General features: G+C 70.4%; 43 protein-coding genes, 1 tRNA gene and 2 pseudogenes. 23 read left to right on the top strand and 23 right to left on the bottom strand.

What is annotated here, in order from left to right:
* Nucleotides 1–83 precede the first annotated feature (83 nt).
* Nucleotides 84–1382 (bottom strand): hypothetical protein, encoded by a 1299-nt coding sequence (locus SSQG_RS21250; protein WP_003991889.1) that lies wholly within the window; start codon nt 1380–1382, stop codon nt 84–86.
* 295 nt (nt 1383–1677) lie between these two features.
* Between SSQG_RS21250 and SSQG_RS21245 the strand changes: the two genes are divergently transcribed.
* Nucleotides 1678–4047 carry a bifunctional SulP family inorganic anion transporter/carbonic anhydrase gene (locus SSQG_RS21245; RefSeq protein ID WP_003991888.1) on the top strand — a complete coding sequence of 790 codons (2370 nt, stop codon included), beginning with the start codon at nt 1678–1680 and terminating at the stop codon, nt 4045–4047.
* A gap of 145 nt (nt 4048–4192) precedes the next feature.
* Here the strand turns inward: SSQG_RS21245 and SSQG_RS38255 are convergent, their stop codons facing one another.
* Both SSQG_RS38255 and SSQG_RS21235 read right to left on the bottom strand, forming a co-directional pair.
* Nucleotides 4193–4831 carry a hypothetical protein gene (locus tag SSQG_RS38255; RefSeq protein WP_003991887.1) on the bottom strand — a complete coding sequence of 213 codons (639 nt, stop codon included), beginning with the start codon at nt 4829–4831 and terminating at the stop codon, nt 4193–4195.
* The gene (locus tag SSQG_RS21235) at nt 4828–5442 is read right to left on the bottom strand and encodes an RNA polymerase sigma factor (RefSeq protein WP_003991886.1); all 615 of its coding nucleotides are present in this window, start codon (nt 5440–5442) and stop codon (nt 4828–4830) included. Before SSQG_RS21235 ends, SSQG_RS38255 begins: the two co-directional genes overlap by 4 nt.
* Nucleotides 5443–5697: 255 nt before the next feature.
* Between SSQG_RS21235 and acs the strand changes: the two genes are divergently transcribed.
* From acs to SSQG_RS42845, 5 genes are all read left to right on the top strand, one after another.
* Nucleotides 5698–7653 (top strand): acetate--CoA ligase, encoded by a 1956-nt coding sequence (acs, locus tag SSQG_RS21230; protein ID WP_003991885.1) that lies wholly within the window; start codon nt 5698–5700, stop codon nt 7651–7653.
* A 193-nt stretch (nt 7654–7846) separates the two neighbouring features.
* Nucleotides 7847–9283, top strand: a complete 1437-nt coding sequence (gene nhaA, locus SSQG_RS21225; RefSeq protein ID WP_003991884.1) for a Na+/H+ antiporter NhaA — start codon at nt 7847–7849, stop codon at nt 9281–9283.
* Nucleotides 9284–9410: 127 nt separating this feature from the next.
* Nucleotides 9411–9899, top strand: coding sequence for a phage holin family protein (locus tag SSQG_RS21220; RefSeq protein WP_003991883.1), 489 nt, complete (start codon nt 9411–9413; stop codon nt 9897–9899).
* Nucleotides 9896–10834, top strand: coding sequence for an alpha/beta fold hydrolase (locus SSQG_RS21215; RefSeq protein ID WP_003991882.1), 939 nt, complete (start codon nt 9896–9898; stop codon nt 10832–10834). The genes SSQG_RS21220 and SSQG_RS21215 overlap by 4 nt, the downstream gene beginning before the upstream one ends.
* Before the next feature lie 139 nt (nt 10835–10973).
* A complete protein-coding gene (locus SSQG_RS42845) occupies nt 10974–11156 on the top strand; it encodes a hypothetical protein (RefSeq protein ID WP_078506886.1) in 183 nt (60 codons plus the stop codon).
* Nucleotides 11157–11206: 50 nt separating this feature from the next.
* On the opposite strand, the gene SSQG_RS21210 is transcribed toward SSQG_RS42845, so the two are convergent.
* From SSQG_RS21210 to nth, 3 genes are all read right to left on the bottom strand, one after another.
* The gene (locus tag SSQG_RS21210; RefSeq protein ID WP_003991881.1) at nt 11207–12406 is read right to left on the bottom strand and encodes a MarP family serine protease; all 1200 of its coding nucleotides are present in this window, start codon (nt 12404–12406) and stop codon (nt 11207–11209) included.
* A gap of 13 nt (nt 12407–12419) precedes the next feature.
* Nucleotides 12420–13115 carry an NUDIX hydrolase gene (locus SSQG_RS21205; protein WP_039935294.1) on the bottom strand — a complete coding sequence of 232 codons (696 nt, stop codon included), beginning with the start codon at nt 13113–13115 and terminating at the stop codon, nt 12420–12422.
* 148 nt (nt 13116–13263) lie between these two features.
* Nucleotides 13264–14475 (bottom strand): endonuclease III, encoded by a 1212-nt coding sequence (gene nth / locus SSQG_RS21200; protein ID WP_244299199.1) that lies wholly within the window; start codon nt 14473–14475, stop codon nt 13264–13266.
* A 275-nt stretch (nt 14476–14750) separates the two neighbouring features.
* Between nth and SSQG_RS21190 the strand changes: the two genes are divergently transcribed.
* A complete protein-coding gene (locus SSQG_RS21190) occupies nt 14751–15425 on the top strand; it encodes a Crp/Fnr family transcriptional regulator (RefSeq protein WP_003991877.1) in 675 nt (224 codons plus the stop codon).
* A gap of 84 nt (nt 15426–15509) precedes the next feature.
* Here the strand turns inward: SSQG_RS21190 and SSQG_RS21185 are convergent, their stop codons facing one another.
* The 4 genes from SSQG_RS21185 to SSQG_RS40400 all read right to left on the bottom strand — a co-directional run bounded on the left by SSQG_RS21185 (nt 15510) and on the right by SSQG_RS40400 (nt 17946).
* Complete coding sequence (locus SSQG_RS21185) at nt 15510–16340, bottom strand: MBL fold metallo-hydrolase (protein WP_003991876.1); 831 nt, start codon at nt 16338–16340, stop codon at nt 15510–15512.
* Nucleotides 16337–17215, bottom strand: coding sequence for an NUDIX hydrolase (locus SSQG_RS21180; RefSeq protein ID WP_003991875.1), 879 nt, complete (start codon nt 17213–17215; stop codon nt 16337–16339). Before SSQG_RS21180 ends, SSQG_RS21185 begins: the two co-directional genes overlap by 4 nt.
* 111 nt (nt 17216–17326) lie before the next feature.
* The gene (locus tag SSQG_RS21175) at nt 17327–17788 is read right to left on the bottom strand and encodes a RidA family protein (RefSeq protein ID WP_003991874.1); all 462 of its coding nucleotides are present in this window, start codon (nt 17786–17788) and stop codon (nt 17327–17329) included.
* On the bottom strand, nt 17788–17946 hold the full coding sequence (locus tag SSQG_RS40400) for a DUF4177 domain-containing protein (protein WP_003991873.1): 159 nt from the start codon (nt 17944–17946) through the stop codon (nt 17788–17790). Before SSQG_RS40400 ends, SSQG_RS21175 begins: the two co-directional genes overlap by 1 nt.
* 106 nt (nt 17947–18052) lie before the next feature.
* On the opposite strand from SSQG_RS40400, the gene SSQG_RS21170 reads away from it, so the two are divergent.
* Together SSQG_RS21170 and SSQG_RS21165 are read left to right on the top strand one after the other, a co-directional pair.
* Complete coding sequence (locus tag SSQG_RS21170) at nt 18053–19030, top strand: ArsA family ATPase (RefSeq protein ID WP_003991872.1); 978 nt, start codon at nt 18053–18055, stop codon at nt 19028–19030.
* Between the two features lie 159 nt (nt 19031–19189).
* On the top strand, nt 19190–20593 hold the full coding sequence (locus SSQG_RS21165) for an ArsA family ATPase (protein WP_003991871.1): 1404 nt from the start codon (nt 19190–19192) through the stop codon (nt 20591–20593).
* A gap of 145 nt (nt 20594–20738) precedes the next feature.
* Here SSQG_RS21165 and wblA read toward each other — a convergent pair whose 3' ends face one another.
* A complete protein-coding gene (wblA, locus tag SSQG_RS41865) occupies nt 20739–21077 on the bottom strand; it encodes a transcriptional regulator WblA (RefSeq protein WP_039933291.1) in 339 nt (112 codons plus the stop codon).
* A 408-nt stretch (nt 21078–21485) separates the two neighbouring features.
* Here wblA and SSQG_RS21155 point away from each other — a divergent pair, with 408 nt between their 5' ends.
* Nucleotides 21486–23771 carry a transglycosylase domain-containing protein gene (locus SSQG_RS21155; RefSeq protein ID WP_003991869.1) on the top strand — a complete coding sequence of 762 codons (2286 nt, stop codon included), beginning with the start codon at nt 21486–21488 and terminating at the stop codon, nt 23769–23771.
* A gap of 106 nt (nt 23772–23877) precedes the next feature.
* On the opposite strand, the gene SSQG_RS21150 is transcribed toward SSQG_RS21155, so the two are convergent.
* A complete protein-coding gene (locus SSQG_RS21150; protein ID WP_003991868.1) occupies nt 23878–24342 on the bottom strand; it encodes a GatB/YqeY domain-containing protein in 465 nt (154 codons plus the stop codon).
* 135 nt (nt 24343–24477) lie between these two features.
* On the opposite strand from SSQG_RS21150, the gene SSQG_RS21145 reads away from it, so the two are divergent.
* The 3 genes from SSQG_RS21145 (at nt 24478) to SSQG_RS21135 (ending at nt 26408) form a co-directional block, all read left to right on the top strand.
* On the top strand, nt 24478–25404 hold the full coding sequence (locus SSQG_RS21145; protein ID WP_003991867.1) for a metallophosphoesterase: 927 nt from the start codon (nt 24478–24480) through the stop codon (nt 25402–25404).
* A gap of 112 nt (nt 25405–25516) precedes the next feature.
* Nucleotides 25517–26287: a Pr6Pr family membrane protein gene (locus SSQG_RS21140; RefSeq protein ID WP_003991866.1), complete on the top strand. Its 771-nt coding sequence runs from the start codon at nt 25517–25519 to the stop codon at nt 26285–26287.
* A gap of 47 nt (nt 26288–26334) precedes the next feature.
* Nucleotides 26335–26408, top strand: a tRNA-Pro gene (locus SSQG_RS21135).
* Nucleotides 26409–26491: 83 nt separating this feature from the next.
* On the opposite strand, the pseudogene SSQG_RS21130 reads toward SSQG_RS21135, so the two are convergent.
* Nucleotides 26492–26893: pseudogene (locus SSQG_RS21130) on the bottom strand (tyrosine-type recombinase/integrase); the annotation flags it as partial.
* Nucleotides 26894–26923: 30 nt separating this feature from the next.
* Between SSQG_RS21130 and SSQG_RS42840 the strand changes: the two are divergent.
* Together SSQG_RS42840 and SSQG_RS41450 are read left to right on the top strand one after the other, a co-directional pair.
* Nucleotides 26924–27124 (top strand): annotated as a pseudogene (locus SSQG_RS42840) (hypothetical protein); the annotation flags it as partial.
* A 223-nt stretch (nt 27125–27347) separates the two neighbouring features.
* Entirely contained in the window at nt 27348–28091 is a 744-nt protein-coding gene (locus SSQG_RS41450; protein ID WP_003991863.1) for a hypothetical protein, read from the top strand.
* 354 nt (nt 28092–28445) lie between these two features.
* Here the strand turns inward: SSQG_RS41450 and SSQG_RS21120 are convergent, their stop codons facing one another.
* From SSQG_RS21120 to SSQG_RS21110, 3 genes are all read right to left on the bottom strand, one after another.
* A complete protein-coding gene (locus tag SSQG_RS21120) occupies nt 28446–29078 on the bottom strand; it encodes an MBL fold metallo-hydrolase (protein WP_003991861.1) in 633 nt (210 codons plus the stop codon).
* Between the two features lie 758 nt (nt 29079–29836).
* Complete coding sequence (locus tag SSQG_RS21115; RefSeq protein ID WP_244299198.1) at nt 29837–30475, bottom strand: DUF4253 domain-containing protein; 639 nt, start codon at nt 30473–30475, stop codon at nt 29837–29839.
* 524 nt (nt 30476–30999) lie between these two features.
* Nucleotides 31000–31599 carry a TetR/AcrR family transcriptional regulator gene (locus tag SSQG_RS21110; RefSeq protein ID WP_003991859.1) on the bottom strand — a complete coding sequence of 200 codons (600 nt, stop codon included), beginning with the start codon at nt 31597–31599 and terminating at the stop codon, nt 31000–31002.
* Nucleotides 31600–31753: 154 nt separating this feature from the next.
* On the opposite strand from SSQG_RS21110, the gene SSQG_RS21105 reads away from it, so the two are divergent.
* Nucleotides 31754–32404 carry a peroxiredoxin-like family protein gene (locus SSQG_RS21105; RefSeq protein WP_003991858.1) on the top strand — a complete coding sequence of 217 codons (651 nt, stop codon included), beginning with the start codon at nt 31754–31756 and terminating at the stop codon, nt 32402–32404.
* Nucleotides 32405–32446: 42 nt separating this feature from the next.
* Here SSQG_RS21105 and SSQG_RS21100 read toward each other — a convergent pair whose 3' ends face one another.
* Entirely contained in the window at nt 32447–33184 is a 738-nt protein-coding gene (locus SSQG_RS21100; RefSeq protein ID WP_003991857.1) for a flavodoxin family protein, read from the bottom strand.
* A 210-nt stretch (nt 33185–33394) separates the two neighbouring features.
* On the opposite strand from SSQG_RS21100, the gene SSQG_RS21095 reads away from it, so the two are divergent.
* Together SSQG_RS21095 and SSQG_RS21090 are read left to right on the top strand one after the other, a co-directional pair.
* Nucleotides 33395–35086, top strand: a complete 1692-nt coding sequence (locus SSQG_RS21095) for an acetolactate synthase large subunit (RefSeq protein ID WP_244299196.1) — start codon at nt 33395–33397, stop codon at nt 35084–35086.
* A gap of 343 nt (nt 35087–35429) precedes the next feature.
* On the top strand, nt 35430–36164 hold the full coding sequence (locus tag SSQG_RS21090; RefSeq protein ID WP_003991855.1) for a 2-phosphosulfolactate phosphatase: 735 nt from the start codon (nt 35430–35432) through the stop codon (nt 36162–36164).
* Here SSQG_RS21090 and SSQG_RS21085 read toward each other — a convergent pair.
* Both SSQG_RS21085 and SSQG_RS21080 read right to left on the bottom strand, forming a co-directional pair.
* Nucleotides 36112–37206 carry a hypothetical protein gene (locus tag SSQG_RS21085; RefSeq protein ID WP_003991854.1) on the bottom strand — a complete coding sequence of 365 codons (1095 nt, stop codon included), beginning with the start codon at nt 37204–37206 and terminating at the stop codon, nt 36112–36114. The two genes, SSQG_RS21090 and SSQG_RS21085, sit on opposite strands and share 53 nt — an antisense overlap.
* Nucleotides 37203–37673, bottom strand: a complete 471-nt coding sequence (locus SSQG_RS21080; protein ID WP_052310321.1) for an ATP-binding protein — start codon at nt 37671–37673, stop codon at nt 37203–37205. The genes SSQG_RS21085 and SSQG_RS21080 overlap by 4 nt, the downstream gene beginning before the upstream one ends.
* Nucleotides 37674–37847: 174 nt before the next feature.
* Between SSQG_RS21080 and SSQG_RS21075 the strand changes: the two genes are divergently transcribed.
* The 4 genes from SSQG_RS21075 to SSQG_RS21065 all read left to right on the top strand — a co-directional run bounded on the left by SSQG_RS21075 (nt 37848) and on the right by SSQG_RS21065 (nt 40734).
* Nucleotides 37848–38768, top strand: coding sequence for a helix-turn-helix domain-containing protein (locus SSQG_RS21075; protein ID WP_003991852.1), 921 nt, complete (start codon nt 37848–37850; stop codon nt 38766–38768).
* Complete coding sequence (locus SSQG_RS42835) at nt 38719–38847, top strand: DUF397 domain-containing protein (protein ID WP_338117281.1); 129 nt, start codon at nt 38719–38721, stop codon at nt 38845–38847. The genes SSQG_RS21075 and SSQG_RS42835 overlap by 50 nt, the downstream gene beginning before the upstream one ends.
* Nucleotides 38848–39100: 253 nt before the next feature.
* Nucleotides 39101–39979: a hypothetical protein gene (locus tag SSQG_RS21070; RefSeq protein ID WP_003991851.1), complete on the top strand. Its 879-nt coding sequence runs from the start codon at nt 39101–39103 to the stop codon at nt 39977–39979.
* Nucleotides 39980–40185: 206 nt separating this feature from the next.
* Complete coding sequence (locus SSQG_RS21065; RefSeq protein WP_158681077.1) at nt 40186–40734, top strand: hypothetical protein; 549 nt, start codon at nt 40186–40188, stop codon at nt 40732–40734.
* A 215-nt stretch (nt 40735–40949) separates the two neighbouring features.
* Here the strand turns inward: SSQG_RS21065 and SSQG_RS21060 are convergent, their stop codons facing one another.
* The 3 genes from SSQG_RS21060 to SSQG_RS21050 all read right to left on the bottom strand — a co-directional run bounded on the left by SSQG_RS21060 (nt 40950) and on the right by SSQG_RS21050 (nt 43204).
* Nucleotides 40950–41366: a hypothetical protein gene (locus SSQG_RS21060; protein ID WP_003991849.1), complete on the bottom strand. Its 417-nt coding sequence runs from the start codon at nt 41364–41366 to the stop codon at nt 40950–40952.
* Nucleotides 41367–41444: 78 nt separating this feature from the next.
* Nucleotides 41445–42149 carry a TIGR03943 family putative permease subunit gene (locus SSQG_RS21055; RefSeq protein ID WP_003991848.1) on the bottom strand — a complete coding sequence of 235 codons (705 nt, stop codon included), beginning with the start codon at nt 42147–42149 and terminating at the stop codon, nt 41445–41447.
* Entirely contained in the window at nt 42146–43204 is a 1059-nt protein-coding gene (locus SSQG_RS21050) for a permease (protein ID WP_003991847.1), read from the bottom strand. The genes SSQG_RS21055 and SSQG_RS21050 overlap by 4 nt, the downstream gene beginning before the upstream one ends.
* A 177-nt stretch (nt 43205–43381) precedes the next feature.
* Here SSQG_RS21050 and SSQG_RS21045 point away from each other — a divergent pair, with 177 nt between their 5' ends.
* Nucleotides 43382–45289: an NAD-binding protein gene (locus SSQG_RS21045; protein WP_003991845.1), complete on the top strand. Its 1908-nt coding sequence runs from the start codon at nt 43382–43384 to the stop codon at nt 45287–45289.
* Between the two features lie 175 nt (nt 45290–45464).
* On the opposite strand, the gene SSQG_RS21040 is transcribed toward SSQG_RS21045, so the two are convergent.
* The gene (locus SSQG_RS21040) at nt 45465–47333 is read right to left on the bottom strand and encodes a S9 family peptidase (RefSeq protein ID WP_039933283.1); all 1869 of its coding nucleotides are present in this window, start codon (nt 47331–47333) and stop codon (nt 45465–45467) included.
* Between the last annotated feature and the right edge of the window lie 26 nt (nt 47334–47359).

The raw sequence follows: 47359 nt of genomic DNA, 5'->3' as shown, positions 1-47359 counted from the left end.
TCATGAGTACGACCCTACGCAGCCCGAGGCCCCGCCCCACGACGGAGTGGCCTTCCTCACTCGGGACTACCCCTTAGTCGGGGCTACCCCTTCGCCCCCGAAGCCCCCGAAGCCCCTGGAGTCCCCGAACCCCCCGGAGCCCCGGGCGCGCCCTTCGGAGCCGGGGCGGGCCGGCCCGCGAGGAAGGACGCCCACCCCTGCTTCGGCGCCTCGCCGACCTTCAGCGTGCGCAGCCTCGCCACCGTCCTCGGGTCCTGGGCGTCCAGCCAGTCCGCCAGCTGGCGGAACGACACACAGCGCACCTCCTCCTTGGTGCACACCGTCTCGATGACCTCCTCGACGGCCCGCATGTAGGTGCCGCCGTTCCAGGACTCGAAGTGGTTGCCGATGATCAGAGGCGCGCGGTTGCCGTGGTAGGCCCGGTGGAAGCCCCTCAGCAGACCGTCGCGCATCTGGTCACCCCAGAAGTCGTGCTTGGCGGGGTTGCCCTGGGTGTCGGTGCCCGACTGGTTGACCATGAAGTTGTAGTCCATGCTCAGCTGCTCGTAGGAGTGGCCGGGGAACGGCACGAGCTGCATGGACAGGTCCCACAGGCCGCGTTTCCTGCCGGGCCAGACCTGGTCGTTGACGCCACTGGTGTCGTAGCGGAAGCCCAGGTCTCCGGCCGCCCTGATGAAGTTCCGCCGGCCCTCCAGGCAGGGCGTGCGGGCGCCGATGAGTTCCTTGTCGTAGTCGAAGGGCAGCGGCGACACGTTCTTCATGCCGGCGTTGGTCTTCCAGGTCTTCACGAACTGCTTGGCCTGGGTGATCTCGTCCTTCCACTCCTTCACCGACCACTCGCCGACCCCGCCGCCGCTGCCGCAGAAGTGACCGTTGAAGTGGGTGCCGATCTCGTTGCCCTCCAGCCAGGCCAGGCGCAGCTGCCGCACGGTGGCGGCGATGCCGCGGCGGTCGTTGAAGCCGATGTCGGAGCGGCCCGGCGAGTGCTGTGGCGGGCGGTACAGGTCGCGCTTGTCCTCCGGCAGCATGTACACACCGCTCAGGAAGTACGTCATGGTCGCGTTGTTCTCCTTGGCGACCTTGCGGAAGTGCGAGAACAGCTTCTGGCTGTCCTCGCCGGCGCCGTCCCAGGAGAAGACGACGAACTGGGGCGGCTTCTGGCCGGGCCGCAGCCGCTCGGGTCTGGGCAGGTGGGGCTGGGCGCCGGTGTAGGCGGTGGAGCCGTCTCCGATCAGGCGGACCAGGCTCTGCGGCGCCTGGGCCGGCTTCGGCTTCCGCGGGGCGGGGGCCTCCTGCCGGGACGTGCCGGTCGCGCAGCCGGCGAGCGATACGGCGCAGACCGCGGCGATCACGGAGCCCGCGGCGATCCTGTGGGTGGCCATGTGTCGCCCACCTTCTTCCGTCTCTCGGGTGCGACAACGCCGCCAAATTCGCACGAGACGAAGAAGGAATTAGTAAGACAAGCCGATGAAATAGCCACTTCACTCTTGAGAGTGACTTAGTAACCCATTTGCCCGTAAAGTCTATGCTTGGCCTTTACTCTGCATTACGATCCGTTTACTGAGCGTTGATTCATCCCGCCGATTTACGCCGTGACCCACGGCCGCGACCGAACCCCCGCCCCGAGCGGGACCCCCACGTCACGCGACCGCGCAGCCCCGGAGGAGACGGGAAACCATGTCAGCCTGCGTCCCCACACGCGCCGCCGATCCGAACCTGACCGAGCGCACCCATCCACCCCACAGCCCGCCGCCGAGCGGCCCCCGCCGATTCCGGATCGCGGGTGCCGACGTGTCGGCCTCGATCGCGGTCTTCCTGATCGCCCTGCCCCTGTCCCTGGGCATCGCCCTGGCCACCGGCGCGCCCCTCCAGTCCGGCCTCGTCGCCGCCGCTGTGGGCGGGCTCGTCGCCGGACGGATCGGCGGCTCCCCACTCCAGGTGAGCGGGCCGGCCGCCGGACTCACCGTCGTCACCGCCGACCTCATCCAGCGCTACGGTTGGCGGACGACCTGTGCCATCACGGTCCTCGCCGGCCTCGCCCAACTCGGCCTGGGCTGCCTGCGCGTGGCGCGTGGCGCCCTCGCCGTCAGCCCCGCCATCGTGCACGGCATGCTCGCCGGGATCGGCGTCACCATCGCCGTCGCCCAGCTGCACATCGTGCTCGGCGGCACACCCCAGAGCTCCGTGCCCGACAACCTGCGCTCCCTGCCCGCCCAGTTGGCGCACATGCGCCCCTCGGCCGTGTCGGTGAGCCTGCTGACGCTGGCGCTGCTGCTGCTCTGGCCGAGACTGCCCGGCCGGGCCGGGCGCCTGCTGCGCAAGGTCCCGGCGGCACTCGTCGCCGTCGCCGGAGCCACCGCGGCCGCCGCCCTCGCCGGCCTCCGCCTGCCCAAGGTCGACCTGCCGTCCTGGAGCAACCACGCCCTGGCCGGACTGCCCGAGGGCCCCGGACTCGGCCTCGTCGCCGCGGTGCTCACCATCACGCTGGTGTGCAGTGTGCAGTCGCTGCTCGGCGCGGTCGCCGTGGACAAGCTGGTGGCCGGCCGGCCGGGCCTGTCCGCCCGCGTCGGGCGCTCCGACCTCGACCGCGAACTGCTGGGCCAGGGCGCCGCCAACATCGTCTCCGGATCGCTCGGCGGGCTGCCCATCGCCGGTGTCGCCGTACGCAGTTCGGCGAATGTGAACTCGGGCGCGGTCAGCCGGAACTCCACGATGCTGCACGGCGTTCTCGTAGTGATCGCCGCGCTGCTGATGGTCCCGATCCTGGAGCTCATCCCGCTCGCCTCACTCGCCGCCCTGGTGATGGCCGTCGGCATCCAGATGGTGTCCCTCCACCACATCCGTACGGTGACGCGCCACCGCGAAGTCTGGGTCTACGCCGTCACGACCCTCGGCGTCGTCTTCCTCGGCGTCCTCCAGGGCGTGGCGCTCGGCATCGCCATGGCGGTCGGCGTCGCCCTGCACCGCCTCACCCGCACCCGCATCACGCACGAGGAGAGGGAAGGAGTCCATCACGTACACGCCAGAGGACAGTTGACGTTCCTCGCGGTGCCACGGCTGAGCCGGGCCCTGCATCTCGTACCCCACGGCACCGACACGGTCGTCGAGCTGGACGGTTCGTTCATGGACCACGCGGCGTACGAGACCTTGCAGGACTGGCAGAAGACGCACACCGCGCAGGGAGGCACGGTCGAGATCGCAGGCAGACACCCCGGCACGCGCATCTCCGAGCCCCACGCCTCCACCGGCTGCCGTTGCCGGCCCTGGACGCCCTGGCGCAACCACCAGTGCGAACGCCCCCAGTCCGCTCTCCCCTCCGGTAACGCCCCGGACGGGACGGACCGCTCCGAGCCGGACCCGACGGGCACCGGCACCGCCGGCGGGCACGAACTGGCGCGTGGCATCAGCGCGTTCCAGCGCAACACCGCGCCCCTGGTACGCGGCGAGCTGGCCCGGCTGGCCCGCGAAGGGCAGCAGCCTTCGCAGCTCTTCCTGACCTGCGCCGACTCACGACTGGTCACGTCGATGATCACCTCCAGTGGTCCGGGCGACCTGTTCGTGGTGCGCAACGTGGGCAACCTCGTCCCACGGCCGGGGGAGGAGAGCGGCGACGACTCGGTGGCGGCCGCGATCGAGTACGCCGTGGACGTGCTCCAGGTGCGGTCCATCACGGTGTGCGGACACTCGGGGTGCGGGGCCATGCAGGCGCTGCTCAGCTCCGAGCCCGGCGGTGCGCAGACACCGCTCAAGCGGTGGCTCCGGCACGGACTGCCCAGCCTGGAGCACATGGGCGACGGCAGCCGGCAGCCGACCCGGCTGGGCGGACGCCCGCCCGCCGACTCGGTCGAGCAGCTCTGCCTGACCAACGTGGTCCAGCAGTTGGAGCACCTGCGTGCCCACGACTCGGTCGCCCGCGCCCTGCGGGAGGGCGAGCTGGAACTGCACGGCATGTACTTCCACGTGGGCGAGGCCCAGGCCTACCTGCTCACCGAGGTGGACGGGGACCGGGTGTTCGACCACGTACGGGAGGCCGGCCAGCCGGCGTGAGCGTGGAGCCCGCCGCACGGCAGCCGTCGGGTGCGGGCCCGCACCCGACGGCCCCTGTCCAGGGCCGATCAGGCGTAGGCGAGCGGCGACCCCCGTCCGCCGCCCGCCCCCGCCTCAGCCTCAACCCGAGCCCTGGAACTCCGACTCAGCCCAGGTACTCCGACTCGCAGGTCTTGATCTTGCCCTTGACCGCGTAGAACGTCTCGCTGTTGAGGCCGGGCTTGCCGTCCTTGCGGCTGGTGTTCTCGATGCCCAGGGAGTCGCCCGGGTGCAGGGTGACCCGCCAGTTGCGGTGGAAGGCCGGGTCGGTGGGCCCGCCGACGGGGACGGAGCCTTCCTCGGGCGGCCCGCCGATGAACGCCCGCGTCACGCTGCCCGCCGGCATCGTGCCGCGTGGCTGCGCGCATACGTGACCGAAGGGGAGGTTGTCGATGGTCACGTGAATGCCCTCGGCACGCAGGCGTTCGGCCAGTTGCCGCTGGGATTTCTCACCTATGGCGATCTTCGTGAGGGTGAGTGTGACGCTGCCGTCTCGGTGCCGCTCCACCGCGTACGCCGGGGATTCGGCCGGTGACCCCGGCACGAGCACCAGCACCAGGCCGGTCATGGCACAGGCACCCGCGGCCAGGGCGAGCCGCCGCCCCGTGAGCACCCCCGTGAGCACCCCCGCGAACGGGGAGCGGCGCGGAGCGGCCGCCTCGGCGGGAACGGCGGCCCCGCGCACCTCGATCTCATGCTGCAGCTCGGCCAGCAGCCGGTCCTCGAACGTGGTCTTCGTGGTCATGCCTCTCCTCCGGTTCCTCCGGCTCCGCCGGTGACGTACGACAGGGACGGGCGGGGCGGGGTCTCCGTCGTCGGATCCGCCTCCGCCCGCAGGGCCTTGCGGGCCCGGTGCAGCCGCACCCGGGCCGTGACCTGGCGGATGCCGAGCGCTGCGGCGGCCTCGGTGACCGTGAGCTGGTCCACGGCGACGAGTTCGACGACGGCCCGTTCACCGTCCGGCAGCCGCTCCAGCGCGGCCAGCGCCCGGCGTCCCGGGCTCTCGGCGTCGAGCTTGTCCTCCAGCCGCGCGATGTCGTCGGGCTCCAGCCGCCGCCGCCCCGAGATACGGAGGTCACGCGCCGTCTCACGGGCGACCCGGCGGCGCTCGGAGGAGACGACGTTGCGCGCGATGCCGTACAGCCAAGCCCGTTCGTCGCCCCGGCCGGGGCGATAGGTGTGGGCGGAGTCGAGGGCCGCGAGGAAGACCTCGGCGGTCAGGTCCGCCACCGTGTGGACGTCGGCGACACGCCGGGCCACGAAAGACATCACGGCGTCCACGTGGCGCCGGTAGAACTCTTCGAAGAGCTGGGGGTCGTGGGCCGCCGCTGCGGGCCCGCCCCGTATGCCGTCCACTCGCCTGTCCTTTCGTCGGTGGCCTTCACCTGTAATTGGGTCGGCGTGTGAAGGGCGTTACAGAGGCTGAACCCTGTCCGGTCGGCGTCCGTGGGTAGGAATGACCGGGTCCCCGCGCGCCACGGGCGGGCGGCCTGCGTAAACACCCCGCAAAGAGGTCTAAACCAATAATCCGTCCGGCCTTGTCATCGGACGGCCCGGTCTGATGAGCTGTGGCACGGGACACAGCGGACAACCCTGAGAACGGGAGATGTCGTGAGCAACGAAAGCCTGGCCAACCTCTTGAAGGAAGAGCGCAGGTTCGAACCCCCCGCCGACCTGGCCGCGAACGCCAACGTCACCGCGGAGGCGTATGAACAGGCCAAGGCTGACAGGCTCGGCTTCTGGGCCGAGCAGGCCCGTCGGCTGACCTGGGCCAAGGAGCCCACCGAGACCCTCGACTGGTCGAACCCGCCGTTCGCCAAGTGGTTCAAGGACGGCGAACTCAACGTCGCCTACAACTGCGTCGACCGGCATGTGGAGGCCGGGCACGGCGACCGTGTCGCCATCCACTTCGAGGGCGAGCCCGGTGACAGCCGCGCGATCACCTACGCCGAGCTGAAGGACGAGGTCTCCCAGGCGGCCAACGCGCTGCTGGAGCTGGGAGTTCAGGCCGGTGACCGGGTCGCCGTCTACATGCCGATGATCCCCGAGACGGCGATCGCGATGCTGGCCTGCGCCCGCATCGGCGCCGCGCACTCGGTCGTCTTCGGCGGTTTCTCCTCCGACGCGCTCGCCACCCGCATCAAGGACGCCGACGCGCGCGTGGTCATCACCTCCGACGGCGGCTACCGGCGTGGCAAGCCGTCCGCGCTGAAGCCGGCCGTGGACGAGGCGGTGGAGAAGGCGGGCATCGTCGAGCACGTCCTGGTCGTGCGCCGCACGGGCCAGGAGGTCGACTTCGCCGAGGGCCGCGACGTCTGGTGGCACGACGTCGTCGGGCGGCAGAGCGCGGAGCACACCCCGCAGGCGTTCAACGCCGAGCACCCGCTGTTCATCCTCTACACCTCGGGCACCACGGGTAAGCCGAAGGGCATCCTGCACACCTCCGGCGGCTACCTCACCCAGACCGCCTACACCCACGACGCCGTCTTCGACCTCAAGCCGGAGACCGACGTGTACTGGTGCACCGCCGACGTCGGCTGGGTCACCGGCCACTCGTACATCGTCTACGGGCCGCTGGCGAACGGCGCGACGCAGGTCATGTACGAGGGCACGCCCGACACGCCGCACCAGGGCCGCTTCTGGGAGATCGTGCAGAAGTACGGCGTGACGATCCTCTACACCGCGCCGACCGCGATCCGTACGTTCATGAAGTGGGGCGACGACATCCCCGCCAAGTTCGACCTGTCCAGCCTGCGGGTGCTGGGGTCGGTGGGCGAGCCGATCAACCCCGAGGCGTGGATCTGGTACCGCAAGAACATCGGCGGCGACCGCACCCCGGTCGTCGACACCTGGTGGCAGACCGAGACCGGCTCGATGATGATCACCCCGCTGCCGGGCGTGACCGCGACGAAGCCCGGCTCGGCGCAGACGCCGCTGCCCGGCATCTCCGCGACCGTCGTCGACGACGAGGCGAACGAGGTGCCGAACGGCGGGGGCGGCTACCTGGTGCTGACCGAGCCGTGGCCGTCGATGCTGCGCACCATCTGGGGCGACGACCAGCGGTTCATCGACACCTACTGGTCGCGCTTCGAGGGCAAGTACTTCGCGGGTGACGGCGCCAAGAAGGACGACGACGGCGACATCTGGCTGCTCGGCCGGGTCGACGACGTCATGCTCGTCTCCGGCCACAACATCTCCACCACGGAGGTCGAGTCCGCGCTCGTCTCCCACCCCTCGGTCGCCGAGGCGGCCGTGGTGGGTGCGGCGGACGAGACGACGGGGCAGGCGATCGTCGCGTTCGTGATCCTGCGCGGGACGGCCGCCGAGACCGAGGACCTGGTCGCCGAGCTGCGCAACCACGTCGGCAACAGCCTCGGCCCGATCGCCAAGCCCAAGCGGGTCCTGCCGGTGGCCGAGCTGCCCAAGACCCGCTCCGGCAAGATCATGCGCCGGCTGCTGCGGGACGTCGCCGAGAACCGCCAGCTCGGTGACGTCACCACGCTGACGGACTCCACGGTCATGGACCTGATCCAGACGAAGCTGCCGGCCGCGCCCAGCGAGGACTGATCAGGCATAGCGCACCAGGCGAAGGGCACCCGGCGGACAGCACGCCGGGTGCCCTTGTGGCGCCCGTGGTGAGGACCGTCGCGTGCGCCCAGCCCTACGTTTACCTAAACTAAGCAAAACAACTGCTCCATGGTGCGCCGGGAAGTCTGGTCGGCATGCGTTCAGCCCTGCCCACCGACCGGAGGTCTTCCCCGTGACCGCGCCCCGCCCCAGCACCCCCCGCAAGGTCCTCGCCCGGCTGTCACTGCCGGAGCGGACCTACGTGGCGGACGCGCTGCGCACCGAGACCGTCGGCGGAGTGCTGCTGCTCGCCGCGGCGGTCACCGCGCTGCTCTGGGCGAACATCCCGGCGCTCCACGACAGCTACGAGAGCGTCTCCCACTTCCACCTGGGGCCCGCCGCCCTCGGCCTCGACCTGTCGGTGGCGCACTGGGCCGCCGACGGACTGCTGGCGCTCTTCTTCTTCGTCGCCGGGATCGAGCTCAAGCGTGAGCTCGTCGCGGGTGACCTGCGTGATCCGAAGGCCGCCGCGCTCCCGGTCGTCGCCGCCCTCTGCGGCATGGCCGTACCGGCGCTCGTCTACACCGTCACCGGCGTCATCGGCGGTGGCTCCCTGGCCGGCTGGGCGGTGCCCACCGCCACCGACATCGCCTTCGCGCTCGCCGTGCTCGCGGTCATCGGCACCTCCCTGCCGAGCGCGCTGCGGGCCTTCCTGCTCACGCTCGCCGTCGTCGACGACCTCTTCGCGATCCTGATCATCGCGGTGTTCTTCACCGCCGACCTGAACTTCGCCGCGCTCGGCGGCGCCGTGGCGGGCCTGGTCGTCTTCTGGCTGCTGCTGCGCAAGGGCGTACGCGGCTGGTACGTCTACGTGCCGCTCGCGCTCCTCATCTGGGCACTGATGTACAACAGCGGCATCCACGCCACCATCGCCGGTGTCTCCATGGGCCTGATGCTGCGCTGCCACCGCCACGAGGGCGAGGACCAGTCCCCCGGCGAGCACATCGAGCACCTCGTACGGCCCCTGTCGGCGGGTCTGGCCGTACCGCTGTTCGCGCTGTTCAGCGCCGGCGTCACCGTCTCCAGCGGGGCGCTCACCGATGTGTTCACCCAGCCCGAGACGCTGGGCGTCGTGCTCGGACTCGTCGTCGGCAAGGCCCTCGGCATCTTCGGCGGGACCTGGCTGACGGCCCGTTTCACCCGGGCCTCGCTCAGCGACGACCTCGCCTGGGCGGACGTGTTCACGGTGGCGAGTCTCGCCGGTATCGGCTTCACCGTCTCGCTGCTCATCGGCGAACTCGCCTTCGAGGGTGACCAGACCATGACCGACGAGGTCAAGGCCGCCGTCCTGCTGGGCTCCCTCATCGCCGCGACACTCGCGACCGTGCTGCTGAAGATACGGAACGCCAAGTACCGCCGACTGTGGGAGGCCGAGGAGCGCGACGAGGACCACGACGGCATCCCGGACGTCTACGAGGAGGACGACCCGGCGTACCACCTGCGCCTGGCCGCCCTCTACGACCGCAAGGCCGCCGAACACCGCCGGATCGCCCAGGAGAAGGCGGCTACGCGGCACGGGCTTGCCGAAGTACCGGGCGGGGCAGGCGAGGACCACCACCGTCCGGCATGATCTGACGAGACGGTACAAAAGACGGGACCGTACGCAGTCAGGCCGTACGCAGTCGGACGACCGCGGCCGGTCAGGACAAGACGCGAAAATCGGACCGTACGTAGAAGAGCAGAAGAGGGAGACCGCGATGAGCGCACCCGACGGCAGCCCGGTCGGCGCCGAACGCACCATCGGCCAGCTGTTCGCCTCGGCGACGGCGGAGATGTCGGCGCTGGTGCACGACGAGATCGCGCTGGCCAAGGCGCAGCTCAAGCAGGACGTCAAACGCGGCGCGACCAGCGGCGGCGCCTTCTCGATGGCCGGCGCGGTACTGATCTTCTCCCTGCCGATGCTGAACTTCGCGCTGGCGTACGGCATCCGGACCTGGAGCGACTGGAACCTCGCGATCTGCTTCCTGCTCTCCTTCGCGGCGAACGTGCTGGTCGCCGTCGTGCTGGCGCTGATCGGCGTGGTCTTCGCGAAGAAGGCCAAGAAGAGCAAGGGCCCGCAGAAGGTCGCCGCCTCGATGAAGGAGACCGCGGGCGTCCTGCAGAAGGCCAAGCCGCACCCGCGCCCGGAGCTCGCCCAGGACCGGGTCCCCGAGGCCATCGAGGCTGTGGCACGCTCATCGTCATGACGGACCCCGCCACTCCCCCGGCACAACCCCCTTCGGCCGTACTCCTGGACGGACCCTGGAGCCACCGCGACGTCGCCGCCAACGGCGCGCGTTTCCACATCGCCGAGCTGGGCGACGGGCCGCTGGTGCTGCTGCTGCACGGCTTCCCGCAGTTCTGGTGGACCTGGCGGCACCAGCTGGTGGCACTCGCCGACGCGGGTTTCCGGGCCGTCGCCATGGACCTGCGGGGCGTCGGGGGCAGCGACCGCACTCCGCGCGGCTACGACCCCGCCAACCTCGCGCTCGACGTCACCGGCGTCATCCGTTCCCTCGGCGAGCCGGACGCCGCGCTGGTCGGCCACGACCTGGGCGGATACCTCGCGTGGACGGCGGCCGCGATGCGCCCCAAGCTGGTGCGGCGGCTGGCGGTCGCGTCCATGCCGCACCCGCGGCGCTGGCGCTCGGCCATGCTGCGGGACGTCAAGCAGACGCGCGCCGGTTCACACATCTGGGGGTTCCAGCGGCCCTGGATCCCGGAGCGGCAGCTCACCGCCGACGACGGGGCGCTCGTGGCCGACCTGATCCACGACTGGTCGGGGCCGCGCCCGCCCGAGGACGAGGCGCTCGACAACTACCGCCGCGCCATGTGCATCCCCTCCGCGGCGCACTGCGCGGTCGAGCCGTACCGCTGGATGGTGCGCTCCCTGGCCCGCCCGGACGGCATCCAGTTCAACCGCCGCATGAAGCGGCCCGTGCGCGTGCCGACGCTTCACCTGCACGGCTCGCTCGACCCCGTGATGCGCACCCGCAGCGCGGCGGGCTCCGGCGAGTACGTCGAAGCGCCCTACCGCTGGCGCCTGTTCGACGGTCTCGGCCACTACCCGCACGAGGAGGACCCGGTCGCGTTCTCCTCGGAGCTCATCAACTGGCTGAAGGATCCCGAACCCGATCGGTGACCGCGTGAGCGCGTCCCGTGTCCGCAGGTGAACGCTTGTCCGACGCACGGCCGCATGCCCGGCCAATTGCCTGGCGCATAGGCCAATTGGAGGCGCCGGGAGCGGTTATCGACCATGGGGCGGGGGCACACGTCGGGGTATGGGCTGGACGCACGACTACAGTGACGCAAGCCGCAATCGCCGCTCGGCGGGCGGTGCGAACCCCCACCAGAGAAGCGGCGCACCGCAGATGGTGACCGCGGATCCCAGGGTGGGTATTCCGCGTATCCTCCGCCGCCGGGCCCGCTGGGTCTCCGTACGTCTGCGCCACACACGCGACTGAGGCGCCACCCGTGTGAGTGACGCCCCGGCCATCCTTCTCCAGGACCGCTCCTAGAGGGCGCAGCTGTCGCTGTCCACCTGCTGGTTGGCGGTGCGCCCCTTGGTGATGTCGTTCTGGATCTCGTCCGCGGTGAGCGCGTAGCCCGTCTCGGCGTCGTCGAGGGACTTGGCGAACACCACGCCGTAGACCTTGCCGTCGGGCGTGAGCAGCGGGCCGCCGGAGTTGCCCTGGCGGACGTTGGCGAAGAGGGAGTAGACATCGCGGCGGACCGTGCCGCGGTGGTAGATGTCGGGGCCGTTGGCCGTGATGCGGCCACGCACGCGTGCGGCGCGCACGTCGTACGCCCCGTTCTCCGGGAAGCCCGCGACGATCGCGCCGTCCCCGCTGTTCGCGTCTTCCTTGGTGAACCGCAGCACGGGCGCCTTGATGTCCGGCACGTCGAGTACGGCGATGTCGCGCCGCCAGTCGTAGAGCACGACCCTCGCGTCGTACTTCCTGCCCTCGCCGCCTATCTGCACGGTCGGCTCGTCGACGCCACCCACCACGTGCGCGTTGGTCATCACTCGGCGGTCGGAGAAGACGAAGCCGGTGCCCTCCAGGACCTTGCCGCAGCTCGGGGCCGTGCCCATGACCTTGACGATGGAGCGCTGGGCACGACTCGCCACGGGGCTGTTCGCCAGGGCCGGGTCCGGGGGCTGGACGTCGGTGATCGGCTCGTTCGAGAACGGGCTGAAGACCTGCGGGAAGCCGTTCTGCGCGAGGACGGAGGAGAAGTCCGCGAACCACGTGGCGGCTTGGTCGGGCAGCGTCTGGGAGACGCCGAGGAGCACCTTGGAGTTGCGGACCTCCTTGCCGAGCGTCGGCAGTGTGGTGCCCGCGAGGGCGGAGCCGATCAGCCAGGCGACCAGGAGCATCGCCACGACGTTGACCAGGGCGCCGCCGGTGGCGTCGAGGGCCCGGGCCGGGGACCAAGTGATGTACCGGCGGAGCTTGTTGCCGAGGTGGGTGGTGAGGGCCTGGCCGACGGAGGCGCAGACGATGACGACGACGACCGCGATGACGGCTGCTGTCGTGTTCACCTCCGCGTTGTCCGTGAGCGCGTCCCAGATGACGGGCAGCACGTAGACCGCGACGAGGCCACCGCCCAGGAAGCCGATCACCGACAGGATGCCGACGACGAAGCCCTGGCGGTACCCGACGACCGCGAACCACACGGCGGCGACCAGCAACAAGATGTCCAGCACGTTCACGGAGGCCACCCTGTCATGCGCGCCAGTCGAGCGGGACCTGCTTCTCGCGGTCCCAGGGCCGCTCCCAGCCCGCGTAGTGCAGCAGCCGGTCGATGATTCCGGCCGTGAAACCCCAGACAAGGGCGGATTCGACCAGAAATGCCGGACCTCGGTGGCCGCTTGGGTGGACGGTGGTGGCACGGTTCGCGGGATCAGTGAGATCCACCACGGGGACGGTGAAGACCCTGGCGGTCTCGTTGGGATCGACGACCCCGACGGGGGTGGGCTCCCGCCACCAGCCCAGGACCGGGGTGACGACGAAGCCGCTGACCGGGATGTACAGCCTGGGCAGCACGCCGAAGAGCTGGACGCCGGAGGGGTCGAGCCCGGTCTCCTCCTCGGCCTCGCGCAGGGCGGCGCGCAACGGGCCGTCGCCCCGCGGGTCGCCGTCCTCCGGGTCGAGGGCGCCGCCGGGGAACGAGGGCTGGCCGGCATGGGAACGCAGCGAGCTCGCGCGCTCCATGAGCAGCAGCTCCGGCCCGCGCTCGCCCTCCCCGAAGAGGATCAGCACGGCGGACTGGCGCCCCGCACCGTCCTCCGGCGGCAGGAAGCGGCTCAACTGCGTCGGCCGCACCGTCTCGACGGCGTGTACGACCGGGTCCAGCCAGGCGGGCAGCCCCTCCTTGGTGACCGTCACCCGGCCGCCCTGTGTGTTGCTCGTACGCGTCATCGCCACCCCCGTCGTCCTGCCGCGTCCAACGTCCGGCGCGCCCGAGATCGTTCCGGCGGCCGCCGAAACCCACCGTTCGGGCGGTCCTCCCGGCCCCCTCGCCCGGTCTCTTGGCCCCCTCGCCCGGCCTCCCGGCCGCCTCGCCACGTCATCCGGCCCCCAGCGGCGGCGCCGGCTTGCCGCCCGCGTCCAGGTACGCCTGTGGGGGGTTCAGGCGCTGGCCGGGGAAACCGCCCTTCTCGTACTTGAGCAGTTTCTTCGCCTTCTCCGGGTCGGTCTCGCCCTCGCCGTACGCGGGGCAGAGGGGCGCGATGGGGCAGGCGCCGCACGCGGGCTTGCGGGCGTGGCAGATACGGCGGCCGTGCCAGATCACGTGGTGCGAGAGGTCCGTCCAGTCGCTCTTCGGGAAGAGCGCGCCAATGGCGGCCTCGATCTTGTCCGGGTCGGTCTCGCCGGTCCACTGCCAGCGGCGCACCAGGCGCTGGAAGTGCGTGTCCACCGTGATGCCGGGGCGGCCGAAGGCGTTGCCGAGCACGACGAAGGCGGTCTTGCGGCCGACGCCGGGCAGCTTGACCAGGTCCTCCAGCCGGTCGGGGACCTCACCGCCGAAGTCCTCCACCAGGGCCTTGGACAGCCCTATGACCGACTTCGTCTTGGCCCGGAAGAAGCCGCACGGGCGGAGGATCTCCTCCACGTCCTCCGGGTTGGCCGCGGCCAGGTCCTCCGGGGTCGGGTACCTGGCGAAGAGAGCGGGTGTCGTCTGGTTGACGCGCAGGTCGGTGGTCTGGGCGGACAGGACTGTCGCGACCACCAGCTGGAAGGGGTTGGTGAAGTCCAGCTCGGGGTGGGCGTACGGGTAGACCTCGGCGAGCTCGCGGTTGATACGGCGGGCCCGGCGGACGAGGGCGGTGCGCGACTCGCCGCCCGGCGGATGGACGACGGTCCTGGCGGGGGCGGTGCCCTTGATGCGGGCAGTGGCCTTCTTGGTCGCGACGGTGACCTTCTTCGCGGCGGGAGCCTTCTTCACGGCAGGGGCCTTCTTCACGGACGCCGAGGCCTCCTTGGCAGCGGACGCCACCCGCTTGGAGGACGCCGCCTTCTTGGCAGCGGATTCCGCCCGCTTCGAGGACGCGGCCTTCTTGCCGGTTGCCTTCTTGGCGGGCGCCTTCCTGGCAGGCGCCTTCTTGGCGACGGACGCGGCCTTCTTCGCCGCAGCCGGTCTCCTGGCAGCAGCCGGCTTCTTCGCGGCAGCCGGTTTCTTCGCGGCAGCCGACTCCCCGGAGGCCGTCTGCCCCGTGGGCGCCGCCTCCTCTGTCGCTTTCGCGGTTTTCCTACCGCCATCGGGGATCTGTTCGCCCACAGCGGAATCGCGACGTACAACCACCCGCGCAGCCCCCTCGGCCTGTGCTCTCACCGGCGATTTGGACACCCGGCCAGCCTAAGCCCCGGCACCGACATCCGGCCCGGCCCCCGAAGATCGGCGCCCAATTGGACCCCTGCCGCGTACCCCGGGACATGTGTGCGGCATCCTTGTGACAGATCACACTGTTTGGACCGTCCGGAAAAACGGGCACCTCGGTGCCTTGGTACGCGGGGGATCAAGCTCCCCTGAGCAGGTCGACAAGGAGAGAACTCGTGGACGACGTTCTGCGGCGCAATCCGCTCTTCGCGGCGCTCGACGACGAGCAGGCCGCGGAGCTCCGCGCCTCCATGAGTGAGGTGACCCTCGCGCGCGGTGACGCCCTGTTCCATGAAGGCGACCCGGGTGACCGCCTCTACGTGGTCACCGAGGGCAAGGTCAAGCTCCACCGCACATCCCCCGACGGCCGCGAGAACATGCTGGCCGTGGTCGGCCCCGGCGAGCTCATCGGCGAGCTGTCGCTGTTCGACCCGGGCCCGCGCACCGCGACCGCCACCGCGCTGACCGAGGTCAAGCTGCTCGGTCTCGGCCACGGCGACCTCCAGCCCTGGCTGAACGTCCGCCCCGAGGTGGCCACGGCGCTGCTGCGTGCCGTCGCGCGCCGGCTGCGCAAGACCAACGACGCGATGTCCGACCTCGTGTTCTCGGACGTCCCGGGCCGTGTCGCCCGCGCCCTGCTGGACCTGTCCCGCCGGTTCGGCGTGCAGTCCGAGGAGGGCATCCACGTCGTCCACGACCTCACGCAGGAGGAGCTGGCCCAGCTGGTCGGCGCGTCCCGTGAGACGGTCAACAAGGCCCTGGCGGACTTCGCCCAGCGCGGCTGGCTGCGCCTGGAGGCCCGCGCGGTGATCCTCCTGGACGTGGAACGCCTCGCCAAGCGCTCGCGCTGACGGGCACACCCCCGCCAGTACGTCATCGGGCCCTGTCCCCCACTCGGGACGGGGCCCGACGTCGTACCCGGGTGCCCGGCACGGTCAGATGAGCCCGTGCTCCTCCAGGTAGTCCAGCTGGGCCCGGACCGACAGCTCGGCCGCCGGCCACAGGGAGCGGTCCACGTCGGCGTAGACGTGGGCGACGACGTCGGCAGGGCTGCGGTAGCCGTCCTCGACGGCGGTCTCCACCTGGGCGAGGCGGTTGGCGCGGTGGGCGAGGTAGTACTCGACGGCGCCCTGGGCGTCCTCCAGGACCGGTCCGTGGCCCGGGAGCACCGTGTGGACGCCGTCGTCGACCGTGAGGGAGCGCAGGCGCCGCAGGGTGTCCAGGTAGTCGCCGAGGCGGCCGTCGGGGTGGGCCACGACCGTCGTGCCGCGGCCGAGGATCGTGTCGCCGGTCAGCACCGCCCGGTCCGCCGGGAGGTGGAAGGAGAGGGAGTCGGCGGTGTGGCCGGGGGTCGGTACGACCCTCAGCTCAAGACCGCCGGTGGTGATGACGTCCCCCGCGGCCAGGCCCTCGTCGCCCAGCCGCAGCGCCGGATCGAGGGCACGCACGCGCGTGCCGGTCAGTTCGGCGAAACGGGCGGCGCCCTCCGCGTGGTCGGGGTGGCCGTGGGTCAGCAGGGTCAGGGCGACCCGTTTGCCGGCCTGCTCGGCCGTGGCGACGACGTGGCGCAGGTGCCCGTCGTCCAGCGGGCCCGGGTCGACCACCACGGCCAGGTCCGAGTCCGGCTCGGCCAGGAGCCACGTGTTGGTGCCGTCCAGGGTCATCGCGGACGGGTTGGGCGCGAGGACGTTGACGGCCCGTGCGGTGGCAGGGCCCGAGAGGACCCCGCCGCGGGGCTGTCCGGGAAGGGCTGCTGCGTCCGTCATGCGGTGGCTCCACCGGTCGGGAGGGTCGGGACGTGCTTGGTGAACTCGTCGTGCCCCGGCCAGGACAGCACGATCTCGCCGTCCTCCAGGCGGGCGGTGGCCAGCACGGGCGTGAGGTCACGCCCGGGGGCGGCCGCGAGCGCCCCGGCGGCGCTGTCGTACTCCCCCAGCTGGCGCAGGGTCGCGATCGTCGGCGGCATCATCAGCAGCTCGCCCTTGTCGTAGCCGGACGCCGCCTCGCCCGGGGCGATCCACACCGTGCGGTCCGCCTCCGTGGAGGCGTTGCGGGTGCGCTGCCCGTCCGGCAGGGCGGCCACGAAGAACCAGGTGTCGTAGCGGCGGGACTCGAACTCCGGGGTGATCCAGCGGGTCCAGGCGCCGAGCAGGTCGGAGCGCAGCACCAGGCCGCGGCGGTCCAGGAACTCCGCGAAGGACAGGTCCCGGGCGACCAGGGCGGCCCGGTCGGCCTCCCAGTCGGCGCCGGTGGTGTCGCCGACGACCGAGTCGGGTGTGGGACCGGCGAGCAGCACGCCCGCCTCCTCGTACGTCTCCCGGACGGCCGCGCAGACGATCGCCTGGGCCGCCCTCTCGTCGACGCCGAGCCGCTCGGCCCACCACGCGCGCGTGGGGCCCGCCCAGCGGACCTGGTGGTCGTCGTCCCGGGGGTCGACGCCGCCGCCCGGATACGCGTACGCGCCTCCGGCGAAGGCCATGGAGGCGCGTCTGCGCAGCATGTGGACGGCGGGGCCCGTGCCGGTGTCCTTCAGGAGCATGACGGTGGCCGCGCGTTTCGGGGTGACCGGGGTGAGGGTGCCGGCCGCGAGTGCGCGGATGCGGTCCGGCCACTCAGGGGGGTACCACTGACCGTTCGCCATGGGCGCGAGGCTATCTGGTGACGGGCGGATGTTCGAGTGGCCCCCGGGACGGACTCCGCAGCTAGGGCCCACTGAGGGGCCCTGAAGGATCCTGTGCGGGCTCGCGGGGTCCTACGCGAGCTCCACCTGGATCTCGACCTCCACCGGCGCGTCCAGCGGCAGCACCGCCACGCCCACCGCGCTGCGCGCGTGCACGCCCTTGTCGCCGAGGACCTCGCCGAGCAGCTCGCTCGCGCCGTTCAGCACCGCGGGCTGGCCCGTGAAGTCCGAGGCCGAGGCCACAAAGCCCACGACCTTCACCACGCGCGCGATGCGGTCCAGGTCACCGGCGACGGACTTGACGGCGGCCAGGGCGTTCAGCGCGCAGGTACGCGCCAGCTCCTTGGCCTCCTCCGGGGTGACCTCCGCGCCGACCTTGCCGGTGAGCGGCAGCTTGCCCTCCACCATCGGGAGCTGGCCGGCGGTGTAGACGTACGGTCCGGACTGCACGGCCGGCTGGTACGCGGCGAGCGGCGGGACCACGTCGGGCAGGGTCAGGCCCAGCTCGGCCAGCTTCGCCTCGACGGCGCCCATTACTGCTTCTCCCGCTTCAGGTAGGCCACGAGCTGCTCGGGGTTGTTCGGCCCGGGCACGACCTGGACGAGCTCCCAGCCGTCCTCGCCCCAGGTGTCCAGAATCTGCTTCGTGGCGTGGACGAGCAGCGGCACGGTTGCGTATTCCCACTTGGTCATGCGGCCGACTTTAGCCCCTGCCCGGGAGGGGTCACGCAGCCGACCGGGCACCGGTTGTCCACAGCCTCCCGCGTAGCCCGGGCGCGGACTGGTTAGGCTCGAATACGTGAGCAGGCTCCAGGTCGTCAGCGGCAAGGGCGGTACCGGTAAGACCACGGTGGCCGCCGCCCTAGCGCTTGCCCTGGCCACGGAGGGGAAGCGGACGCTTCTCGTCGAGGTCGAGGGCCGTCAGGGCATCGCGCAGCTCTTCGAAACGGAAGCGCTGCCTTATGAGGAGCGGAAGATCGCCGTCGCTCCAGGTGGCGGGGAGGTGTATGCCCTCGCCATCGACCCCGAACTGGCCCTTCTGGACTACCTCCAGATGTTCTACAAGCTGGGGAGTGCCGGACGGGCCCTGAAGAAACTCGGCGCGATCGACTTCGCCACCACCATCGCGCCCGGCCTGAGGGACGTACTCCTCACCGGCAAGGCGTGCGAGGCGGTGCGCCGCAAGGACCGCAGCGGGCGGTTCGCGTACGACTACGTCGTCATGGACGCCCCGCCCACCGGGCGCATCACGCGGTTCCTCAACGTCAACGACGAGGTCGCGGGCCTCGCCAAGATCGGCCCGATACACAATCAGGCACAGGCCGTGATGCGGGTGCTGAAGTCGCCGGAGACGGCCGTGCATCTGGTGACACTGCTGGAGGAGATGCCCGTCCAGGAGACCGTGGACGGCATCGCCGAGCTGCGTTCGGCGCGGCTGCCGGTGGGCCGGATCATCGTGAACATGACCCGGCCCGAGGTGTTGGACGCGACCGACCTGGAACTCGTACGGACGGTCCCGCGTTCCACTGTCGCGCGGTCCCTGTCGTCCGCCGGACTCGGCGGGGCGCGGCGCGGCGGGCACGCCGAGCGGCTGGTGGACCCGCTGCTCACCCAGGCCGAGGAGTACGCCGAGCGGTACACGCTGGAGCACGACCAGCGTGCGGTACTCGCCGAGCTGGGGCTGCCCCTGCACGAACTGCCGCTGTTCGCCGAAGGCATGGATCTGGCGGGGCTGTACGCGCTGGCCCGCGCACTGCGCGAGCAGGGCGTGTCATGAGCCGGCGTGTCGGGCGCGCAGCGGGCCCCGGCGGAACACGCGGGCAAGACCCGTCATGAGTCGGAAGCAGGGGATGTCATGAGTCGGATGCACAGGCAAGACCCGTCATGAGCCGAAAGCACAGGCAAGGCCCGTCATGAGTCGGAAGCAGGGGATGTCATGAGTCGTCCGGACCCGGCCCACACACACGACCCGGCCCGCCCTCTGGCACCCGCGCGTGTGCTCGACGTCGATCCGCTGCTGGCGGACCCGAAGACCCGGATCGTGGTCTGCTGCGGCTCGGGCGGCGTCGGCAAGACCACGACCGCCGCCGCCCTGGGGCTGCGCGCGGCCGAGCGGGGCCGCAAGGTCGTCGTCCTCACCATCGACCCGGCCCGCCGGCTCGCCCAGTCCATGGGCATCGACTCGCTCGACAACACTCCGCGTCGGGTGAAGGGCATCGACGACTCCGCGGGCGGCGAGCTGCACGCGATGATGCTCGACATGAAGCGCACCTTCGACGAGATCGTCGAGGCGCACGCGGACTCCGAGCGGGCGGCCACGATCCTGGGCAACCCCTTCTACCAGTCGCTCTCGGCGGGCTTCGCGGGCACGCAGGAGTACATGGCGATGGAGAAGCTCGGGCAGCTTCGGGCCCGGGACGAGTGGGACCTGATCATCGTCGACACCCCGCCGTCCCGCTCGGCGCTGGACTTCCTGGACGCGCCGAAGCGGCTCGGGTCGTTCCTGGACGGCCGGTTGATCCGGCTGCTGACGGCACCGGCGAAGCTGGGCGGCCGGGCCGGGATGAAGTTCCTGAACGTCGGGATGTCGATGATGACCGGCACCCTCGGCAAGCTGCTCGGCGGCCAGCTCCTCAAGGACGTCCAGACGTTCGTGTCCGCGATGGACACGACCTTCGGCGGGTTCCGCACCCGCGCGGACGCCACGTACAAGCTGCTCCAGGCGCCCGGCACGGCGTTCCTCGTGGTCGCGGCCCCGGAGCGGGACGCGCTGCGCGAGGCCGCGTACTTCGTGGAGCGGCTGGCCGCGGAGGACATGCCGCTCGCCGGTCTCGTCCTCAACCGGGTCCATGGCAGCGGCGCCGACGGCCTGTCGGCCGAGCGGGCGCTCGCCGCCGCGGAAAATCTTGAGGACGCCCGCATTGTGGATCAGGAGGACGGGAAAGCTGGACTTCGTAACTCTCCCGACACGTACGGCAGTTCAGACTCTTCCACGTCGGAAGCACCAGCTCACGACCGTGCCGAGGCTCCCGCTCCTGAAGGTGGCTCCCCCGCCGAGGACGCAGCGCACGCCGAGGACGCCGAGCGGTCCGTCGACCAGCTCACGGCAGGCCTGTTGAGGCTGCACGCCGAGCGGATGCAGCTGCTCTCCCGTGAGCAGCGCACGCGTGACCGCTTCACCGCGCTCCACCCCGAGGTGGCCGTGACGGAAGTGGCCGCACTGCCCGGCGACGTGCACGACCTCACGGGACTGCGCGACATCGGCGACCGGCTCGCGGCGGACGAGCGCGAGCTGCCCGACCCCGCCGAAGACTCCGACCTGCCCGAGGCGAGTGCCTGAGGGCAACCGTCCCCGGCGCAACTGGCGACGGTGAAGGGCCCGTCGAGGGCCCTGCCAGCCGTGGAGTACCGGCGCCAGCCGTGGAGTACCCGGCGCCAGCCGTGGAATGTCCAGCGCCGGCCGTGGAGTTCCCGGCGGGAACCCCTCAGCTCACCGCCGCGTAGTTCTCGTAGATCTCGTCGTCGTCGAGGGGCACGATCCCCGTGCCGCGCTCGTACTCCGAGCGCGCGGTCTCCAGCAGCCGGCGCCAGGAGGTCACCGTGGGCCGCCTGCGCAGCAGTGCGCGGCGCTCCCGCTCCGTCATGCCTCCCCACACGCCGAACTCGACGCGATTGTCCAGCGCGTCGGCCAGGCACTCCGTCCGCACCGGGCATCCGGTGCACACCGCCTTGGCCCTGTTCTGCGCTGCTCCTTGAACGAACAGTTCATCCGGATCGGTAGTGCGGCAGGCCGCCTGCGCACTCCAGTCGGTTACCCAGCCCATACCGGCGCCGTCCTCTCCCGAATCGAGGCTCCCCCACGGCGGCAGCGGCATATTCACCGCCGCCAGTTGAGGACGTTACGGAAGGTGGGCACAGCGCAACACCCCCAACGGGCCCAATCTTGAATGGCCCGAACGGACTATGGGTAAGCGGCAGATCACCCGGGGGAGTGAGCTGGCGACATACGTGACCTTCCCGGCAAACCGGGACAGTTCAGTTGCGTCACAACGGACGCCGTATGACACACAAGGCGGATTCGGACACGACCCCAACAAAAAAGTTGGGGAACACCCAGAACGATTCGGGGTCGCCGGACGTATTGATACGTGGCCTCACTGCTGTGACAGTTGAGAGCAGCTTAGGCCAATGCCTATACGCCTGTCCGGCGAATGAGAACGTAGGCTGCCCTCATGCCAAAGAAGCGCTCGGGCGGTGGTCTGTCACCCACGCAGCAGGCCGCCAAGTTCCTCGGTGTCAGTGTTCTGGCGGGGGCCGTGCTGGCCGGCATCGCGCTGCCCGCGGTGGGCGCGCTGGGGCTGGCGGCGAAGGGATCGGTCGAGAGCTTCGACGAGCTCCCGGTGAACATGAAGACCCCGCCGCTGAGCCAGCGCACCTCGATCCTCGACGCCGACGGCGGCCAGATCGCCACGGTGTACTCGCGCGACCGCACGGTGGTCCCGCTCAAGGACGTCTCGCCGTCCATGCAGAAGGCGATCGTCGCGATCGAGGACGCGCGTTTCTACCAGCACGGCGCGGTCGACCTGAAGGGCGTCCTGCGGGCCCTCAACAAGAACGCGCAGACCGGCGGGGTCTCCGAGGGCGCCTCGACCCTGACACAGCAGTACGTGAAGAACGTCTTCGTCGAGGAGGCGGGCGACGACCCGACGAAGGTCGCGCAGGCCACCCAGCAGACCATCGGCCGCAAGATCCGCGAGCTCAAGTACGCGATCCAGGTCGAGGAGGAGCTCGGGAAGAAGAAGATCCTCGAGAACTACCTGAACATCACGTTCTTCGGCCAGCAGGCCTACGGTGTCGAGGCCGCCGCCCAGCGCTACTTCTCCAAGTCCGCCAAGGACCTGAACATCCAGGAGTCGGCCCTCCTCGCCGGCATCGTCCAGTCGCCCAGCCGGTACGACCCGGTCAACGACGAGGCCGAGGCCACCAAGCGCCGCAACACCGTGCTCCAGCGCATGGCCGCAGTCGGCGACATCTCCCGGGCACAGGCCTCGGAGGCGATGAAGGCACCGCTGGGCCTGAAGGTCAGCAAGCCCAAGAACGGCTGCATCACGGCGGTCAAGGGCGCGGGCTTCTTCTGCGACTACGTGCGCGAGGTCTTCCTGACCGACCCGGTCTTCGGCAAGACCAAGGAGGAGCGGGCGAAGGTCTGGAACCAGGGCGGCCTCACCATCCGCACCACCATGGACCCGCAGGCCCAGGACTCGGCCCAGCGGTCCATCAAGGACCACGTCTACAAGAGCGACGAGGTGGCGACCGCCGCCTCCATCGTCCAGCCCGGCACCGGCAAGATCCTCGCCATGGGCCAGTCGCGTCCGTACGGCTTCGGCAAGAACCAGACGCAGATCAACCTCTCCGTCAACGGCTCGATGGGCGGCGGCATGGGCTACCAGCCCGGCTCGACGTTCAAGCCGATCGTGGCCGCCGCGGCCCTCGAGGACGGCATGCCGGCGAACAAGGTCTACCCCTCGCCGTACCAGATGGCGTACCCGAGCCCGGTCTCCGCCTGTGACGGCAAGAGGTGGCTGAACGATCCCGACAACCCGGCCAAGCTCGAGAACGAGAACCGGTCGGAGGTCGGCCCGTACGACATGAAGGAAGCGACCGCCAAGTCGGTCAACACCTACTACGTGGAGATGATCAGCGACATCGGCATCTGCCCGGTGACGACGATGGCGAAGAAGATGGGCGTCGAGCGGGCCGACGGCCGCAAGATGGACCAGGCTCCGTCCATCGCCCTGGGCACCCAGGAGATGTCCCCGCTGACCATGGCGAACGCGTACGCGACCTTCGCCTCGCGCGGCATGTACTGCACGCCGGTCGCCATCGAGGCGGTAAGCCAGCGCGTCGGCGACGAGAAGAAGTCGCTGGAGGTGCCGAAGTCGACCTGCTCGCGCGCGATGTCGGAGAAGACGGCCGACACCATCAACACGCTGCTGAAGGGCGTCGTCGAGGACGGCACGGGTTCGAAGGCGGGTCTCGCCGGCCGTCCCAGCGCGGGCAAGACCGGTACGACGGACGAGCGTTACGCGGCCTGGTTCGTGGGCTACACGCCGAACATGGCCGGCGCGGTGTGGGTCGGTGACCCCGCCCACAAGCGGAAGATGTCCGGCATCACCATCGGCGGCCGGTCGTACGGCAAGGTCTTCGGTGGTGAGGTTCCCGGTCCGATCTGGCGCGACATGATGTCCGGCGCGCTGGAGGGCAAGCCCGTCGAGCAGTTCAACACGGTCCACATCCCCGACGGCATCAACCGGGACCGCAGGAACCGGGACGACGAAGACCGCGGCAACGGAGGCCGCGGCAACGACGACGGCGGCTTCATCGGCGGCCTGGTCGGCGGCAACAACACCGGCGGGGGCGGCGAGCCCAACCCGGCGCCCACCTTCTCCTTCCCGGAGGGCTTCTTCCGCGGACAGGACAACGGCGGCGGGAACGGCAACGGCGGGCGCTTCGGCTGAGCCGACGGTGTGACCCGACGGTGTGACCGGACGGCGTGACCGACAAAGGGGCGGCCCCCTCTTCCCGTACTGGGGAGAGGGGGCCGCCCTTTTCTGCCTGATGGGATCAGCCGGCGAGCAGCTTCTTCACCGCGGCAGCGACACGGCCGCCCTCGGCCTGCCCGGCCACCTTCGGGTTCACGATCTTCATGACGGCGCCCATGGCCCGCGGCCCCTCCGCACCGGCGGCCTTGGCCTCCTCGACGGCCTGGGCCACGATCTGCTGGAGCTCCTCGTCGGACAGCTGCTTGGGCAGGTACGTGGCGAGCACCTCGCCCTCCGCCTTCTCCCGCTCGGCCTGCTCGGCACGGCCACCCTGCGCGAAGGCCTCGGCCGCCTCGCGCCGCTTCTTCGCCTCCCGGGTGATCACCTTCTGCACCTCGTCGTCGGAGAGCTCGCGCTTCTCCTTGCCCGCGACCTCCTCCTTGGTGATCGCGGCGAGCGTCAGCCGGAGCGTCGAGGAGCGGAGCTCGTCGCGCTCCTTGATCGCGGCGTTGAGGTCGTCCTGCAGCTTCGACTTGAGCGTGGTCATGGGGTTGATTGTCGCAGGTGCGGAAGGAAAGGCGCCCCTCGTTTTGTGGGGCACCGCGGTAGGCACCGGCGCCGACAGGGGGTTTCGCACACCGCCCGGGCACGGGCAACGGCCGGGGTCTGACACGATGGACGTATGCGCGCGCGATACGGAGTCCCCCTGGGAATCGCGGCGGCTGGTGCCGCCGGTCTGTTGTACGCGGCGGGCTTCGAGGCCCGCTCCTTCCGCCTCCGCCGGGTCACCGTCCCGGTCCTGCCCCCGGGAATGCGCCCCCTGCGTGTGCTCCAGGTCTCGGACATCCACATGGTCAGCGGCCAGCGCAAGAAGCAGCGCTGGCTCCGTTCCCTGGCCGGCCTGCGCCCGGACTTCGTGATCAACACGGGTGACAACCTGTCCGACCCGGAGGCCGTCCCGGAGGTCCTGGACGCGCTCGGCCCACTGATGGAGTTCCCGGGGGCATACGTCTTCGGCTCCAACGACTACTACGGCCCCACGCTCCGCAACCCGGGCCGCTACCTCCTCGAGAAGACCCAAGGCCGCCACGGCCTGAACGGCAACCCGCCGGTCGTCGGCGCGGTGCACAACCCGTGGGAGGACATCCGGGACGGCTTCGACGCGGCGGGCTGGCTCAACCTGACCAACACGCGCGGCACGCTCAAGATCGAGGGCCTCTCGCTGGAGCTGACGGGCCTGGACGACCCGCACATCAAGCGGGACCGCTACGAGCGGGTGGCCGGCGGCCCGTCGGACACGGCGGACTTCTCGATGGGCGTCGTCCACGCCCCGTACCTGCGCACCCTGGACGCCTTCACGGCCGACGCGTACCCCCTGGTCCTGGCCGGCCACACCCACGGCGGCCAGCTGTGCATCCCCTTCTACGGCGCCCTGGTCACCAACTGCGACCTGGACACGGACCGGGTGAAGGGCCTGTCGACGCACACGGCGGAGGGCCGTACGTCCTTCCTGCACGTGTCGGCGGGCTGCGGCACGAGCCGCTACACCCCGGTACGGTTCGCGTGCCCGCCGGAGGCGACGTTGCTGACGTTGGTGGGCCGGGAGTAGACGAGCCGGCGACGGGGGCAAGGGGGGCGACGGGGGCGACACGGACGGTGGTGTAACCCACACAGCCCCACCCACATCGCCCGCTATGTCTGTTTCTGTCAGCGTGGGTGGCATGACCGCCCCGATACCCAGGGACATACCGGATCTCCCCGCGATTCCGGCCAAGCCCACGCTGAAGCCCTCCCCCGTCCCCGCCACGGCCGTCGTCACCCCGGTCCGCCGCCCGGCTGCCGCAGCCTTCCGGCTGCTGATCGCCGCGACGGCGGCACTGGGCGTGACCCTCGAACTACTCGTGGGCGACTGGTCCCGAGCCCTGGGCTACTTCGCGGTCCAGAGCAACATCCTGCTGGCGCTGGTCATGGCCCTGTCGGCCCGCCGCGCCTGGACGGCCGGCCGCCCCCTCCCGGGAGCCGTACTGGGCTCGACCCTGTTCTACGTCGTCATCGGCGCCTTGGTGCACCACCTGCTCCTGGCGAACCAGGCGAGCCCCTTCGCCCTCACGGGCGCGGCCGCGCACCCGACGGGCTGGCACGCCGTCGCCCAGAACACGCTCCTCACGGTCACGCCGATCGCCGCCGCACTGGAGTGGCTCCTGCTCACGACCCCCGGCCGGATGCACCTGCGCCAGGCCAGCACATGGCTCCTCTACCCCATGGCCTACCTGGCCTTCTCCCTCATCCGGGGCGAGCTGCTCCTCCCGGGCACCCACGACCGCTACCTCTACCCCTTCCTGGACGTCGACCAGGACGGCTACAAGAAGGTCCTCGGGAACGCCCTCCTCCTGGGCCTCTCCTTCTACGCCCTGGCGATCACCCTCGTGGCCCTCGACCACGCCCGCCCGAACCCCATCCGCCACCGCGGGAAAACCGGATTTCGTCTCTAGCCACGGGTGGGCTAAAGTAAACGACGTCGCCGCGACAGCAGCGACATCGGGGTGTAGCGCAGCTTGGCAGCGCGCTTCGTTCGGGACGAAGAGGTCGTGGGTTCAAATCCCGCCACCCCGACAGTGAAACTCCAGGTGAGGCACCTACGGATTTCCGTAGGTGCCTCACCTGTTTCGTCTGCGTGACTATCCGTTCCCGCGTGTCTACGGCCGCTGGGGATCAGCGCCGAAGATCCCGTCCATGACCACGGCACCGGTCTGGATCACGGGCCGGATCTGCTTCCTGTAGACCTCCTCAGTCACCGCCGTACCGGAGTGGCCGACGAGACGGGAGATCTCTTCCAGCGGGGCGCCCCGGTCGGAGAGCAGGGACACGAAACTGTGGCGGAGCTCCCTCGGCGTCCACTCGTCGGCGTTGATCCCCTTGGCATCCTTGAGCGCCTGGCGGAAGGCGCGCCGGACGTTGGTCGCATCGAGCAGCTCACCGATAGCCGACGAGAAGACCAGGCCGTGTTCCTCCCACTTGTCGCCAGCAGCGAGCCGCTCCCAGCCCTGGTCTTCAAAGTGCTGCCAGAGAACCTCGACGCAGCGCGCCGGCAAAGCGAGTAGGGACGGGCACCGCCCCAAAGGTCGAGCAGCGCCTCCGACGAGGCCTGAACCTGGCTCCATGACGGCCGCATCGAGACACGACGAGCCCTCTTACGCATGGAACCCTGCACGGTCTCTCTGACACACGCCAGCACCCGCATCACATGGACGATCCGACCAGTGGTCCTCCTGCCCTTGGCCCACCGCCAAGGCGTCGATCTCCCAGCCTGCGCAAACGACTTCAAGCCCCGGCTGCGCTCCGACCCGCCGGGCGCGCTTCCCGGCGGGGGATCGGCCGGCACCGGGATGGAGGGGGCACCGTTCCCGACTGCGGGTCCGTACCGGCGTACCGGATGGGAGCTGGGGAAAGTGGTGGGTTGAGCAAGACGGCCCCGGCACGCAGCCTGACGGTGAAGACACCCGATGACCTGTCGTATCGTTCCTCGTCACCGTACGGACAAGGGGAGGGACCATGAGCGGGGCCATCGGACGAAGACACCTGGCGGTCATGGCTTTGATGGCCATCGGCATGACAGCTTGCGGCGGCAAGCATGACGGAGGCTCCCCGGCAGGGCCCGTCAGCGGACGGCCGGAGCACAGGGCACGTGTGCTCTCTCAGCAGCAGCTCGAAGATGCCGTAGTGGACGCGCATGATCTTCCCGGAGTCCAAGTGGAAGAGATTGGAGCGGGAACGAAAGGTGTGGGCAATGGCGTCATCCATGCCGCACGCCGTGCCAACACCGCCCCGTCGCTGTGCGCGCCGGTCAGCGCCGCAGTGGATGGAGCCAGCGGCTACACCCCCGTCGGCAGTGTGCAGCGCATCGCAGGAACGAAGGGGCACTCTGCAACCCTCACCCTGGTGTCGTACCGCTCAGCGGATGCCTCACAAGTCATAAAAGAGCTTCGTACGAGCTTGAAGTCCTGCAAGGGATACGAGGCGGGCGCGGGTGCCATGAAGGTGACGTACGACGACGTCGAGGCCACCAACGCTCCCCCGCAAGGCGATGAAGGGGTCGCCTTCCGCCTCAAGTGGGTTGTTGAGCCCGGTGAGGACGGCCTGAAGTCCCCCGTCAGTGTGGCCGTCATCCGCCACGGGTCCACACTGGCGATCTACAAGGCCGTTTCCCACACGCCCAGGGCATCGGCGAACATCCCAAGCGATCTCGTCAACGCCCAGTCGAACGTGCTGCACGCCGCCCTTTACACCCCTTCGTAGTCGTGCCCCCGGCGTGCCCGATGAGAGGGCAAGCAGCGGGGAACAGCGGGGAACGTCGCAAGCGACCCGGGAACACGCAAGTCAGCGCCCCACCAGGTCAGCACGCTCTCGCATACGCGATCATCCAACTGGGTCTGCAGCAGCGCCACGGTGTGGGGGGCAGCATCCACGCGCAGGTGTATGGATGTCCAGGCGCAGGGCGAGAGGCCCAGGAAGGCGGCGAGTGCGGCGGCTGCGACCGTCCACCACGACAGGCCGAGCGCCCGGATGGGCATGAACGCAGGTGAACGGCCCTGCACACCGTCCCACGAGGCACCAGCAGAGTGCAGCGGTGCCAGCGTGATCCTCTCGCTCTCACGCGATGCGGCGGAGCCAGTCCTCCACGCGCTCGCCCACCTCGCCGACCGTGGTGACGTCGCCGTGCCCCGGGCACACCACCGTCTCGGGGGGCAGGGTGACGAGGCGCTCGCGGATCGACTGGATCATCGCCTGGAAGTCGGAGTCCTCCGGCCCGATGGTTCCGGGGCCGCGCGAGAGCAGCATGTCCCCGGTGAAGACGCGGCGCAGCGCCGGATCGTACAGGCTTACGGATCCCGGCGTGTGCCCCGGAGTATGACGTACCGTCAGGGCGGTTCCGGCGACGTCGATCACCCGGCCGTCGACGAGTTCCTCGTCGGGGACACGGCTGGGAAAGCTGCGGCGCCACAGCTCCAGGTCGTCCGGGTGCAGCATGATCGGAGCACCGGTGCGGTCCGACAGAGCCACCGCCGCGTCGACGTGTCCGTTGTGTGCGTGGGTGCACGCGATCGCCACCACGCGGCGGTCGCCGAGCGTCGTGGCGATGACGTCCGGCTCGTGTGCGGCGTCGACCACCATCGCCTGCTCGTCGTCACCGATGATCCACACGTTGTTCTCCATCGGCGTGGTGTCGGCGTCCGGCCCGGCCACGACTCCGGTCGTCACCACGCACTCGACCCGGGCGGTCACGACATCACCGCCGGGAGCGCTCGGCTGCGGGCAGTCACCCGCGCTCTGGGGTCCTTTGCCTGCCGTTCCATGGAACAGCCCCTTTCCGGATGAGGCCCTCTACCCCAGTGGACCCCGCCGGGCATGCGGCAGCAACCGGCAGGTCTTCCCCTACCGGGGCGTATGCGCTGACCTGCAGGAACTCATGGCCCGTCCGCGACACGGCGGAGTCGGCCTTGCGGGCCGTGGCCCCCAGTGAGGCCGGCCGGCAGCATGGACAATTGCCGCATGCGTTACCTCAACGGGACGGGTCGGCTCCCGCTCTTCACCGGCACGGAAACGATGACGCTCGACCGTGGACGTGGACGCCTGGAACGAGGCAACGGGCTTGGCCCCTCGTCGTCGATCCCCAGCGAGGTCCCCGCGGCCGGTCACGGACTACTCGGACTTCTCCCATTTGGAGCGAGCCGACCAGGTAGTGGCCGCCATACCCGGAGCGGGCTGGCGTGCCGCTTGGTCAGGGGTGAAGCAGTCCCCACCGGGTGCGTGTCTGACTGCGTGACGACGCCGACGGACAACGGCGAACGAGCCCGGACGCGTGCGAATCATCGACGCAGGTGAGGAGCACACCACCCCCAGGCACAACCCCCACCCAACGGCGCGTTGGACTCCGCGGACACAAGCGCGACAGACTGTTGTCACGCGCCGACCACCGGGAGATCACCCGAACAGGAACCCCGTTCGACTGATCAAGCCTGCCCAGCGGTAACGGTGACCGCTCAGTCCCACCAGAAGAACCAGGTTCGTGTCGGGACCTGCAAGGCGACCTCGGGCAGTCCGCCGATGACCTGGTCAAGGTCGGGGCAGTAGGCGTAGTGCTCGATCGCGACCCGTGCCGTCTCGGACGGAGCCGCCGGGGGGTGCTCGACCGACAGCAGCACCTCGTGGGTGTCGAGGTAGCAGATCTCCGCGCCGTACCGGTCATGCCACTCCCGCAGGACGTTCGCGTGGTCCCGGTAGGACAGGGCTTCCCTGCCGGGGAACGGCGTGTGGTTCGGCGTGTCCGGTGCGTCCAGGAGCTCCGGGAGGCCCGGCGGGTCCCCGGTGGGGACGAGGTAGATCCACTCGGGGGGCTCTACGAAGAAGGTGGCAAACAGTGACTCCGCAGACCTCGGCGCCCGCATTCCGGCCGCCGGAATGGCATCTGTGAGTCGCCTGGCCAGGTCTTCGAGGTCGCGGGCAGGGCTCGGGTGTCCTTGGGACGGTTTGAACCACTCGGCCTCTGTGAGGAGTTCGTTCGCCTGCAGCTCCATCAGCCTGCCGATGATCGACTGGCCGCGCTTCTCGTCGTGGCTGTCGCCGGGTACGTCCGCCCATTCCCATTCGGGCGGCGAGGTGTGGGAGATGAAGGGCCACAACCCTGTGGTCTCGTATCGCTCACGAGCGCGCCTCCACACGTCGAGACACGCCCCAGGCTCGCACCGGAAACCGAGGAGTACACCCCCTCTCGGAGTTCGAGCCCTTCGCACCTGATCCGCACGCACACCCAGCTCGGCCGCGAGCGTGTCCATGGAGTCGCCCCGCATCGTTCTTCCGTATCCCTCGCGTCCTGGCGCTCACATGCAATGAGGGGCCGGCGGCCACCGGGCCCACCCGCCCCTGAACTCCGCGCGGCACGACGCAGTCCATCGGCCACGGCACTGATTCTGCCTGATGCGAACCGCATACGCGTCGCACCACCAGGCCAGCTCTCCGAGGACCCCCGCTCCGCCAGCAGCACGGACTCGGGCAGGGCATTCCCTGCGCCTCCGCCTGCGCCAGGGTGATTTGTCACCTGGACACAAACCCTGTTCGACTGATCAAGCCTGTTGAGCGGTAAGCGGATGGCTTCTGAGTGGTTTCCGCGGCCGATTTGGTAGCCCTTTGGGAGACGGTCGCCCGTTCACGCCACCGTAGGGCTGGCGAGTGACTGCAAGGCGGTGGCCACGGTGGCGTGCAGCGCCTTCGCGTCGGCGCCCGCGCGGGAGCGCAGGTTCACGCCGTAGGCGAGCAGTGCCAGCACTTCGGCAGCCGCGCCCGGATCGGTGCCGGACGCCAGTTGCCCTTGCGCCTCGGCCGCGACGAGTGCCGCGTGCAGGGCGTCCCGCAGTTCCCGGTGGTGTTGTTCGAGGAGGTCGCGGACCTCGGGGTCGCCGTTCTCCGCGCCGGTGTGCGCGTTGACGACCAGGCACCCCCAGCGGGCGTGTTCGCCGGCGCACCGCACCGCGATGAGCCCGTCGAAGAACTCGGCGACGGCCCGCAGCCCTCGCTGGTCCTGGGCGAGAGAGCGGAACGCGGGCCGGGACCACTGGTCGATGTAGCGGCGCAGCGCGGCGCCGTACAGGTCCTGCTTGCCGCCGAAGGTCGCGTACAGGCTGGAGCGGTTGAGGCCGGTCGCGGTCACGACGTCCTGGATCCCGGTCCCGGCCACGCCCTGGCGCCAGAACAGTCGCACCACGGTCTCCAGGACCGCGTCCGGATCGAAGTGCTTGATGTCCGGCATGCTCCGCCCCTCCATCTTGGACCGACGATTTCAAGATACCCCTCGTCCATCCCCGGCCAATCTCGGCCGACCCCTTGGTACGGGATCACGCCGCCGCTATCTTGAAACGGTCATTCCAAGTTAGTCGAGACGTCGATCGGGAGGAACGGACACCGTGACCACACTCAACGCCGAGTTGCGCGCCTTCTACGAGGCCCGTCAGCAGGAGATTCCCGCCGAGATACGGGAGACCATGCGCCGAGCCGGTGAGGAACTCGCCGCCTCGGGGCAGGCCGAGCGCGCCCTCGGTGTCGGCGATCCCGCGCCTCGCTTCCGGCTGCCCTCGGCGACCGGTCGGACAGTGGTCCTGGACGACCTGCTCGCACTGGGCCCGGTCGTCCTCACCTTCTACCGTGGTGCCTGGTGCCCCTACTGCAACATCGCGCTGCGCGCCCTTCAGCAGCACCACGCCGACATCACCGCGCACGGCGCACACCTCGTCGCCGTCTCCCCGCAGATCCCCGACGAGTCCCTCACCCTCACCGAGAAACACGGCCTGGCTTTCGACGTCCTCAGCGACATCGGCTCCGACACCGCCAAGCAGTACGGCCTCGCCTTCGACCTCCCCGACGATCTGGCCGCCGTCTACGACAGGCTCGGCTTCGACCTCCAGCGCGTCAACGACGGCCATCCGCGCACCCTGCCGCTGCCCGCCACCTACGTCATCGATCGCGCGGGCACCATCCGATGGGCCTTCGTCAACGCCGACTACACCGCCAGGGCGGAACCCGCCGACCTCCTCGCGGCTCTTGAGGCGCTGGGCTGACGGCTCAGCGGCGTTCCGGCGTGCCGACCGGCTCCGGTGTCCCTACCGGTGTTCGGGGTTCTCGTAGTCGCGGCGGCAGCCCGCGTCCCAGGCGGTGCGCTGGTTGCCGTAGGCGGGGATGCCGCCGAGGTCCTTCAGCGCCCGGGCCAGGTGCAGCAGGTTCCAGGTCATGAAGGTGGTGTTGCGGTTGGTGAAGTCGTTCTCCGGGCCGCCCGAGCCGGGATCCAGGTACGAGGGGCCCGGGCCCGCCTCGCCGACCCAGCCGGCGTCCGCCTGGGGAGGGATGGTGTAACCCAGGTGCTGCAGGCTGTAGAGGACGTTCATGGCGCAGTGCTTGACGCCGTCCTCGTTACCGGTGATCAGGCAGCCGCCGACCCGGCCGTAATAGGCGTACTGTCCCGCGTCGTTGAGCAGGCTGGAGCACGCGTAGAGGCGTTCGATCACCTGCTTCATCACGGAGCTGTTGTCACCCAGCCAGATGGGGCCGGCCAGCACGAGGATGTCGGCGGCCATCACCTGCCGGTACAGGTCGGGCCAGGCGTCCGACTCCCAGCCATGCTCCCGCATGTCCGGCCACACGCCGGTGGCGATGTCGTGGTCCACGGCCCGGACGACGTCGACGTGCACGCCTTGGGCGTCCAGGATGGCGGTGCTGCGGTCGATCAGGCCCTGGGTGTTGCTCGTCCCCGGCGAGCGCTTCAGGGTGCAGTTGATCACCAGAGCACGCAGGTCGTCGTACCGAGCCGGCGGTGCGTCGGTGGCGGGCGACGAAGCGGTCACACGGTCCTCCCGGAGCCTTCTGCGCAGCACGATGTTCCTCGGCGGCGCACGTCCACATCCGGCTCCAGCGTGCGGGCGGCCCACGTCCGCCGCCACTCCGACGCCTCCGAACGGCCGCCGCGGCGCACCTGTGGCATCGGTGTCCAGTCGGCCGCCTCGGTCGGCGGCGGATGAGTGGTCGGGGCAGGCGGGCGTACTTACGTTCGTCCCGTGAGTACCGAAGGCGCGAGCGAGTCGAGGGACACGGCAGCAGTGGAAGACGTCGCGCACCTGTTGGTGCGTTGTCTGCGGGCCGAGGGCGTGGAGTACGTCTTCGGGATCCCCGGTGAGGAGAACATCCGCTTCGTGGACGCGCTGCAGGGCTCGGGGATCCGGTACGTCCTGGTGCGCCATGAGCAGGCCGCCTCCTTCATGGCGGAGATCTACGGGCGGCTGACCGGCCGGGCCGGAGTGTGCTCGGCCACCCTGGGGCCCGGTGCGATCAATCTGCTGCTCGGCACCGCGGACGCCTTGACCAACAGTGCGCCGATGGTCGCCCTCGCCGCTCAGGGCTCGCTGCGCCGTATCCACAAGGAGTCCCACCAGGTCATCGACCTGGTGTCGATGTTCGCTCCGGTCACGCAGTGGGCTGCCCGCGTCGAGTGTCCGGACGCCGTGCCGGAGATGACCCGAAAGGCGTTCAGGACCGCGCAGAGTGAACGCCCCGGCGCCGTGTTCCTGGCCGTGCCGGAGGACATCGAGGCCGAACGTCCGGCTGAGCCCCTCGCCCCCCTGCAGATCGACGCTGTAGGTGCCGACGCGCCCTCGCCCACCCAGATCGCGCGGGCGGCCGCGGTGCTTGCCTCGGCTCGGCAACCCGTCGTGCTGGCCGGCCATGGCGCCGCCAGGGCCCGAGCCTCGGCCGCCCTGCTGCGGTTCGCCGAGCAGCTGAACATCCCGGTCGCGACCACATTCCACGGCAAGGGCGTCTTCCCCGACGACCACCCGAACGCCCTCGGCGCGGTGGGCTTCATGCGCCACGACTACGGCAACTTCGGCTTCGACACGGCCGACGTGCTGCTCTGTGTGGGCTACGAGATCCAGGAGTTCGACCCCGCCAAGATCAACCCGAACGGTGACAAGCGCATCGTGCACGTGCACCGTTTCCCCGCCGAGGTCGACGCCCACTACCCAGTCGCCGTGGGCGTCGAAGGAGACCCCTCGCAGGCGCTGGACGCACTCGCGGCCGCACTGCCCGCCGGACTCACCTACGACTCCGGGAGCAGTGCGAAGATCCGCACCCTCCTGGACGAAGAGCTCCAGTACGGACGTGACAACGACGCGTTCCCCCTCGTGCCGCAGCGTGTGGTGCACGATGTCCGCGCCGCCCTGGACCGCCGCGACATCGTCCTCGCCGACACCGGTGCCGGAAAGATGTGGATGTCCCGCCTCTACCCGACGTATGAGCCGGACACCTGTCTGGTCTCCAACGGCCTGTCCACCATGGGGTTCGCGCTGCCGGGCGCCATCGCCGCCAAGCTCGCCCTGCCGGACCGACGAGTCCTGGCCATGATGGGCGACGGCTCGTTCCTGATGAACTCCCAGGAACTGGAGACCGCCGTCCGTGAGCGCATCCCGCTGGTGGCCCTCGTCCTCGTGGACGAGGAATACGGCCTGATCACCTGGAAGATGGAACTCGAACTCGGCCGCCACAGCCACACCCGGTTCACCAACCCCGACCTCGTCGCCTACGCCGAGAGCTTCGGCGCACGCGGCTACGCCGTCGAGACCGCCGACCAACTCCTGCCCGTACTACGACGCGCCCTCGACGACGACTCGGTCTCCGTGATCGCCTGCCCCGTCGACTACTCCGAGAACCTGCGCCTGACCGACCGACTGGGCAGCCTCCACGGCCCGTTCTGACGCGCGGTCGGCCACCGGTCGAGCAGGGGGGGGATCGCTGTTGGCCCGTACTCTCGTGCCATGGATGCGTACTTACCCCTCTTGATCTTGATGGGTGGCCTCGCCGTGGTCATGGGCGCGTTTGCGTGGCTGGCCTCGCGTATTCGTCGCCGGGGTCTTGCCTGACGATCATTGGGGGCGAAGTCCCCGCGAAGTCAGTCAGGCCCGCACAGGGGATCGCCGATCGCTCGCGTCGCGTTCTCGTCGCTCACGACGGGGCCTTCGCCGCTGGGCTGATCGCCTCAGGTCCGTGCGCTGAGCCATACGCCCCACCGGCAGGCCGGGCGTGCGCGATCATGGACGGATGGACGCTCGGTTTCTTGGCATCGGTGAGCTGGGCGGGTCCCCGGCTGTGGCGGTCGTGGTTGATGTCATGCGGGCCTTCACCGTGGCTGCCTGGGCCTTTGATCAGGGGGCGGAGAAGATCGTTCTCGCTGAGTCGCTGGACGAAGCCCTGGCGCTCAAGGCTCGTCACCCGGATTGGGTGGCGCTCAAGGACGGTCCGCCCGCGCTCGGGTTCGACGCCGTGAACTCTCCTGGTCTGCTGCGGTCGGTTGACCTTGGTGGACGGACCGTCGTGCAGAAGACCACGGCGGGGACGGTCGGCGCCCTTGCGGTCAAGGAGGCGTCGCTGGTGCTGTGCGCCAGTTTCGTGGTGGCGGAGGCGACGGCCGGGTTGTTGCGGACACGCGGGTGTGACAGTGCCACGTTCGTGGTCACCGGCGAGGATGGGCGAGCCGATGAGGATCTGGCGTGCGCTCAGTACATCGCCCGGAGGGCCGCCGGGGCCGGGGCGGATGCTGCTGAGTTCCTCCGGCGTGCCGCCGAGTCGCGTGCCGCCGCCGAGCTGGCGGAGGGGGTGCGTCAGGGAGTTCATCCTGATGACGTCGCCCTCTGTCTCGAGCTCGACCGGTTCCCCTTCGCCCTGGTGGCGGCCCTGGAGGACTCGCTCATGGTCCTGCGTCCGTGCGCCGTGCCTGCGCCGGTCACAGGTCAGCCGCGGACGGGTGGACGTACCGCCCTTCCTCGAACGGAGTGAACCATGTCTTGAACGCCATGGGCGTGACGCCGAGGGCCGCTCCGGCGTCGCTGTCGTCGATGCCGTCCATGGAGTCGTCGTAGAGCCACTCGTGGTCCATGTCCTCGTAGACGTTGCCGGCGAACGAGTCGAGTGCCGCCGAGACGCCGTCGTCGAGCAGCCCGTACGTCTCCAGGGTCACCTTCGTCTCACGCAGCAGCAGCCTCAGCGCGAGTTCCTCGGCGACGCAGCTCAACCGCTGGAAGCTGCCGTCCGTGAAGCGGGTGGTCATCGCGATCACCGTCACCAGGAAGCGGCGGGCGAAACGGGCGTCGTACTGGAGGGCGTAACGCTCGGGGAGGTCGTCGATGCGCCATAGGGGCCTGTCGCATTCCGCGACGGTGGTGTCCCCCGTCGCCAGGGTCTGCACGTCCTGGAACAGCTCGTCCACCAGGACGTCCGTCGCGTACACCAAGGCACCGGCAGCCAGGCTCGCGTTCTCCTGTGATACGCCGAACATCACGGGTGGGAAGGAGCGCAGCCCGGCTGCCAGCGTCAGCATCTGGCCGCGAGCAACTTCCGCATTCGCCTCTGCGTCGTAGTTCTCCGTGTCGTCCTCGGCCCTGGGGCGCTCGCTGTGCCGTGCCTTGCGGTCGGCGGGATCATCGGGCGGGACGTCGGGGCCGTCGGCGGCGTCCAGGCTCTCCTGAGCGAGCTCCGGGTGCAGTTCGACCTCGCATCGCTCGATCCGCCAGTCGGCCAACAGCTCGGACTGTTCCAGCAGTTCGGCGACGACCAGCCGGACCGCCTCCTCGGCGAGTTCCAGCGCCGGAGCGTCCACGAACACTTTCAGGAGTGCTCCGCCCGGGTGGACGGCCACGATGCTGTCGACGAGATCGACTTCCTCGACGTCGCCGGGTTCCTCCTCGTCGCCGACTTCCTCGATGTCCTCGGCCGAGTCGAAGCCGTCCTCGATGAGCGCCACGGCGCCGGCGCGCTGCAGTGGGTCCATCTCCGGAGTGCCCTCCGGGATGCGGGCGTCCACGGTCACTACGTATGTCACGCATCCGATCCTGACAGGGATACGGCAGGTGGCGGGAAGGAAACCTCCGCCCACACCGTCTTGCCCAGGGGCCGACGAGGTTCCGTCCCCCAGCGCACGGCCAGGACGTCGACCAGGAGCAGTCCTCGCCCGGACTCGCCCTCGGGGTACGACGAGGGCCGGGCCGTGGGCGGCCGTTTCTCGGACGCGGCGTCCGCGACCTCGATGCGAACCAGGCCCGCAGTCGCGTCGAGGGCGAGTCGGAGGTGGCAGTCGTGGCCGGGGACCCTGCCGTGCTGTACGGCGTTCGCCGCGAGTTCCGCGACGACGAGAGCGACCGCGCACGACGTGTCGGACGCCGGCGGGTGGCCCCACTCCTCCATGTGCCGGACCGCGAGGCGTCGGGCGAGCCGCGCACCTCGCGGTGAAGAGGCGAACTGCGCTGCGAATGAGCGGAGTTCCGGGGCGGTCGTTCCTGTCGTCGTCACGGCTTGTCCGTCCTTGCCTGTCGCGCTGGTATTCCGTGGCGTGCATGTGTCGTCACGTTCTGTGTCCAAGAGTGGTCTGATCGCCCTACGCTCGACAGGTGACACAGGCTTACTTTTCAGCCCGTAAGGAACGGAAGTGACGCTTTGGCCAAGGGAATTGACCCCAGTGCGTCGATGGCGGCCCTGTTCGGCGCCAGGGTCCGCAAACTCCGTACGGCGGCCGGACTGACCCAGGCCGAACTCGGTGACCGCACGCACGTGGTGAGTACGCGGATCACACAGATCGAGCGGGCGTCCGGAGCGAAGCCGACGCTGGAGCTGGCGCGGGCGCTGGATGCGGCCCTCGGTGCGGACGATCTGCTGGTGGAACTGTGGCCGTACGTGTACCGGGAGGCGTTTCCGGACTGGTCGCGGAGGTTCATGGCGCACTCCGAGCGGGCTGTGGCCGTCCGCGAGTACGCGGCTCATGTGGTGCCAGGTCTGTTGCAGACGCGGGACTATGCGCGGGCGGTGCTGAGCGTTGGTCGGACGCTCGGTAGCAACGAGCAGTTGGAGGAGCGGGTCGCCCTTCGCATGGGACGGCAGGAGCGGCTCGGTACGCCCGACCGTCCCGAGCTCTGGGTGGTGCTCGACGAGGCGGTGCTCCGGCGCCCGGTCGGCGGCCGGCCGGTGATGCGTGAGCAGTTGGCGCGATTGCTCACGGCGGCGACGGAACCGCACATCGCCGTGCAGGTCCTGCCGTTCGACCAGGGCGAGCACGACGTCATGGGCGGCTCGCTCACGGTGCTGACCATGCCGGACGGGTCGGAGACCGCCTACACGGAAGGCGCGCACTACGGCCAACTCGTCGAGGATCCGGACGAGGTCAGGAGCTTCGCACTCACCTACGATCGGCTGCGTGCGGCAGCTCTGCCCCCGCTCATGTCGCTCGACATGATCCGATCCGTGATGGAGGACAACCACCGTGGAGCGAACGTCCCGTCCCGATCTGAACGGCGCCGCCTGGCGCAAGAGCAGCTACAGCAATCAGGAAGGCGGCAACTGCGTGGAGGTGGCCGACGGATTCCGGGCCGCGGCCGTCGTCCCGGTCCGTGACAGCAAGGCCCCGGACGGCCCTGCGCTGTGCTTCGAAGCCGCGTCCTGGACGGCCTTCATAGGCGGGTTGAAGGCCTGACGCCGGCTCGCCGGGCCCTTGTCCGCGAGGGTCCGGCGGGCCGCTGACCTCCCTAAAGAACCGGGGGAAAGAACTACCCGCCCACCCACCCTCCCCGGTCAGGGAGCCCGAGTCACCCGTCCGAGTGTCCGGCTTGCAGCAGCGGGTAACGGACCGTTACGTTCGCCGCGACAACCCCACACAGATACGGCCCCCGGCCGGGACGGCAATCCCGATCGAGGGCCTGACCGATCAGGAAGCAAGCACCTTCCCGATGGATGACTCGCAGTCTAACGCGCGCCTGCGCGCCGACGCCGGAGCTCCGACTTCCGGCGTGATCCACGTACGCACCCGGCTGACGGCCGACTTCACCGTGATCTCCAACGCCCTCGCCCAGCGGCGCGGCAGCGCGGTCACCATCGGCGTCGCGGCGTACATCTCCTCCCTTCCCGACGGCTCCCCCGTGAGCATCACCGCCCTGTGCGAGCACTTCAGCGAGGGCGAGATCCTCATCTCGCGGGCGCTCAGGGAGCTGGAAGCGGCCGGGTACCTGGAGCGCCGCCGCGAGCGCACGCCCACCGGGCAGGTCCGTACCCGGACGTACTTCTACGACGTACCCGGCGGGCCCTCCGACGACGGACCGCCCGAGCCGCCCGGGCCGCGCAGGCCGCGCAGCTCCCGGAAAGAACCCGCCGTCGCGGCCATGGCCCCGGTCGTGCATCAAACGGTCCATGCACCCGTGCAGACGGAGGCGGAGGAGCCGGCCCCGCTCTCCGCCGCAGACCCTCGGGCCGTCGCCGTCCTGGCCGACCTGCGCCAGGTCGACTCCCGCCTCGTCCTGTCCACGCAGGAAGCCGCCCGCCTCGCCCCGGGCGTCAGCGCGTGGCTCGCGGCAGGCCTCCTGCCCACGCAGATCACGGATCGCCTGACGGCAGGGCTCCCGGACCACCTCATGGCCCGGCCCGCCGGCATCCTCGCCTACCGGCTCAAGGAGACTCCCCTGCCCTCACCCGTCAGAAGCGCCGAGCCCACGGTGCGTGCGGCGGTCGTCCCCATGTGGAACTGCGACGGCTGCGACCGGGGGTTCCGCGCGGAGGAACCCGGCCGTTGCCGCGACTGCCGGTCCCGGGGGCGGCTTCCTGCGGTCGGCTGAGCCGTCTTCGTCGACCCTTTGGCACGCACAGCACCGCCGGCAGCACCCTCACGTGACCGGTCCGAGGCGGGCCAACTTCCCTCTCCTACAGTCGACTTCGATCGTATGCGGTCGCGAACGCGCTGTAGGGTGATCGATCTCTGCTCCTTGTGAGCAGAACGCAAGACCACAACGAGGGGAACATGAAAGTGAATCTGCGTCGCATCATGCCTTCGCGGCAGTCGTCCGCGGGCAAGAAGGCCATGTCGGTCGCGCTGGTCGGTGCCACTGTCGTCGGCGCCTCCGTGCTGTCCGTCTCGCCGGCGGCCGCGCTGAGCTGGAAGTGCAAGGAGAGCTCCAAGACCATCGACGACGCCGGGTACTCCGGCCCCTGGGGCGACAACTGGGACTTCACCGTCAAGAACTGTGTGGCCCGGTCCGGCAGCTACGTCTACGCCAAGGCCAAGGTGAGCTGGGACGCTCCCCCGTGGTACTCCGGGACCGATCTGTCGGAGACCTTCGACGCCGCCTACTTCCGGCTGTACATCAAGCACGCCGACGCGGGCGCGGACAGCGTCCTGCTGAAGAGGGACTTCGACATCAAGTCCAAGCTGGCCGCCATGGACGGCAACGGCAACGGTTCGTGGACCTCGTCCACCGTCAAGAAGAAGGTCGGCGGCAAGAGCGCGTACGCCGACGGCGCACTGCGCCTGAACTGGGACGAGGACGGCAAGGACATCGTCCACTACGGCTTCTCGGCCAGCCGCTCGGTCTGAGGGCACATCCGCGCGGGGGCACTAGGGCCTGTCGTTTGGATCAGGTCGGCCGAGAGCGACTGCGCCTCTCGGCCGACCCGAGCGGGGCGGTGGTGCGTGCAGATGCAAGGCGGAGGAGGGCGTCAAACGCGGAGCGTTGAAAAACCGACGACAACGCCGGCAGAATGTGCGGTGCCACGCCCCGGCGACCCCGGCTTGATCCAAACGACAGGCCCCTACGTCAGCAGCCCCGGCCAGTGCCCCCGCCAGGGGGAGCGCAAGGAAGGCCCGCGCCCCCAGGCCATGGCGTGGCGGATGCAGGGGAACTTGAGCCAGGCCGTGCGGGACAGGGTCTCCGGGCGGGTCTCGTCGCCGGTGTCCGGGCGGGGCCTCGCGGCCAGGCTCAGGAGGACCAGGGACGGGGCACAGGCCGCGCAGCCGGTCCAGACGAGGAGCTGGGGGATCACGGCGTACTGGGCGGGCGTGATGACGCCGACGGTGATCGCGCCGAGCAGTGCGGTCAGGGCCGCGCCGAGGACGGCCAGGGTCAGTCCGGCGCGGCTGTCGGCCTTCGCGAGTTCCTCGCGGGCCTCGGTCAGGAGCTCTCGGTTCGTCGCTTCCGCCGTCGTGCGCTCGCCTTCGAGTGTGGTCATGGGTTCCCCTCCCCCTCACTGATCATCCGCTGGTCAGCGGCTTTTCCGGGTACCCGGAAGGGGCTGTGCCACGCCGGGTCACGTGTTCCACGTCTCGTCGTACGGGTCGTGCGGTGTGGGGACGGGGCGGGCTCGGGTGACCTCGACGTAGGGGATCGGGCCGTCGTTGACCGGGTCCTTGGTCCGGCGGGGCGTGTACCGGCCGGTGATCTCCAGCCAGGTGTCCGGCGCGAGGACCGGGGGGACGTCGCCGGTCAGGGCTATCTTGACCGGCTGGGCGTCCGCGGCGCAGCAGTTGAGGCCCATGCGGACCAGGTAGGGGGCGCCGGTGCGGTCCAGCGTGACGAAGCCGGTGATCTTCAGCTCGCGGTCGTGGAGGGAGCGGCCGTCGTCGTAGACCGCCCGGCCCGCGTAGTCGGCCACGCCGAGGCGGAGGGGGGCGTCGCCGCCGGGGAGGTCCGGGAAGCCGAAGGGTTTCGTGAGGGCCGTGCCCGTGTGGGAGGCGCTGTAGGAGCCGAGGGCCGGTGGTGCGACCAGGATCAGGGCCAGGACGGGGAGCGCGAGGAGCCAGGAGATGCGGGGTTCGTGGTGCTCGTGCCCGGGTGCGCCGCGGCGTTCGTACCAGAGTGTCGCCGCAGCCGTCGCGATCAGTACCACGCCCGCGAGCAGCACCAGGGGGCGCAGGCCCGACTTGACGTAGCGCAGGTAGAGGTCGGTCGTGCCGGCGTGCAGCAGGGTCGCGCCGAGCAGGAACATGAGGGCCGACTGGGCCAGGCGGTTCACAGCAGGACCGTTCCGGTCAGGGCCGACACGACGACGGCCAGGGCGAAGGTCGCGGGGGCGAAGCGCAGGGCGAAGGCGCGGCCGAAGGTGCCCGCCTGCATCGCGAAGAGCTTCAGGTCGATCATCGGGCCCACGACCAGGAACGTCAGACGGGCCGTCAGCGAGAACTGGGTGAGGGACGCCGCCACGAACGCGTCGGCTTCCGAGCAGATGGACAACAGGACGGCGAGTGCCGCGAGGGCCAGGATCGAGAGCAGCGGGTTGCCTGCCGCCGCTTGCAGCCAGTCCTCCGGTACGACCGCCTTGAGGGTGGCCGCCGCCATCGCGCCGACCACCAGGAACCCGCCCGCGTGCATCACGTCGTGCCGCACCGAGCCCCAGAACTCCGCCCCCTTGCCTTGGCCTTCGTACGACGACCTGGCCGGGGGCCGCAGCCAGTCCGTGCGGCCGACGCGGTGCCAGAGCCAGCCCATCGCGCAGGCCACCAGCAGGCTCGCGACGAAGCGGGCCAGGACCATCTCCGGGTTGCCGGGGAAGGCCACGGCCGTCGCCGTCAGCACGATCGGGTTGATGGCCGGTGCGGAGAGGAGGAAAGCCAGGGCCGCGGCGGGGGTGACCCCTCGGCGGACCAGGGCTCCGGCGACCGGCACCGAGGCGCACTCGCAGCCCGGCAGGACCGCGCCCGCGGCGCCCGCGACCGGGACCGCGAGGGCCGGGTGTTTCGGCAGGGCCCTGGCGAAGAAGGACGGCGGTACGAACACCGCGATCGCCGCCGACAGCAGCACGCCGAGCACCAGGAACGGCAGCGCCTGGACCATGACCGCGACGAACACCGTCATCCAGCTCTGCATCACCGGTGCGGCCAGGGCTCCGCGGATGGTGTCCTGGAGCATCACGGCCGTGAGCAGGAGGAGGGTGAGCAGGAGGGCCGGGTTGAAGCGCCGGGCGTCCGCCGGGCCGTTGCCCGGTGCCGGCTTCGTGACCTCGCTGTCCTTGGACGAGCGGGTCCCGGCTGTCTCGTCGGTCTCCTGTGGGGCGGGTTTCGTGGTGGCCACCGGCCCGGTACCTCCGGTCGTGCGCACGGGCATTGCCTCCCCTTCCATACGGCCGGGGCACGGCGGGCGTTCAGCCCCCGCTGTTCCCTTTCTGGAACCAGCCGTCCCGGTGAGGCAGTCTTCTCCCTTGTGGGGAGCGTTCCGAACCAAGGTCAGCCAGGTGATCCGGCCACGCACATGATCGTGTGCGGTGACGACGGGCTCGCGCACCGGCTGGCCGCCGAACTCCGAGGTGTCTACGGCGAACAGGTCACGCTCGTCGTGCCGCCCTCGGGACGCCGGGTACGGCAGCCGGTGGTCGGACGGGCCCGGGCCGCCTCGGCGGCCCTGTTCGACCGGGTCAGCGCGGCCGTCAACCGGGCGGGCACGAGCGGCGCCGAACCGGCCGTCAACGAGCAGGTCGTGGAGGCCGCCGAGGTCACCGAGGCCGTGCTCACCGAGGTGGGCGCCGACCGGGCGGCGGCACTGGCGCTCGTGTACGACGACGACGAGACCAACATCCGCGCCGCCCTCACCGCCCGTCGGCTCAACCCCAGCCTGCGGCTCGTCCTGCGGCTCTACAACCGGCGGTTGGGGCAGCACATCGAGGAACTGCTCGACCAGACCGCGGCGGTGGCCTCCGGGACGGGGCCGGGCCAGGGGCTCGACGCGTCGACGACCGTGCTGTCCGACGCCGACACGGCCGCGCCCGCGCTGGCCGCCACGGCCCTCGTCGGGACCAGCAAGGTCGTGCAGACCGAGGGGCTCGTGCTGCGGGCCGTGGAGCGGCAGCCGCCGCGGCCCGGCGAGGTGGCCCACCCGGGGCTGTGCACGCTGGCGCTGCTGTCCACGACGAGCAACGACCCGGCGGGCGCCGACGGTTCGGAGGGCAGCGGGGAGCACGGGCCGCAACTGCTGCCGGACGAGATGGCGGTGGCGTCGGCGACCGGGCGCGGGACGGTGGTTCTGGAGCAGGTGGCGTACTCGGGGCCGTCCCTGCCCGCCGGGCGGGGCGGTGTGCCGCCGTTCGCCTCGCTGTTCTCGCGGCGGCTGCGGTGGTCGCTGGCGGGGCTGGTGGGGTGTGTGCTGGCGCTCGCCGTCGCGTTGATGTTCGTCACCGGTGAGCATCCGCTGTACGCCACGTACGTCACCCTGCTCGATCTGTTCGGCATCAACGATCCCGCGTTCCACGAGTCGACCGGTGAGCAGGTGCTTCAACTGCTTTCGGGGCTGGTCGGGTTGCTGCTGCTGCCGGTGCTGCTGGCCGCGGTGCTGGAGGCGCTGGGCACGTTCCGCAGCGCCTCCACGCTGCGGAAGCCGCCGCGGGGGCTCGGGGGGCACGTGGTGCTGCTCGGGCTCGGCAAGATCGGGACGCGGGTGCTGACGCGGCTGCGCGAGCTGCACATTCCGGTGGTGTGCGTCGAGTCCGACCCGGAGGCCCGGGGCATGGCCACGAGAAGCGGCGGCTGCGGGTGCCGGTGGTGCTCGGGGACGTCACGCCAGGAAGGTGTGCCTGGAGCCCGCGAAAGATCCCATCGGGCCCATGCGCTGCTGGCGTTGACCAGCGCGGACACCACGAACCCTGGAGGCCGTCACTGTACGCCCGGTCCCGTGCGGCCCCGATCTGCGGGGTCGTGCTGCGGCTGTACGACGACGACTTCGCGACGGCGGTGTACCGGACCCCTGCGGGCCGCGCATCCGTTCGCCCTGACGCGGAGCCGGAGTGTGTCGCATCTGGCGGCGCCCGCGTTCGCCGGGGCGATGATGGGGCGGCAGATTCTGGGGGCGATCCCGGTGGAGCGGCGGGTGTTGCTGTTCGCGGAGGTGGATGTGGCCGGGCATCCGCAGTTGGAGGGGCGGACGGTGGGGGAGGCGTTTCGGGCCGGGGCGTGGCGGGTGCTGGCGCTCAACACGGCGCCTGCCGGGGGGCGGCGGGTGGGTGAGGGCGACGGTGCGGAAGAGGACAGTGCGCCGGCGTCGGGGCTGGTGTGGGATCTGCCTCCTACGTATGTGCTGGGGCCTGACGACCGGGTGGTGCTGGCGGCGACTCGGCGGGGGCTCGCGGAGTTGCTGGGGCGGAGGCGGAGGGAGCCCGCCGGGGCGTGACGCCGGTTCGCTGCGCGGCTCGGCGTTTGCAAGGTGCCCGGGGTTGGTGCTGGGAGCGGGGCGTTGCGCAACCCGGCGGTGCGGGGTGCCGCCGCGCCCACCCGTGCCGCCCCAGCGGCACGACTGCCCGTAGCTAGGGCGGCACGCAGCCGCCGCACCGCCCCCGCCCCCCGAGCTACTGGGCGCTCCCCCGTCCCTTCAGGTGCCTCTCCGCGAACTCCAGTTCCAGCCTCACCTGTTTGATTCGCTCGTCCACCACCAGCGACCCGTGCCCCGCGTCGTAGCGGTACACCTCGTGCACCGCTCCCCTCGCCTCCAGGCGTTTGACGTAGTTCTCGATCTGGCGGATGGGGCAGCGGGGGTCGTTGACGCCGGCCGAGATGTAGACCGGGGCCGTGACCTGGTCGACGTAGGTGAGGGGGGACGACGCCTCGAAGCGGTCGGGGACCTCCTCGGGGGTGCCGCCGAGGAGCGTGCGGTCCATCGCCTTCAGCGCTTCCATCTCGTCGTGGTACGCCGTCACGTAGTCGGCGACGGGCACCGCCGCGATGCCCAGGGTCCAGGCGTCGGGCTGGACGCCGAGGCCGAGGAGGGTGAGGTAGCCGCCCCAGGAACCGCCCGTGAGGACGAGGCGGTCGGGGTCGGCGAGGCCGGAGGTGACGGCCCATTCGCGGACCGCGGCGATGTCCTCCAGCTCGATGAGGCCCACCCGGTGCTTCAGGGCGTCCGTCCAGGCACGGCCGTAGCCGGTCGAGCCGCGGTAGTTGACCCGGACCACCGCGTATCCGTGGTCGACCCAGGCCGCCGGGCCCGCCGCGAAGGAGTCGCTGTCGTGCCAGGTCGGGCCGCCGTGGATGTCGAAGATCGTGGGGAGCGGACCGGTGGCGTCCTTGGGCTTCTGGACCAGGGCGTGGATGCGGCCGCCGGGGCCCTCCACCCACACGTCCTGCACCGGCACCGACCCGGGCGACTTCATGCCGGGCGGGTCGAGGACGACACCGCCCGCCGTGGAGCGGACCGCGGACGGTTCTGCGGAGGAGGACCACAGGTACTCCACGCTGCCGTCGGGCCGGGCCGTCGCGCCGGACACGGTGCCGGGCGGGGTCGGGATCTCGGTCAGCGCGCGGCTCGCCAGGTCGTAGCGGAACAGCTCGCTGCGGGCCTCGAAGCTGTGCGCGATGAGCAGACCGGTGCCGTCCGGGTACCACTCGGCGCTGACGTCACCGGGCAGCTCCAGCGCCAGGTCCGTCTCCTCGCCGGAGGCGACGTCCCAGACGAGCGGCTCCCAGCGGCCCCGGCGCTGGTGGCCGATGAGGAGGCGGGTGTCGCCGTCGACGGGCGCGAAGCCGAGGACCTCCAGGCCGAGCTCGCGGGTACCGCCCTCGGTGTCGTCGAGGTCGGCGACCGTGCCGCCGTCGGGGCGCAGGACCCGCAGGGCCGAGTGCATCGCGTCGCCGTGCTCGGTGTGCTCGACGGCGATGAGCGAGCCGTCGTGGGAGAGGTCGCCGACGCCGGCGGACTCGCGGTGGCGGTAGATCTCCACGGGCTCCTCGCCGGTGCGGACGAGGTGGATCGTCGTGCCGTCCTCGTCCGTCGAGCGGCCCACCACCGCCGTGCGGCCGTCGCGGCCGAGGGCGAGGCCCGCGGGGTAGGAGGCGTCCAGCCCCTCGGCGGCGAGGTCGTCCGCGCCGCCCGTGAAGGGCTGGCGGCGCCAGACGCCGAACTCGTCGCCGTCCTTGTCGTCGAACCACCAGATCCACGCGCCGTCCGGGGACAGCACGCCGTCCGTCGTGCCGTTCGGCCGGTCCGTCACCTGGCGCTGCTCACCCGTCGACCGGTCCCAGGCGTACAGCTCGTACGTCCCCGTCGCGTTCGACACGAACAGGGAGCGGTCCGGGGCGTCCTCCGCCCAGTCGGGCAGGGACACCCGAGGCGCCCGAAAGCGCTTCTCCCAGTCCGGCATCCGCTCCTGCTGTCCCGCCTGTACCACGTGCTCCTGCTGGTCCCGCTGATGCCGCGCGTCGGACCCGTTGCTCTCAGTCATGGCCCCATAGTGCACGCCCTGACCGA

This window comes from Streptomyces viridochromogenes DSM 40736 (genome assembly GCF_000158955.1).
Classification (GTDB): domain Bacteria; phylum Actinomycetota; class Actinomycetes; order Streptomycetales; family Streptomycetaceae; genus Streptomyces; species Streptomyces venetus.
The sequence above is the reverse complement of the archived record's forward strand: the minus strand, read 5'-3'. Positions and strand labels throughout refer to the sequence as shown.

Bases quoted from the DNA above. Each gene is read 5' to 3' on its own strand.
- SSQG_RS21220 (WP_003991883.1), top strand. From the start codon at position 9,411: ATGAGCGCACCCGACGGCAGCCCGGTCGGCGCCGAACGCACCATCGGC.
- SSQG_RS41450 (WP_003991863.1), top strand. From the start codon at position 27,348: ATGAGCGGGGCCATCGGACGAAGACACCTGGCGGTCATGGCTTTGATG.
- SSQG_RS21140 (WP_003991866.1), top strand. From the start codon at position 25,517: ATGACCGCCCCGATACCCAGGGACATACCGGATCTCCCCGCGATTCCG.
- SSQG_RS21165 (WP_003991871.1), top strand. From the start codon at position 19,190: ATGAGTCGTCCGGACCCGGCCCACACACACGACCCGGCCCGCCCTCTG.
- SSQG_RS21040 (WP_039933283.1), bottom strand. From the start codon at position 47,333: ATGACTGAGAGCAACGGGTCCGACGCGCGGCATCAGCGGGACCAGCAG.
- SSQG_RS21155 (WP_003991869.1), top strand. From the start codon at position 21,486: ATGCCAAAGAAGCGCTCGGGCGGTGGTCTGTCACCCACGCAGCAGGCC.
- SSQG_RS21045 (WP_003991845.1), top strand. From the start codon at position 43,382: ATGATCGTGTGCGGTGACGACGGGCTCGCGCACCGGCTGGCCGCCGAA.
- SSQG_RS21250 (WP_003991889.1), bottom strand. From the start codon at position 1,382: ATGGCCACCCACAGGATCGCCGCGGGCTCCGTGATCGCCGCGGTCTGC.
- SSQG_RS21215 (WP_003991882.1), top strand. From the start codon at position 9,896: ATGACGGACCCCGCCACTCCCCCGGCACAACCCCCTTCGGCCGTACTC.
- SSQG_RS21150 (WP_003991868.1), bottom strand. From the start codon at position 24,342: ATGACCACGCTCAAGTCGAAGCTGCAGGACGACCTCAACGCCGCGATC.
- SSQG_RS38255 (WP_003991887.1), bottom strand. From the start codon at position 4,831: ATGACCACGAAGACCACGTTCGAGGACCGGCTGCTGGCCGAGCTGCAG.
- SSQG_RS21185 (WP_003991876.1), bottom strand. From the start codon at position 16,340: ATGACGGACGCAGCAGCCCTTCCCGGACAGCCCCGCGGCGGGGTCCTC.
- SSQG_RS42845 (WP_078506886.1), top strand. From the start codon at position 10,974: ATGGGCTGGACGCACGACTACAGTGACGCAAGCCGCAATCGCCGCTCG.
- SSQG_RS21065 (WP_158681077.1), top strand. From the start codon at position 40,186: ATGCCTTCGCGGCAGTCGTCCGCGGGCAAGAAGGCCATGTCGGTCGCG.
- SSQG_RS21205 (WP_039935294.1), bottom strand. From the start codon at position 13,115: ATGACGCGTACGAGCAACACACAGGGCGGCCGGGTGACGGTCACCAAG.
- SSQG_RS21180 (WP_003991875.1), bottom strand. From the start codon at position 17,215: ATGGCGAACGGTCAGTGGTACCCCCCTGAGTGGCCGGACCGCATCCGC.
- SSQG_RS21245 (WP_003991888.1), top strand. From the start codon at position 1,678: ATGTCAGCCTGCGTCCCCACACGCGCCGCCGATCCGAACCTGACCGAG.
- SSQG_RS21175 (WP_003991874.1), bottom strand. From the start codon at position 17,788: ATGGGCGCCGTCGAGGCGAAGCTGGCCGAGCTGGGCCTGACCCTGCCC.
- SSQG_RS21070 (WP_003991851.1), top strand. From the start codon at position 39,101: ATGGATGACTCGCAGTCTAACGCGCGCCTGCGCGCCGACGCCGGAGCT.
- SSQG_RS21060 (WP_003991849.1), bottom strand. From the start codon at position 41,366: ATGACCACACTCGAAGGCGAGCGCACGACGGCGGAAGCGACGAACCGA.
- SSQG_RS21075 (WP_003991852.1), top strand. From the start codon at position 37,848: ATGGCGGCCCTGTTCGGCGCCAGGGTCCGCAAACTCCGTACGGCGGCC.
- SSQG_RS21090 (WP_003991855.1), top strand. From the start codon at position 35,430: ATGGACGCTCGGTTTCTTGGCATCGGTGAGCTGGGCGGGTCCCCGGCT.
- SSQG_RS21145 (WP_003991867.1), top strand. From the start codon at position 24,478: ATGCGCGCGCGATACGGAGTCCCCCTGGGAATCGCGGCGGCTGGTGCC.
- SSQG_RS40400 (WP_003991873.1), bottom strand. From the start codon at position 17,946: ATGACCAAGTGGGAATACGCAACCGTGCCGCTGCTCGTCCACGCCACG.
- wblA (WP_039933291.1), bottom strand. From the start codon at position 21,077: ATGGGCTGGGTAACCGACTGGAGTGCGCAGGCGGCCTGCCGCACTACC.
- SSQG_RS21110 (WP_003991859.1), bottom strand. From the start codon at position 31,599: ATGCCGGACATCAAGCACTTCGATCCGGACGCGGTCCTGGAGACCGTG.